Annotated in this window: 43 protein-coding genes and 1 pseudogene (1 of these 44 running past the window's edge); 23 read left to right on the forward strand and 21 right to left on the reverse strand. The window is 41.9% G+C overall.

Features of this window, described 5'->3' with window-relative positions:
* The 9 genes from thrS to Q1W14_RS05800 form a co-directional block, all read right to left on the reverse strand.
* Positions 1 to 1,361, reverse strand: a 1,361-nt coding sequence (gene thrS, locus Q1W14_RS05760) for a threonine--tRNA ligase (RefSeq protein WP_300699840.1), incomplete at its 3' end; no start/stop codon positions are given.
* Positions 1,362 to 1,439: 78 nt separating this feature from the next.
* Positions 1,440 to 3,488, reverse strand: a complete 2,049-nt coding sequence (locus Q1W14_RS05765) for a tetratricopeptide repeat protein (RefSeq protein ID WP_300699842.1) — start codon at positions 3,486 to 3,488, stop codon at positions 1,440 to 1,442.
* A 115-nt stretch (positions 3,489 to 3,603) separates the two neighbouring features.
* Positions 3,604 to 4,161, reverse strand: coding sequence for a peptide deformylase (gene def / locus Q1W14_RS05770; RefSeq protein ID WP_300699844.1), 558 nt, complete (start codon positions 4,159 to 4,161; stop codon positions 3,604 to 3,606).
* Between the two features lie 16 nt (positions 4,162 to 4,177).
* Entirely contained in the window at positions 4,178 to 4,603 is a 426-nt protein-coding gene (gene ruvX, locus Q1W14_RS05775; RefSeq protein WP_300699845.1) for a Holliday junction resolvase RuvX, read from the reverse strand.
* A 114-nt stretch (positions 4,604 to 4,717) separates the two neighbouring features.
* A complete protein-coding gene (locus tag Q1W14_RS05780; RefSeq protein WP_300699847.1) occupies positions 4,718 to 5,467 on the reverse strand; it encodes a YjbH domain-containing protein in 750 nt (249 codons plus the stop codon).
* Positions 5,468 to 5,590: 123 nt separating this feature from the next.
* Positions 5,591 to 6,724 (reverse strand): OmpA family protein, encoded by a 1,134-nt coding sequence (locus Q1W14_RS05785; protein ID WP_300699849.1) that lies wholly within the window; start codon positions 6,722 to 6,724, stop codon positions 5,591 to 5,593.
* Between the two features lie 55 nt (positions 6,725 to 6,779).
* The gene (locus tag Q1W14_RS05790; protein ID WP_300699850.1) at positions 6,780 to 7,655 is read right to left on the reverse strand and encodes a DUF3869 domain-containing protein; all 876 of its coding nucleotides are present in this window, start codon (positions 7,653 to 7,655) and stop codon (positions 6,780 to 6,782) included.
* 10 nt (positions 7,656 to 7,665) lie between these two features.
* The gene (locus tag Q1W14_RS05795) at positions 7,666 to 8,910 is read right to left on the reverse strand and encodes a hypothetical protein (protein ID WP_300699851.1); all 1,245 of its coding nucleotides are present in this window, start codon (positions 8,908 to 8,910) and stop codon (positions 7,666 to 7,668) included.
* 813 nt (positions 8,911 to 9,723) lie between these two features.
* Positions 9,724 to 10,863: a site-specific integrase gene (locus Q1W14_RS05800; RefSeq protein WP_300699852.1), complete on the reverse strand. Its 1,140-nt coding sequence runs from the start codon at positions 10,861 to 10,863 to the stop codon at positions 9,724 to 9,726.
* A gap of 313 nt (positions 10,864 to 11,176) precedes the next feature.
* On the opposite strand from Q1W14_RS05800, the pseudogene Q1W14_RS05805 reads away from it, so the two are divergent.
* The 7 genes and pseudogenes from Q1W14_RS05805 to Q1W14_RS05835 all read left to right on the forward strand — a co-directional run.
* Positions 11,177 to 12,172: pseudogene (locus Q1W14_RS05805) on the forward strand (hypothetical protein); the annotation flags it as partial.
* 16 nt (positions 12,173 to 12,188) lie between these two features.
* Positions 12,189 to 13,214 carry a DUF3869 domain-containing protein gene (locus tag Q1W14_RS05810; protein WP_300699853.1) on the forward strand — a complete coding sequence of 342 codons (1,026 nt, stop codon included), beginning with the start codon at positions 12,189 to 12,191 and terminating at the stop codon, positions 13,212 to 13,214.
* Positions 13,215 to 13,284: 70 nt separating this feature from the next.
* The gene (locus Q1W14_RS05815) at positions 13,285 to 14,031 is read left to right on the forward strand and encodes a YjbH domain-containing protein (protein ID WP_300699854.1); all 747 of its coding nucleotides are present in this window, start codon (positions 13,285 to 13,287) and stop codon (positions 14,029 to 14,031) included.
* 59 nt (positions 14,032 to 14,090) lie between these two features.
* Positions 14,091 to 15,242: an OmpA family protein gene (locus Q1W14_RS05820; protein ID WP_300699855.1), complete on the forward strand. Its 1,152-nt coding sequence runs from the start codon at positions 14,091 to 14,093 to the stop codon at positions 15,240 to 15,242.
* 284 nt (positions 15,243 to 15,526) lie between these two features.
* A complete protein-coding gene (locus Q1W14_RS05825; RefSeq protein WP_300699856.1) occupies positions 15,527 to 15,658 on the forward strand; it encodes a hypothetical protein in 132 nt (43 codons plus the stop codon).
* Complete coding sequence (locus Q1W14_RS05830) at positions 15,658 to 16,689, forward strand: pesticidal protein Cry7Aa (RefSeq protein WP_300699858.1); 1,032 nt, start codon at positions 15,658 to 15,660, stop codon at positions 16,687 to 16,689. Before Q1W14_RS05825 ends, Q1W14_RS05830 begins: the two co-directional genes overlap by 1 nt.
* Positions 16,686 to 18,884 carry a glycosyltransferase gene (locus tag Q1W14_RS05835; RefSeq protein ID WP_300699859.1) on the forward strand — a complete coding sequence of 733 codons (2,199 nt, stop codon included), beginning with the start codon at positions 16,686 to 16,688 and terminating at the stop codon, positions 18,882 to 18,884. Before Q1W14_RS05830 ends, Q1W14_RS05835 begins: the two co-directional genes overlap by 4 nt.
* Positions 18,885 to 18,974: 90 nt before the next feature.
* On the opposite strand, the gene Q1W14_RS05840 is transcribed toward Q1W14_RS05835, so the two are convergent.
* The 8 genes from Q1W14_RS05840 to Q1W14_RS05875 all read right to left on the reverse strand — a co-directional run bounded on the left by Q1W14_RS05840 (position 18,975) and on the right by Q1W14_RS05875 (position 27,246).
* On the reverse strand, positions 18,975 to 19,940 hold the full coding sequence (locus Q1W14_RS05840; protein ID WP_300699860.1) for a PCMD domain-containing protein: 966 nt from the start codon (positions 19,938 to 19,940) through the stop codon (positions 18,975 to 18,977).
* A 24-nt stretch (positions 19,941 to 19,964) separates the two neighbouring features.
* Positions 19,965 to 21,071, reverse strand: coding sequence for a sulfotransferase (locus Q1W14_RS05845; protein WP_300699862.1), 1,107 nt, complete (start codon positions 21,069 to 21,071; stop codon positions 19,965 to 19,967).
* A 33-nt stretch (positions 21,072 to 21,104) separates the two neighbouring features.
* Positions 21,105 to 22,565, reverse strand: coding sequence for a sulfate adenylyltransferase subunit CysN (gene cysN / locus Q1W14_RS05850; protein ID WP_300699863.1), 1,461 nt, complete (start codon positions 22,563 to 22,565; stop codon positions 21,105 to 21,107).
* Between the two features lie 30 nt (positions 22,566 to 22,595).
* On the reverse strand, positions 22,596 to 23,507 hold the full coding sequence (cysD, locus tag Q1W14_RS05855) for a sulfate adenylyltransferase subunit CysD (RefSeq protein WP_013548375.1): 912 nt from the start codon (positions 23,505 to 23,507) through the stop codon (positions 22,596 to 22,598).
* A 6-nt stretch (positions 23,508 to 23,513) separates the two neighbouring features.
* Positions 23,514 to 24,113 carry an adenylyl-sulfate kinase gene (cysC, locus tag Q1W14_RS05860; RefSeq protein ID WP_300699865.1) on the reverse strand — a complete coding sequence of 200 codons (600 nt, stop codon included), beginning with the start codon at positions 24,111 to 24,113 and terminating at the stop codon, positions 23,514 to 23,516.
* Positions 24,114 to 24,120: 7 nt separating this feature from the next.
* Entirely contained in the window at positions 24,121 to 25,674 is a 1,554-nt protein-coding gene (locus Q1W14_RS05865) for an SLC13 family permease (RefSeq protein WP_300699867.1), read from the reverse strand.
* 17 nt (positions 25,675 to 25,691) lie between these two features.
* On the reverse strand, positions 25,692 to 26,507 hold the full coding sequence (gene cysQ / locus Q1W14_RS05870) for a 3'(2'),5'-bisphosphate nucleotidase CysQ (RefSeq protein ID WP_300699869.1): 816 nt from the start codon (positions 26,505 to 26,507) through the stop codon (positions 25,692 to 25,694).
* Between the two features lie 238 nt (positions 26,508 to 26,745).
* Positions 26,746 to 27,246 (reverse strand): SPOR domain-containing protein, encoded by a 501-nt coding sequence (locus tag Q1W14_RS05875; protein WP_300699871.1) that lies wholly within the window; start codon positions 27,244 to 27,246, stop codon positions 26,746 to 26,748.
* 230 nt (positions 27,247 to 27,476) lie between these two features.
* On the opposite strand from Q1W14_RS05875, the gene Q1W14_RS05880 reads away from it, so the two are divergent.
* From Q1W14_RS05880 to Q1W14_RS05890, 3 genes are read left to right on the forward strand one after another with little or no spacing between them, the layout of a single operon-like run.
* Complete coding sequence (locus tag Q1W14_RS05880; RefSeq protein ID WP_300699872.1) at positions 27,477 to 27,686, forward strand: YtxH domain-containing protein; 210 nt, start codon at positions 27,477 to 27,479, stop codon at positions 27,684 to 27,686.
* Positions 27,687 to 27,708: 22 nt separating this feature from the next.
* Positions 27,709 to 28,074: a phage holin family protein gene (locus Q1W14_RS05885; RefSeq protein WP_300699874.1), complete on the forward strand. Its 366-nt coding sequence runs from the start codon at positions 27,709 to 27,711 to the stop codon at positions 28,072 to 28,074.
* Positions 28,075 to 28,081: 7 nt separating this feature from the next.
* A complete protein-coding gene (locus Q1W14_RS05890) occupies positions 28,082 to 28,345 on the forward strand; it encodes a hypothetical protein (RefSeq protein ID WP_300699876.1) in 264 nt (87 codons plus the stop codon).
* A 97-nt stretch (positions 28,346 to 28,442) separates the two neighbouring features.
* Here Q1W14_RS05890 and Q1W14_RS05895 read toward each other — a convergent pair whose 3' ends face one another.
* Complete coding sequence (locus Q1W14_RS05895; protein ID WP_300699878.1) at positions 28,443 to 29,414, reverse strand: type I phosphomannose isomerase catalytic subunit; 972 nt, start codon at positions 29,412 to 29,414, stop codon at positions 28,443 to 28,445.
* Positions 29,415 to 29,613: 199 nt separating this feature from the next.
* Here Q1W14_RS05895 and Q1W14_RS05900 point away from each other — a divergent pair, with 199 nt between their 5' ends.
* The 3 genes from Q1W14_RS05900 to galK are packed head-to-tail and all read left to right on the forward strand — an operon-like array spanning position 29,614 to position 33,271.
* A complete protein-coding gene (locus Q1W14_RS05900; RefSeq protein WP_300699879.1) occupies positions 29,614 to 30,711 on the forward strand; it encodes an aldose epimerase family protein in 1,098 nt (365 codons plus the stop codon).
* 41 nt (positions 30,712 to 30,752) lie between these two features.
* Positions 30,753 to 32,063: an MFS transporter gene (locus Q1W14_RS05905; RefSeq protein WP_300699880.1), complete on the forward strand. Its 1,311-nt coding sequence runs from the start codon at positions 30,753 to 30,755 to the stop codon at positions 32,061 to 32,063.
* A 53-nt stretch (positions 32,064 to 32,116) separates the two neighbouring features.
* On the forward strand, positions 32,117 to 33,271 hold the full coding sequence (gene galK / locus Q1W14_RS05910) for a galactokinase (protein ID WP_300699881.1): 1,155 nt from the start codon (positions 32,117 to 32,119) through the stop codon (positions 33,269 to 33,271).
* Positions 33,272 to 33,400: 129 nt separating this feature from the next.
* Here the strand turns inward: galK and Q1W14_RS05915 are convergent, their stop codons facing one another.
* The 3 genes from Q1W14_RS05915 to Q1W14_RS05925 form a co-directional block, all read right to left on the reverse strand.
* A complete protein-coding gene (locus Q1W14_RS05915; RefSeq protein WP_300699971.1) occupies positions 33,401 to 34,375 on the reverse strand; it encodes a glycoside hydrolase family 43 protein in 975 nt (324 codons plus the stop codon).
* Positions 34,376 to 34,386: 11 nt separating this feature from the next.
* Complete coding sequence (locus tag Q1W14_RS05920) at positions 34,387 to 36,372, reverse strand: alpha-L-arabinofuranosidase C-terminal domain-containing protein (RefSeq protein ID WP_300699883.1); 1,986 nt, start codon at positions 36,370 to 36,372, stop codon at positions 34,387 to 34,389.
* 219 nt (positions 36,373 to 36,591) lie between these two features.
* Positions 36,592 to 38,079 carry an arabinan endo-1,5-alpha-L-arabinosidase gene (locus tag Q1W14_RS05925; protein WP_300699973.1) on the reverse strand — a complete coding sequence of 496 codons (1,488 nt, stop codon included), beginning with the start codon at positions 38,077 to 38,079 and terminating at the stop codon, positions 36,592 to 36,594.
* Positions 38,080 to 38,328: 249 nt separating this feature from the next.
* Between Q1W14_RS05925 and Q1W14_RS05930 the strand changes: the two genes are divergently transcribed.
* From Q1W14_RS05930 to araA, 10 genes are all read left to right on the forward strand, one after another.
* Complete coding sequence (locus Q1W14_RS05930; RefSeq protein ID WP_300699884.1) at positions 38,329 to 42,609, forward strand: two-component regulator propeller domain-containing protein; 4,281 nt, start codon at positions 38,329 to 38,331, stop codon at positions 42,607 to 42,609.
* 392 nt (positions 42,610 to 43,001) lie between these two features.
* Positions 43,002 to 46,211: a TonB-dependent receptor gene (locus tag Q1W14_RS05935; RefSeq protein WP_300699886.1), complete on the forward strand. Its 3,210-nt coding sequence runs from the start codon at positions 43,002 to 43,004 to the stop codon at positions 46,209 to 46,211.
* Between the two features lie 39 nt (positions 46,212 to 46,250).
* Positions 46,251 to 48,002: a RagB/SusD family nutrient uptake outer membrane protein gene (locus Q1W14_RS05940; protein ID WP_300699887.1), complete on the forward strand. Its 1,752-nt coding sequence runs from the start codon at positions 46,251 to 46,253 to the stop codon at positions 48,000 to 48,002.
* A gap of 42 nt (positions 48,003 to 48,044) precedes the next feature.
* A complete protein-coding gene (locus Q1W14_RS05945) occupies positions 48,045 to 49,826 on the forward strand; it encodes a bacterial Ig-like domain-containing protein (RefSeq protein WP_300699889.1) in 1,782 nt (593 codons plus the stop codon).
* A gap of 300 nt (positions 49,827 to 50,126) precedes the next feature.
* Positions 50,127 to 52,034, forward strand: a complete 1,908-nt coding sequence (locus Q1W14_RS05950) for an arabinan endo-1,5-alpha-L-arabinosidase (RefSeq protein WP_300699891.1) — start codon at positions 50,127 to 50,129, stop codon at positions 52,032 to 52,034.
* 239 nt (positions 52,035 to 52,273) lie between these two features.
* Positions 52,274 to 53,413, forward strand: a complete 1,140-nt coding sequence (locus Q1W14_RS05955) for an aldose epimerase family protein (protein WP_300699893.1) — start codon at positions 52,274 to 52,276, stop codon at positions 53,411 to 53,413.
* Positions 53,414 to 53,452: 39 nt separating this feature from the next.
* Positions 53,453 to 55,198, forward strand: coding sequence for a sodium:solute symporter (locus tag Q1W14_RS05960; protein WP_300699894.1), 1,746 nt, complete (start codon positions 53,453 to 53,455; stop codon positions 55,196 to 55,198).
* Between the two features lie 37 nt (positions 55,199 to 55,235).
* Positions 55,236 to 55,913 (forward strand): NUDIX domain-containing protein, encoded by a 678-nt coding sequence (locus tag Q1W14_RS05965; RefSeq protein ID WP_300699896.1) that lies wholly within the window; start codon positions 55,236 to 55,238, stop codon positions 55,911 to 55,913.
* A 25-nt stretch (positions 55,914 to 55,938) separates the two neighbouring features.
* On the forward strand, positions 55,939 to 56,625 hold the full coding sequence (locus Q1W14_RS05970; RefSeq protein WP_300699898.1) for an L-ribulose-5-phosphate 4-epimerase: 687 nt from the start codon (positions 55,939 to 55,941) through the stop codon (positions 56,623 to 56,625).
* Between the two features lie 31 nt (positions 56,626 to 56,656).
* Positions 56,657 to 57,671: the 5' portion of an L-arabinose isomerase gene (gene araA / locus Q1W14_RS05975; protein ID WP_300699899.1), read on the forward strand. The gene runs 512 nt beyond the window's last position; the window shows 1,015 of its 1,527 coding nt (coding positions 1-1,015); it begins with the start codon at positions 56,657 to 56,659; the stop codon falls past the right edge of the window.

Raw genomic sequence — 57,671 nt, forward strand, 5'->3', positions numbered from 1 at the left:
TCTTCGCAAGCTTCAATGATAGACTGCTCTGCTCTCTCCCAATTCTCATCACTACCAATGTACTTCTCACGATTTACTTTGTCGCGCAAAGAGATTTGTGCTTCAAAGTTCGTGAACTCCATAGATTGGAAAACGATAGAGATGATATCCATTACGCGAAGGAATTCATCCTTTACCTGATCGGGGCGGCAGAAGATATGGGCATCATCCTGCGTAAAACTACGCACACGAGTCAATCCATGCAATTCACCACTCTGTTCATAACGACATACCGTACCAAACTCTGCCAAACGCAAAGGAAGTTCCTTGTATGAGCGTGGTGAGTTCTTGTATATCATGCAATGATGCGGGCAGTTCATTGGTTTCAAGAAATACTCCTCTCCTTCTTCCGGAGTCTGAATAGGCTGGAATGCATCTTTGCCATATTTGGCATAATGTCCGGAGGTAATGTATAGCAATTTATTGCCGATCGGTGGAGTAATAACTTCCTGATAGTCGTAGCGCGCCTGGATACGACGCAAGAAATCTTGCAAACGAAGACGCAATGCAGCACCTTTGGGCAACCACATCGGCAATCCTTTACCTACTGTATCGGAGAACATGAACAAGTCCATCTCTTTACCAATCTTGCGGTGGTCACGTTTTTTGGCTTCTTCCAAAAGAACCAGATATTCGTCCAGCATCTTCTTTTTCGGGAAGGTGATACCGTAGATACGAGTCATCATCTTACGATCTTCATGTCCACGCCAGTAGGCACCGGCTACAGATGTCAATTTGATGGCTTTGATAGGTGCAGTAGTCATTAAGTGAGGACCACGGCACAAATCGGTAAACGCACCTTGTGTATATGTAGTAATACGACCATCTTCTAATTCGGAGATCAACTCGCATTTATACGTTTCGCCACGCTCACCAAACATCTTTAAAGCATCTGCTTTTGCAATATCCTGTCTAACAATAGCTTCTTTTTTAGCAACCAATTCAGCCATCTTCTTCTCGATGATTGGCAGATCAGCTTCTTTGATAGGTGTTTCTCCCGGATCTACATCATAATAGAAACCGTTTTCAATGGCCGGACCAATACCAAACTGAATGCCCGGATAAAGTTCTTGCAAAGCTTCGGCAAGTAAGTGTGCACTAGAATGCCAAAAAGCATGTTTGCCTTGCTCATCTTCCCATTTATAGAGAACAACTTCAGCGTCTTGCTTGATAGGACGCCCCAAATCATAAATTTCTCCGTTCACGCCACAAGCCAGTACATCCTGTGCCAGTCGAGAACTGATGCTTTCTGCAATTTGCAGCCCGGTTACTCCTTCGTTATATTCACGAACAGAGCCGTCTGGAAATGTTATCTTTATCATAATGTTATTTATAGTTCAAATTTCAGAACGCAAAAATAACTAATTCTTTTTGATAATCTAATTTTTAGCAAAAAAATGTTATTCTCGCACATCTGTAAACCTCTTTATTATATTGTAGGCTGAAACGATACCAAGTTCACCCGCCTTACTCAAATCAGAGATACCCTGTTTATTATTCCCTAAGAAGATATGTGTTAACCCACGGTTATAATAAGCTTCGGCAAGATCAGGATTCAGTTCTATTGCCTTATCGTAATCAATCAAAGCAGCACGATAATCTTTCAACATGGATAACACATTTCCACGATTATAGTAACCATAAACAAAATCGGGTGCTATTTGGATTACATGATCCAAATCACTTTTCACAATTTCGTAGTCTACTGCCGTAACTTCCGGTTTCTTGTTTTCTGTTACCGTGGTAGAGGCGGTTCCATCATTGATAGAAGCTTCTGCTTTCTTATATTCCAATTGCTTACATCTCACTAAGGCACGCATAAAGTATGCCGGGAAGAAGTTACCATCCAACAAGATGCTTTGTGTAAAGTCGTCTATAGAACTTGCGAAATCTTGAACTAGATAGAAATCCAATCCACGCATAAAACGTTTCTTGGCATCTTTGTCGTCAGCCACAATGTCCGAAGTATGAGCATCGACTAAAGCGAAATGGAAACGAACTTGCTCTTCAGTCAGCGGAGCCTCCATATTGGTGATACGCAATGGCTTCGGGAAAAGCTTTTCGTGGTTTAAGCTTTCGATAAACTTATGATAATGAACCATACGTTTTACATCGCTCAGTTTCTCATAATATGTCAGGGCATACATCGGTTCGAGTTTAATGGTTACGTTCCGATCTTGTACGCGTCCACGATAGTCGCTCTTATAGCGTTGTTCTGCATCCGAATCATCTGCAATCACAATCTTCCGGTAGTTCTCCATGTTCTTGTCAGATTTCTTACGGGTCTTTCCGGTATCTTCTTCGCCAGAATTTTCAGAAGAATTGTCTGCTACATCCTTATTATTAGCAGATGAAACGCCATTACGTTTATCAATCTGCATTTTCATGATTTTGAATTCATCCTGCTCAGCTCCCTTACGATCACCTATCTTTTTACGAGCTTCCGCACGATGATAATAACCTGCCATAAAGTTTGGATATGCATCAATCACTTTGGAGTAGTCGCTGATTGCACCTCGGTAATCACCTGTTTGTGCACGCAAAGTACCACGATTGAAAGTTGCCATCATATTATCCGGCTCTATCTTCAATACAAAGTCGAAATCTTCTATCGCACGATTGTCATCACCTACCTGTGCCCGCAAAAGACCACGGTTATAATGACCGAGGAAATTGTTCGGATCAATATCCAGTGCCAAATCATAGTCGTTCATGGCACCTCTTAAATTATTCTGATGAAAGCGAACTAACGCACGGTTGATATAGTTACCTGCATTCTTCGCGCTCAAGTGAATCGACTGATCCAAATCAGCTTCCGCTTCTTTGTAATTTCCTTGCTGAATGCGTACAATAGCTCTGGCTCCCCAACCATCCGGATCATAACGATCCATATCAATAGCTTTATCAAAATCATTTAAAGCCTGTATTGTATCATTTTGTTTCAAAGATACTTCACCACGCATCAGATAAGCACGGGTATATCTTGGAGCAATCGTCAAGAGTTTGCCTAAATCTGTTTTCGCAGCTTCATAGTCTTCTTTCTGAATATGACAAAGAGTCAGGTTATGCCATAGCACAACATTCTCCGGATCATACTTAATGGCTGCCTTATAGTCTTCAATAGCTCCGTCAAACTTATTCTGCCTGATACGTGCCAATCCACGGATTTGGTAAGCTCCTACTACAAATGGATTTCTTTGGATGGCAGCATCGCAATCTGCTTCTGCTCCCTGAAAATCATCCAAATTAATTTTGGCCAATCCACGGAAGAAATAAGGCTCAAATAAATAGGGCTTAGCGTTAATTACTTGATTGAAATATTGAATAGAAAGCACGTAATCCTCAAAATACAATGCGTTCCGAGCGATAGTCATCACCCGTTCCGTATTGATTTGCGCATATAACAATGTAGGCAACAGCATTAAAGCTATTAATATCTTTTTAATCATCTTGTTTTATAAATGCTTGTAAACGAAACAAAAGTAACGTTTTTCGTTTACTTGTCAGGATTAACGGAATACTTTTTATATTTTTTGAGCCTTTTATACCTTATTATATGGTTTACTATTTCTTTATAGTTTTTACTTTATAAGTACAATGTGCTTTACCACTCAACAAAGCATTCAATTTGCCTTTAATCATTTGTTTACGTAAAGGAGATAAATGGTCTATAAACATCTTCCCATCCAAATGATCGAATTCATGTTGCATCACACGAGCCAAATAACCTTCTACGATTTCATCATGTTCTTCCAAGTTCTCGTCCAAGTATTTCACACGAATCTTATCGCCACGCTTTACTGATTCATGAATACCGGGAAGACTCAGGCATCCTTCCTCCATGGAAACCTGTTCACCTGCTACATCGAGGATATGGGCATTAATATACGCTTTGCGGAAATCTTTATATTCAGGCAGGTCATCCGATAAAACATCTAAATTAATGGTAACTACACGAATAGGCAAACCTATTTGCGGAGCGGCAAGTCCTACACCTTCGGCATTCTCCATGGTTTCGAACATATTTTCAATCAGTTCTTTTAAATTCGGATAATCCGGAGTAATATCCTCCGCCACTTTTCTTAATACGGGCTGGCCGTACACATAAATGGGTAAAATCATTTCTTTAAATTACAAGTTACAAATTACTAAAACGTTTATTCTCTAAATAAGTTTGCAAAATAATAGTCGCACTGATCTCATCTACCAATGCTTTGTTTTGGCGGTCTTTCTTTTTCAGTCCGGCTTCCAGCATTGTCCGATGCGCTAAAACAGACGTAAAGCGTTCATCTACATATTCTATCGGCATATCAGGTAATTTCTTCTTCAAAGAACGAACAAAAGGTTCTATATTCTTCATATTATCTGAAACCTCATTATTCATTTGTTTAGGAAGGCCAACCAAAATACGTTCCACCGGTTCCTTATCTACATAATCAAGGATAAAAGTCAATAGCTGATGTGTAGGCACAGTTGTCAGACCATTAGCAATCATCTGTAATGTATCACTAACAGCTATACCTGTACGTTTACGACCGTAGTCAATGGCTACTATTCTACTCATATTAGGCTACAAAATTACGATTAATATTTGAATTCCTTCGTCTATTTCAAACTTATAATACAGAAAAAGGGTGTCTGATCAAGTCAAACACCCTTTTCAATACTTCTCATTTTGTTACTTCAAATGTATCTTGTATGTCAATCCTCCACTAAAATACTGCATCTTCTGCATTTCGACCTGAATATGCAAATTCTTAAAAAGCAGATATGTGGCACCTAATGCAAAATCTTTCGAATCATATTCTGCAATTAGCCGTAATTGCGGATGAAAAGACGGATTATAAGTGATACCTGCTGCAATGCCGTTCAACTTGTACTCTTTGCGGTTATTATAAAGATAAGAGAGGTGAACACCTATTTCTTCCTTACTCGTTATTGCAATATGCTTGGTAGCGGCAATATAAAAACGACTGTAATATCCATTACCCTCAGTAGAGGCTATTTCATCTCCGGAGGAGGTAAAGGGGTCGGAAGTTCCAACAACAACAGCCGGCATATATTTCCAAAATTGCCCTTCTTTCAGAGCTCTTAAACGCAATGAAAAATAACGGTCCTGATTTGTAAATCCGGTGTAACCATAAGGACCAAGTCCCAAAGCTTCCGCCTTGAAAAGCGTACAGGTGTAAGCAACTTCCATCCAAGGAAATATGGTAACATTAAGAAAATAATTGTAGGTATGATAATACCATGTAGGTGGAGTCAACTCCTTATTCATGAAATTACCGCCAATCATAACAGTCTTGTCACGTTGCATTTCAGCAGAAGGTGCATGCAACAAGCCGGTCGTACCATAAGTCAATTGAGCGGAAATAGAAATGGACAGGCAGGAAATCAAAACAAAAAAGAACAACTTAAGTTTCATCATCACTTATAGTTTCAGTCACTATTGAAGAACAAGATTATATTATGTAGATAGAAGATTCATTAAAAAAGGCGTCTGAAACTCAGACGCCTTCTTTTTAGAGTCTTTTCTCCACTGGAGTGGATATTATTCGAGGATAACTACACGGTTCAAGAAGTTCTTGCCAAACATGTTAGCAGTACCACCGAATCCGATAAGTTCAAGCTGATCTTTGTCAACACCTTGCTTAATCAAAGCATCGTAAACGTTCTGAGCACGTTTTTCAGACAACTTCTGGTTCCAAGAAGCGCTACCTGTAGCCTTATCAGCGTAACCGGCAACTTTGTACTTCTTATCCGGATTAGCCTTCAGGATCTTAGCTGCCAATTCGATGTTAACCATACCGTAATCATCGATATTAGCTCTACCAATCTTGAAGAAGATGGCACGAGGACCTGCAACTTCAATTTCCTTAACAACTTCTTTTACTTCAGGTTTCATGTTAGCCAATGCGTTCTTAGCGTTAGCCAAGTCAGCCTGAGCCTGTGCAAGTTCACTTCTGTACTTGTTGATTTCAGCGTTGATTGCATCTTGGTCAATGTTAGATGCAGCAACAAACTTCTTACCACCGAATGTATAAGCAACACCTACATTTACACGTGCAGTAGCTTCAGCCTTACGACAGTCGCTAGCATCGCCAAAAATAGAAGGAGTAACGCCTAAACGGCCTTCCAAGTTAACTGCCCATTTTGCATTGATGTCATAAGACAAACCTAAACCTACTGTTGCACCGAAACGAGCTTTCATGCCATCTTCAGTATAAGTAGAATTTTGCTTGCCATCAGCCATGATAGTCAAATTAGTATCAACTGCTTTAGACAAATTCATAGTAGGACCACCAAATACATACAAGTTAAATGCACGGTTGGGGTTATAACCACCAAACAGGTTGATCAGGTTCAACATTGCATCCAAGTTGATTTCTCCAAATTCCTTGCAATAACGGTGATAGCCATTATCTTGGTCGTCCAAGCTCTGTGATACACCACTGAACTGGCCACGTACACCCCAAACCGGAGTAATGTACTTACCAACAGAAATATTGAAATTCATTGTCGGAGTATTCAAACCATCATTGATAACAGCCATACCTCCAACGCCTACTCCTACAAAAATATTATCCGATGCTTTCTCGGTATAATATTTGGTTTTTTCTTGCGCATTCACCGTTGCACAGGCACCAGCCAGCAATAATGAAGCTATAATTAATTTACTTTTCATTGTAGTTTCTTACTTTTTTTAGATTATACTATTCAGTAATTCTTAGACCTGACGATTAGTCAGCTAATGAGATACCACCACCAGCGTTGGGGTTACCACCATGACCATGACCATGACCAAAAGCATGTTCGTGACCAGGGATCGCCATTTGTTCAGCAGCAACTGTAACAGTGTAAATCGGGTTATAATAAACAACTTCAGCTATAACATCAGATGAAACTTTTGAAGTTACTTTATACTTAAGATTAGCTGGCTGAATTGTGTATACAGCATTGTACATACACCAAGAACCTACTTTTAATGGTTTTTCACCGATATTATCTACATTGAATACGCCAGGAATATTAGTAACAGCTTTGGTATCAGCACCAGCCTTAATAGCAGCATCTATAAGATTCCATGAAGCAGTGAACTCAACTGCATAATCTGACTTGTTTGTATTCCAAACTTTACCAGCATGGTCAAGAGTAGGATTATCAGGAGTAGCACTACCATTACCATATCTAACTTTAGGTGAACCTACAGGTACTGCAGATCCTTCATTAGCAGTAAACACAAGTTCAGAACTCAAGAAGATAACTGGAGATATAGATACAATCTGACCAGCAGCTACAGCTGGGTAACTAACTTCAATTTCCCCTGTGATGTTGTTAGCTGTTGCTGTAATTTTCACCTTACCAGCGGGCAAAGCTTTATCAGTTTGAGTTGACACAATTTCCAATGCGTCCTTACCATCGACTTTCACAACAGCAGTTACGCTACTTCCAGTTGCTGCATCAATTACATTTGGAGTGAAAACGACCTTCGCAGGATTCGGTTCGAAATTCACATTAAAATCTTCTTTTTCGCAAGAAGTAAAGGTTGTAGCCAAAGCTACTGCGGCAAGTGCAAAAGTAGCACTTATACCATTAAAGAATTTAATCTTTTTCATCTCAATAAAATTAAAAATTTAACAATTCTGACTTAATAAAATATGGGTTAAAACTATTTTCTTCCATTATATTATCACTTGCTTCTGCCTTGTATTCCTTATAATAGTAACGTTCATTACCTGCATTATAAATAATACCCATATTGGCAGATGTATTTATACGCGGCACATATTTATGCCTTTTGTATTTATAAGGCGGTAGTAACACCTGGAAACGAAATCCCCCGTTAGCCTTTGCACCTTCTGCTTTCATTGCATAAAAGCCGATAGAACAATAACGGAAATGGCGTATCATTTCGGCCTTAATACCCTTTTCCTCATATAAGAACTTTTGTGCCTGCACAATAAATTGAGTATTGTACCTTGGCCAAAAGAAACTTCCTCCGACCGTCCATGTAAAGGTCATTGTTGGATCATAGTGCAACTTAAAGCTATCCCAATATCCAATACCTGTATATCCCAATCTCAGAAAAGCTGAAAATCTTTCATCTTTAAATGGACGACTAAATTTTGCATCAATTCCATATTGGTCTGCATTGAAATAACCAACAGTTACCTTTCCAAATACATTGTATGGTAATCTAAACCTTTGTGAAATAGTCAAATTACCTGGGTGAACCTTATCTTCAAATTGTCCATATCCATCATTGTAAACAGGTATCTTCAATTGCCCAGTAAGTTTCATTCCTTTCCACAAAGAGACCTCTATCGCAGGGCTCAAATCAAATAAAACTTGATAAATCTGCGTAATAACCAAATTTTTGAACGCCAACTGCGGATAAACCAATACATCAACCTTAAACAAAGAACTATTTTTCACCTTTATCTTCCGTGCATCTTTCCACGTCCCTCCAAGATCATAGCTTACATTCCAATCACTGCGTTCCGCTTGAGGTACGGTATCACCTTTTATAGGGTGATAATAAAGAGAAATCTGAGGTACATTATTGTCCAAAACAATTATTCGACATGCTTTTTTCTCCGGTAAACCCATTTCTTGAATAACATCTACCGCTTTACTAATTCCTACGCCTTGCGAGCGATACGCTGAATTTTGTAAAACATAAACACGTTCACCATCATCTTCTGTCCATCCAACATTCTCAAATCCCATATCTACTAATGTATTCACCGTACTTTCTCCCGTTTGGCAAAGCCCTTTTAAAGGAAGCAAACAGAATAAAAAGAACGCCGTATACCGTGCTATTGTTTTAGTAACTAGGCACTTTCCAATGTTAGAGTTTTTATACCTCATCGTTTTCAATCATTTTCTGTATCCATACGACACAAAATATGGTGCAAAAATAGACACATTTTTATTAATACCAAAGAATTTTATCTGAAAAAATGAAATAATGTAGTTTTTTCTGCAAAAACGTTCTTAGAACATGCAGATAGTTTAATGGAAGTGGATTAACAGCCTTTGCACTGAAAGCTGAAAAGCTTATTTCTACTCTTCTAATGTTGTATTTTGTTTCAAATTGCGTCAGACAGTTAATGATTGCACTTTACAAATATTCAAAATGATAGAATAAAACAGTAAAATCAAACCATTTAGATGCAATATCTGCAATATTTGCATCACACGTTATTTTATAAATTAGTAATCTAGATTTTTTCTTGAATATATATAGTTATAGCTATACATTGCATCTGCATAAATAGCCCAAAAATACATATTTATACACAAAAGGGTTACTACTTATTACTATAAAGCCTACAGGTTTTTACTAAAATGGCTACTACGTTTTACTAAAAAGGTTACTCCATTTTAGTAAAAACATTATTGAGTTTTATAAAAAATGTTTTTCGAAGCCTTTTTCACTCTAATACAAATGTAAAGATTTAGATATACCTCTATCACACTGTTATTTAAAGTTTTTCACTTTCATATTTTCATTATTAAAGGTATTTGATTGGAAACAGCGGATTCTCGATGTACTAAAAATACAAAATGTCAAAATGATCTTTGGAGACTCAGAAAATAATATGAAGTAGAAAACTGTGTTTCTACTCCACAATAACAAATCCAAATAACAATCGATCATTCATTTTTTCACTAATCAGCCTATTCTATTTCAGGGATAAGTTCAACTGCCTTCTTTTTAGTCTCATCCACAAGTTTTGCATAAATCTGTGTGGTTTGTATATTGGTATGACCTAGTAATTTGGAAACAGTATATAAATCAGCTCCTAATGTCAACATCATTGTGGCATGTGTATGGCGTGCCGTATGGAAAGTGATATGCTTCGATATATTTGCTTGCTCAGCCCACCGGTATAAAATTTCGTTACTACGGCCTAAAGAAATCAGATTCACAAATACTTTGTCAGTATCCTGTGCAATTCCTCTATCAGGCAAATATTTCATTGCTTCAGAACTCAAAGGAAGCGATATCGCCTCTCTTGTTTTCTGTTGAATAATGCTAATCATTGTATTTCCTTGTTCGTCAAAATGTATATCATCCCACTTTAATGCAACAATATCGCAATGCCGCAAACCACAAAAACAACTAAACAGAAATGCTTTCTTTAATAAATCATTGTAAAAAGGAGTACGGACCATCCGTGTAAGCTCTTCCATAGTCAGATATTCTCTCTCTACTCTACAGCGTTTTGGTTTTTCTTCATTTTTAATCTTATCCATAGGATTACTTCTTATATAATCTTCAAAAATGGCATACCTCAAGCAATAACGAAGCATTTTAAAATAGTTAAGCTGCGTATTTACATGTAACACCTTTTCATTTTTACAATGCTTTTGTTTGGCAGTTTTCAAATATTCAAGAAATCCTAAAATATAGTTTTTGTCTACTTTCTTGAGTAGTATTCCTTTGGGATCATATCGACCAAGATGCTGGATGATAGCGTGTATAGTATCATTTCTGACTTTATTATCAGCACTTATTTCAGCAATTCGCTCCATATACTCAGTCAATTTCACGTTGGATAATTGCTTGTGATTAAATCCGAATGTCTCATTTTGTAGCTCCACAATCTTTTGAGATTTTATAGCATTGGCCAATCTCAAAGTTTCGTGATTTCTTTCTTTGTCAGTTTTATCATTTTCGGGTATTATATAAAGTTTCAAAAACTCATATTGACGTTTTCCCTCCACGTATATATCTAAATATATAGATTGGCATCCATTCGATAACTCTTTTGTCCGAATCTTAATAGGTTCTTTTATTCTCAACTGTTTTTTCATATTCATATTATCAAAATTACATACATATAATTAACATTAGTAACAATGCAGTAACAAAAGTCACTTGCAAAAGATTTTGCATTTGATTTTTATTCTACACTATTTATCATTTTTAGTTTTAAAACACTGAATATCAATACACAAATCTTACAAACTCATGCAAACTCAAAGTCTAATTGAATAACAAATCAGTAACAACAAACTATCTGATATATACAATTCCTAAAAACAGACAACTCTGACAAATAGCTTTCAATGAAACACATCATATTGATATTTAATTTATTACAAAAATATTAGCATTAAAAAGTTTAAGATGGGTTTACCGGAGAAAAAGCCATGCCGAATAATTGTTTTGGATAATAATGTACCTCAGCTCTCTCTTTATTATCACCCTATAAAAGGTGATGTCGTACCTCAAGCGGAACGCAGAGATTGGAATGTAAGCTATGATCTGGCCGGGACGTGGAAAGAGGCACGGAAGATAAAGGTGAAAAATAGTTCTTTGTTTAAGGTTGATGTTGTTGTCTATCCGGATTTCTATTTCCGTAATCTTCGCTTATCGAGAATCTATGATGTCCTATTTCAATTATCTCCTGCTATAGAGATCAGTTTATGGCAAGGAATGAAGTTTAGTGGACAGATTACATTTCCGATTGTAAATTATGGATATGGTACTATGTATGAACGGATAGAACCAGGCTATATTACGCTTTCGCAAACGGTGCGATTGCCCCAAAGATTTTTCATCACTGCTACTACTGGTTTTTTTAGTAATTGGAGGTGGGGATTCGATGTACGAGTTAAGCACTACTTTAGAGATGAACGTTTTTCTGCGGAAGCGAGAGTTGGTTATACTGGCCGGGGATTTTGGGATGGTTTTTCTTTCTACCATGGTACAAAGTGGACAGTAACAGGCAGTATTGGTGGAACGTTTTATTGGCCCAAATATAATACCCAGTTTAGTTTGAAGGCTGAACGGTATTTGCTTGGAGAATGTGGAGTACGTTTCGATATCATACGTCATTTTAGGTATGCATCTATAGGTTTTTATGGTATGAAAGTAGAACATGCCGGTAATAATGGATTGAATGGAGGCTTTCGTTTTCAGATAGCATTGCCACCATATAAATATAAGAAAAAAGGGTATATCCCAAGGGTGCTACCCTCCAATAACTTTGGAATTGGCTATAATGCGGGAAATGAACAAATTTATGGTCAAGGTTACAAAGCTCAAGCGAGTGATAATTATATGTATGATAATAGTTTTAACCCATATTTTATTAAGTCAGAATTGTTAAATTTTTAATTTTATTGAGATGAAAATGAAAAGTAATTTTTTAGGGCTTAGCGCTAAGTTAGCGTTAGCTGTTTTGGCAGTTGGTACGATGTTTACAAGCTGCTATGAAGAAAAAGGTATTGATGTAACCCCTGTAGATCCGGTTCCTGCACCTGAGTATTTTATTGTAGGTTCTGTTTACAGTGCAACTACCAATGAAGCTATTGCTGTGACGACAAGTGAAGTTACCACAACAGCTGGCTCTATTACACAACCTAATGCCTCTTCTTTTAAGATTTCAGGATTGAAGGAAAATGATGTAGTTACAATCACTGTAAAAAAAGCAGGTTTCTTTACTGCTACGAGAACAGTCTCTGTATCTAAGGTAGCCGATGGTACTACTTGTGTTGTGAACGCTAATATTGCATTAACCGGTGTTAATGATGCAGCAGTTACTCCTCCTACTGAAGGAGAAGGAAGTGAAGGTACTCCTGTTACCGGAAACGATGAATTGAATGATAAGGTCGCAGGTCAATTGTCCGGATTTGGTTTACTTTTGGATGACAGAATGCCAGCTCCAAAATTTGATAAAGATGGAAATGCTGTTGCTTATGCACTGGAAGACAAGACTATGGATGCTGATCCGATTGCTAAGTTTGTAGATGTTACTTACAATCGTGTTATTGACAGCTTCGTCATTCAGGATGTTACAGTAAGCGCAGTTACTAGAGCTATCAGTGATATCGACGCTACGACATTAGCTTATTTGGCAAGATGTGTTTCTGCTCAGACTAATCTGCCTTATGCAGGTGATAAGTTCAAGACAGAAAAGACCACCATTAAGTTGTGGAAGAAGGCTAATTTAGCCGTTAAAGCACTGAGCATAAAGACTATTTTAAACCTAAGGTCTTTAACTTTTATCTTCGATGGTAAGACTTATGTTGTGAACTTCATGACTGCTAAGCAATCAAGTATTGGTTTCGTATACGACGGTCACGATAGCCATGATTACCATGATATTCATGGCGATAACTCAAATGCCGGTGGTGGTATAGGTGGTTCTGACATCTAAATATTAAAGTTTAATTGCTAAAAGCGATGTTGTGTAACTAATTGAGCTGAAAGTGAAAAGAAAGCAAATAATGAAGAAATTTATCTTGATAGTTTTTTTTATGATTAGCCCCTTATTGCTCTCGGCTCAATTAACATACGGTACTACCGGTTTATTGTATGCTCCGTCTGCTGAAATGCAACGGGATAAAACGGTAATGATTGGTGGTAACTTTATGAACAAGGAGATAACTCCTCCTGGCTGGTACTATCATACATATAACTACTTTTTAAATGTGACAATCTTTCCATGTTTGGAAATTGCATACACTTGTACGCTATTTCAATCACAACACATCGGAATAGATTGGAAAGTTGGAAAAGGTAAATTCACGAATCAGGACAGATACTTTTCTGCCCGATTGCGAGTTTTGAAAGAAGGACAATTTTGGAAATATATGCCGGCAGTGGTAATAGGAACGTCAGATCCTTATACCGAGTCAGGTGAAGGACAGATTTCCACTACTGATGGAAACGGATATTTTTGCCGTTTCTACATAGCGGCTACTAAGCACATTCCGATTGGTAAAGAAGAAATTGGCGTACACCTTTCTTATTTATATAACAATCGGGTGGACTATCCTCTGAACGGACCTGCCGCAGGTGTTACATGGAATCCTTCCTTTCATCCGCAATTAAGGATGATTGCAGAGTATGATGCGAAAGATTTTGCGTTTGGTGCCACCTATTTGCTTTTCAACCATTTGCACGTGCAGGTAGAATTGCAAAAAATGAAATACTTTACCGGCGGGCTTACTTATAAAATTTATTTAAAGTAGACAAGTGGTCGAAAGCAAATAAGAACAAAAGAGTTGACAATTTTAAAAATAAAAAAACAATGAAAAGTAAATTAGTAATATTATCTTTGATGTTGACGGGTATTGCAGTTAATGCTTCAGCTCAAAACAAAGAGAAATTCTACAGCGAAAAAGTTGGAGATAATATCTTTGTGAGTGTAGGAGTAGGAGCCCAAGCTTGCATAAATCCTGACAATACAGATTATGGTTTTGGTAAAGCCATAACTCCTCAGATTACAGTATCTCTTGGTAAATGGTTCTCTCCTGTATGGGCCGTTCGTGGTCAAGTATCAGGCGTATGGAGCAAATTGAACACTTATCACTATGATGGTAATGCTATATATTTGGATAAGGGTAAGAGCCAGAAGAATTGGAAAAAAGTAGATCCTACTACTTTTGCACTACACGCTGACGGTATTTTTAATCTATCTAATGCCATTGGTGGTTATAATCCTGACCGTTTATTCAACTTGTCTGCTTATGCAGGTCCCGGTTTGAGTTTTGCTAAGAATATTTATGGTAATGATGATAAGGTTGATTGTGTAATCAATGCTTCAGTTGGTTTGATGGGACAATTCAATATTAATCAATTTTTGGATATCAACGTTGAAGCTCGGGGGCTGATCTCTCCTTCTATCTACGGAAAGTACAGTAGCGCAGATTGTGACGGTAGTTTTGCTTTGACAGCTGGCGTAAGCTATACTTTCGGTGGCAAGAAGTTCGTTGCTTGTGGAGCAAAAGTCGACCAAGATGCAATCAATAACGAAATCAACAAGTACAGAAGCGAACTTGCACAGGCTCAAGCTGACTTGGCTAACGCTAAGAACGCATTAGCTAACGTGAAACCTGAAACGACGGAAGTTGTTAAGGAAATTCAAGTTGCCGGTCCTCGTGCTATCTTCTTCAAGATTGGTAGAGCTAATATCGATGATTACGGTATGGTTAATATCGAATTGGCAGCTAAGATCCTGAAGGCTAATCCAGACAAGAAGTACAAAGTTGCCGGTTACGCTGATAAGGCTACAGGTAGCGCTTCTTGGAACCAGAAGTTGTCTGAAAAACGTGCTCAGAACGTTTACGATGCTTTGATTAAGCAAGGCGTTGACAAAGACCAACTCGAACTTGTAGGATTCGGTGGTACTGCTAACATGTTCGGCAAGAACTTCTTGAACCGTGTAGTTATTCTGGAATAACAAGCATAAGTTTTTTACTTTATACCTTAAAGAAGAGCCTCAAATCAAATTGATTTAAGGCTCTTCTTCTTTTATGATTTACCATTAGCATTCAATGGACTGTTCTGAACTAACCTTTTCCAGTGAACAAAGCCCTAGTTCAGCCTATTATTGTATCAATAGGTTATAAAAGAACAATATTCATCACACCCCTATCTTTTTGAGTATTAATGTCGTAACTTGCAAAGAAGAAAATCTCGCCTAATTTTATCCCCGAATATAAACAATCCTAAAAAAAATGAACCATGAAAGGTAAAGAAAGAAAAAAAGAACCCAAGAAAGAAAAGTTGGAGAACAAGGCAAAAGTATTGACCGAGTACCAGAAAGAGAAACAAAGCAAGAGTGATAAAGGAATGAATTTAACACCTAAAACCTAATGATACATATTAAAAGAGAAGGTGTTATACTGGAAAGTACTTCACTCGAGTTTGAAAATGAAGGAGTGATGAATCCGGCGGTAATAGTCGAAGAAAACACTGTACACATGTTTTATCGCGCTGTGCAGCAAGGCAATCATTCATCCATCGGTTACTGCCGCCTTGAGGGACCTCTCACAGTAGTTGAGCGAAACACCACTCCCTTACTGGTGCCCCAGTTCGATTATGAAAGTCAAGGAGTGGAAGATCCACGAATAGTTAAGATTGAAGACCTTTACTACCTTACCTATACTGCTTACGATGGATATAGTGCTGTGGGAGCCTTAGCTGTATCAACCGATTTGAAACATTTTGAGAAAAAAGGTATCATTACTTCTCAAATTACTTATCCACAGTTCGAGAATTTACTTCGCATTCAACAGGCCATTATCAGTAAATATTTTCGTTCCGGTAATAAACGTGAAGCAACGAATGAGAAAGGACACCCTCTTTATATGATGGACAAGAATGTAGTCTTCTTCCCTCGCAAAATCAATGGAAAATTCTATTTCATGCACCGTATCCGTCCTGATATTCAATATGTGGCAGTAGAGCGCCTTGATATGCTTACAAAAGATTACTGGAAAAGATATTTTCAGAAGTTTGCCAAACGTATCATGTTGGCCCCCTACTACGATCATGAATCAAGTTATATCGGTGCAGGTTGTCCGCCGATAGAGACATCAAAAGGTTGGCTACTAATTTACCACAGTGTTTATGATACTCCTTCCGGTTATGTATATTCGGCTTGTGCTGCTTTGCTGGATATCAATAATCCGGCAATAGAAATAGCCCGGTTGCCTTATCCACTTTTCACTCCCGAAACAGATTACGAAATATCCGGTGTAGTCAACAAAGTTTGCTTTCCAACAGGTACTGCACTGTTTGATGACACACTCTATATTTATTATGGCGCAGCTGACAAGCGTATCGCTTGTGTGTCAGTGAGCCTGACAGAGTTAATAAATGAATTAATAAAACAAATTGAATGAGAAAAGTAATATGTATAACGACTTATCCTCCACGTGAATGTGGTATAGCCACCTTTGCCCATGATTTGATAAACGCTATTCTGACAAAGTTTGGTGAATCCTATTCAATAAAGATATGTGCAGTAACGTCTGACATGGAAAAACATATCTACAATCAACAGGAAGTAGAGTATATTCTCAACACTTCAGATATTTCCGCATTTGCAAAATTGACTGAACAGTTGAATAGCGATCCTGAGATTGAAATTGTACTTATCCAACATGAGTTCGGATTATATGCTGACCAGGAAGAATCATTTCTGCAAATGCTAGATCAACTTCGTAAACCGATAATTCTTACTTTTCATACCGTACTTTCACAGCCTGAGGCTGAAATGTATCAAAGTGTAAACCGAATGATAAAAGCTTGTACGCATTTGGTAGTAATGACACAGACATCACGACGTATCCTCACGCAAGAGTACCATGCGGATGAAAGCAAAATCAAGGTAATCCCGCATGGAACACATCTGGTATCTTTCAGAGATAAGAATAAATTAAAAGAGTTCTATCAGCTTTCAGGACGACGTATCCTTTCAACTTTCGGTCTTCTTAGTTCCGGAAAAAGTATTGAAACAACACTGAATGCACTTCCGACCATTATAAAAGCAAATCCTTCTGTTATGTTTCTTATTATAGGAAAAACACATCCGGGAGTGCTGAAAGCAGAAGGAGAAAAGTATCGTAGCATGTTGGAAACAAAAATAAAAGAATTGAACCTCTCTAAGCATGTACTCTTTATTAACCAATATCTTGAGCTTCCTGTTTTATTGGAATATTTACAGCTTACGGATGTATATCTTTTCACATCGAGTGATCCAAGACAAGCCGTGAGTGGAACATTTGTATATGCCATCAGCTGCGGATGCCCAATCATCGCTACCCCTATCCCACATGCATTGGAACTGTTAAGCGATGACTCCGGTATCATCTTCGACTTCAAGAACTCAGATCAATTGGCTGTAGCAGTCAATCTTTTACTTGACAATGAAAATTTACGAACTGAAATGAAACTGATTGGTTTGCAGAAAACTGCAGCTACTGCATGGGAAAATGTGGCGATTGCCTACACATTGCTTTTTCAAGAGACAGGTAAATCAAAAGGAGATTTGATCTATTCTCTACCTCCCATAAACACGAAGCATATACAACGTATGAGCCGGCAATGGGGAATGATACAGTTTTCAAAAGGAAATCGTCCGGATAATTCTACAGGATATACATTGGATGACACTGCACGTGCTTTGATGGCAATGTGTCAAGCGGTCGCCATCGGGCAGAAAAAAGTGAGAGAGAGAGAAATAAAGGTCTATCTGAATTTCATTCGCTATTGTCAGCAACCGGATGGTTCTTTCCTGAATTATGTAGACTGCGACAAGGCATTCACCCCACAGAACAATGAAGTTGGACTGGAAGATAGCAGTGGACGAACCGTCTGTGCCTTGGGATATTTGATCTCTTGCGCCAAGCATTTCCCTGCTTCATGGCGTGAAGAGGCGGAAATTATTTTCAAACAGACCTTCCAGCTTTTCGACCGGACAAATTCACCTCGCAGCATCGCTTTTATGATCAAGGGGCTTTACTATTACAACTGTGAGTACCCTTCAGCGAAGATAAACGAGAGCATTACACTGCTAGCGGATAAACTAACCCTATATTACCACCAAACAGCCGAAAAAGAATGGCAATGGTTTGAGGCCTATCTTACTTATGATAATGCCATCTTACCTGAAGCAATGCTACTGGCCTACCTGACTACCGGTAAAGAAGAATATAAAGAAATAGCCTGCCTGACTTTAGACTTCCTGCTGGATAAAGTTTTTGTAGGAGACTATCTTCAAGTAATTTCTAATCAAGAATGGCTGCATAAAGGAAGCAGTACTCATGGTTTTGGCGAACAACCTGTAGATGTGGCAGGGATAGTTATTGCCTTAAAAACATTTTATCAGATATTTAAAGAGGAAAAATATTTACGTATGCAGACTGATGCATTCAACTGGTTTTTAGGAAATAACCATCTACATCAAATTGTTTATAATCCGGCTACAGGAGGTTGCTATGACGGATTAGAAGAGGAGAACATTAATTTAAACCAAGGAGCCGAATCAACCGTTTGCTATTTAATGGCAAGACTGTCCCTCTCTGAAAGTTTATAAGAGTTTCATAAAAGAAGCTATCACATTTATAGTAGAATTCACAATCAATAAAAGCCTGCAAATTTAGTAATTTGCAGGCTTTTATTGCAATTAATATACCAACTTCACATTATCAATCCAAAGCGAGTTACCCGGAGAACCGACATAAGCACCACCATGACTAGAAGTAAATTGCAATATCAAATGAGTAGGAAGATCTTCTTCCGTACCCCAAGCTACTTCTTTTACAGGGACACTCTGCCCTTTGCTATTAACAGCATATCGTTCTTCTACTTGCAAACGCATCATGTGAGGCTTATATGCAGGATCGCCTGTAATATCACCATACATTATAGAATACGTAGCATTATTGTGCCAATCTGTAGTAGTATAATAACGGACAACCATTGTTCCTACACGTTTAGCATAGATATTTCCATTCTTATCTTCCCAACGCTTCTGCAAGAATAAATTAGCCTCAGGAAAATCTTTTCCATCTACATCTGTAATACGACTGAACCCAGTTGCACGAATACGTTTCTCGCGATCTGACATCTTCACTTTATAATCGAACTGAACAGCGATAGGTTTCTTTGTGAAAGAAATACCGGAATTCAACATCTTCTGAGGATTCTTTGTACTCTTTATCGGTTCATGCACTTCACCCAAAAACATGGAGCCGGCAGCCAAAACAGTAATATCTACTAACCCAAGCACCTTTACACTCTCCATACGGGTATCCAGCCGGGCACAATAACCATCCCCTCTTTTCTCGGGAAATACTGAAGTATTCGTTTTAGTCACTCCGGCTACCTTTGCCATCACATTAGAAGTAGCCCAAGGAGAACCACCCATATTCTTATATGCCTTGTTCTCGTGAATCTCTGTAGTGGGGCCAACAGCATATACATTTTTTGTAGCACCGCCAATAATACCGGATTCCTTAATCTGACGATCTATCCATTGATCCATATTTCCGAAAGGAATCAACTCAACTTGATGTTGCTGCGCCGATACTGCTCCGGTACAAAGCATAGCAGACAACATACCCAACAAACAAACTTTCTTTTGAATCATCTTATTAAATTGAAAACTAAAAAATTACAAATCATACTTCCACTGCTCCAATGCATATTTCCAGTTTTCCTGAACCAACTGCACTGTGCGGTCATCATATTTATATTTATTCTTTTTATATCCCCTCTTTCCACCTACATACTTTTCTATATCAGCACGAGCTTCAGCAAAACCCGGAATTGATAACGCCTTATAAATCTGCTCGGTCATCCCCATTGCATCAGCCTCGAAATCTTCAAATTTCACTTCAATTAAGTTTCCAGCAGGGATACTCTCTTTGTCTGACTCATATTTATGATATAATTTCGAATAAATAGACAAAATATTTTGTTCTATTACCTCATTACTGATATCTTCGAGTTTCAATGGCTGAATTGTATTAGTAAAGAAGCTACGTGTGCTCTCGAACACTGTATAAGGATTCCGCATCAAATAAATGAATTTAGCATTCGGGAACATCTTCACAAGCTCTTTTACACGACCTGTATGAGGTGGATTCTTGCTCAGGAATTGAGTCCCATGCGTATTCCAAAGAGAGATTTTTATCAACTTGGTAAATGTCTCCTCGAATATTTTAAGTTCCTTTTCCGTAATATCATCAAATAGCAAATATTTGTCTGCATATTCTTGTTGATACTTTGGCAGAAACCAAAAATTATAATACGTATAAGGCATCATATTAGCCAAAGCAAATTCTTCTTCTTGGGGAAGATCCACTGCCAATTCCATGTTATCTGTAGGCCGCTTGTCAGGCATCAGCCAACTCATGTTTTTCTTAAAAAAGGGTTGCCCCCACATCATCAAATGCGGAAACACCGTTTGATAAGTCGTATTATAGCCAAAATGCTTATCACAAGAGAAAACATTATGAACAAACGTCGTTCCACTGCGCCAATGTCCCAAAATAAATACAGGATCATGCTCCAGTGGTTTATCAGCCAACAGTTCCCGATAACGTTTATTCTGAATTGGCGCCAAAGTAGATAGTAAACGACAAACAGCTTTTGTCAATCTATACTTACTTTTATAAGCGGCATCAATTTCCCGCCCTTCTGTTATTTCTTTAAAAGTTTTCCAATCAGCACCAACCAACGTATTTATCGGAAGTTTATTGAATTCAAGTAACCCCATTGCTTTATTATTATAATTTATAAATTATGAAGCCTATTCTTTGATGATTCTTACTTCAAATCCTTGACGTCCCAACTCTCTCACTGCTTTTTCTACAGCTTCATAATGTTCAGGAGTAATACCCAATTTCGGCAAATCCAATGCCGGAATGTCTTCGGATAAATGCTTATCTTTATCTTCTACCCTATTGATAATCATTCCCACCGCACTGGTATTGTTGGTTATCGGGTCTATCAGAATAAATGAACCGCATGATTTATTCTTCTGATAAGGATCAAAAAACATTTCTTTGGCTGTAGTCAAAACAACACGAGCTATTTGGTTAAGCTGCATCGGTAATGTTTCTTTATTCAACTTCCCATTTTCGAGGGAGAGATGTTCCATCGTGTTGACATCTACTTTATACTTAATATTGTCAACCCGCGTACGGCTCAAATTAGTTGTCTGCTTAATAAAGAAAGATTTATTAATATCCATAACTTCCTCATCCATCCATACTAGCATAGCTTCAAAATTACGGTCCATAATTGGAAGGTTATCGGGATGCACTAACATTTCACCTCGTGAAACGTCAATCTCATCTTCTAAAGTCAACGTAACGGATTGAGGAGAGAAAGCATAATCCAGTTCTCCATCATAGGTGACAATACTTTTGACGCGTGACTTCTTACCCGACGGCAATGCCATAACTTCATCTCCTTTACGCACAATTCCTGAAGCCACTTTACCACAGAAGCCGCGAAAGTCAAGATTCGGACGCAACACATATTGCACAGGAAAACGAAAATCAGAAAAATTATGATCGTTGCCTATTTGTACTGTTTCCAGGAAATCAAGAAGAGATATACCATTATACCAAGGTGTACGGTCAGACTTCTCTACAACATTATCGCCATCTAATGCCGATAAAGGAATGCAATTGACATCCGGAAGTCCCAAAGGAGCTATAAATTTCTTATATTCGTCTACAATCTCATTAAAACGTTCTTCTGAGAAATCTACCAAGTCCATTTTGTTAACGGCAAGCACTACATGTTTGATTCCCAATAATGAAACCAAGAAAGTATGCCGGCGAGTCTGTGTGATAACACCCATGCGAGCATCAACTAAAATGATTGCCAGATTAGCAGTAGAACCTCCGGTAATCATATTTCGGGTGTACTGTTCATGTCCCGGAGTATCTGCTATAATAAATTTACGATTGTTCGTTGAAAAATAACGGTAAGCCACGTCAATAGTGATACCTTGTTCACGTTCGGCTTTCAATCCATCCAGCAACAATGCATAGTCAATATGGTCGCCTGCATTTCCCATACGTTTACTATCACGTTCTAATGCATCCAACTGGTCTTCGTACAGTTTTTTACTATCGAACAATAAACGTCCTATCAAAGTTGACTTTCCATCATCTACCGAGCCAGCTGTCAACAATCTCAATAAGTCCTTCTGTTCGTCCTTATCAAGAAATGCCTTTATATCTAACTTATTATCCATCCTCAAATTTAATTCTTAATTTTTAATTACTTAGAAGTAGCCTTCACGTTTCTTCTGCTCCATGCTTGCATCTTGGTCGAAGTCAATCACACGAGTAGTACGTTCGCTCTTAGTTGTAGTCATCATCTCCTCCACAATTTTTTCAATAGTATCGGCATTACTCTCTACAGCGCCGGTCAGCGGCCAACAACCTAATGTACGAAAACGCACCATGCGCATTTCTATTTTATCCCTATATTGTTCCGGCAGACGATCATCATCGGCCATAATCAAGTTACCATCAATCTCGACACAAGGACGCTCTTTGGCATAATACAACGGTACAATAGGAATATTTTCTAAACGGATATATTGCCAAATGTCAAGTTCTGTCCAGTTGCTTATAGGAAATACCCGAATGCTCTCTCCCTTGTGAACACGAGCATTATAATTATCCCACAACTCAGGACGTTGGTTTTTAGGATCCCATTGATGAAATTTATCACGGAATGAGAAGATACGCTCCTTCGCACGCGATTTCTCTTCATCACGACGCGCACCACCAAAAGCAGCATCAAATTTATATTTATCCAGTCCGCGAAGCAAAGCCTGCGTTTTCATCAAATCCGTATGCACCTTGCTACCATGCGTAAAGGGACCTACACCTGCATGGAAAGCTTCCATATTGCTCTCTACTATCAAGTTCCAACCATATTTCTTAGCATATTCATCACGGAATTGTATCATCTCTTTGAACTTCCACTTAGAATCGATATGCATCAATGGAAATGGCACCTTACCCGGATAAAAGGCTTTCTCAGCCAAACGCACCATCACCGAAGAATCCTTACCTATGCTATATAACATCACCGGATTCTCAAACTCCGCCGCCACTTCACGGATTATATGAATAGACTCAGCTTCGAGTTCTTTCAAATGGCTTAACTTATATTCTTCTTTCATTATAAATTATTTCTTCTGAATTCTTGGTAAAATGAGTTCTAAAAGCTTATTTACGGATTCTTCCAAACTAAGCATGGATGTATCTAGTGTCAGTGCCGGATGAGTTGGTGCTTCAAATGGAGCTGAAATCCCCGTAAAGTTTTTGATTTCACCTCTGCGTGCTTTGGCATAAAGTCCTTTTACATCACGACGTTCGCACTCCTCAATGGGTGTACTAACATAGACTTCCAGGAAATCATCCTGTCCGATAATATTAGCAGCCATCTCACGAATATCATTATTGGGACTTATAAAAGCTGCAATAGTTATAATGCCTGCATCTATAAAAAGTTTAGAGACTTCCGCAATTCGACGTATATTCTCAACACGGTCAGCTTCTGTAAAGCCCAAGTTATTATTGATACCACTACGGATATTATCACCGTCCAATATTCGGCAAAGTAATCCGCGCTTATGCAGCTCACGTTCTAAGGCTATAGCAATTGTACTCTTACCCGAGCCACTTAAACCGGTGAACCAAATCATCGCACTATGTTGACCAAGAAGTTTCTCTTTATCTTGCCGCGCCAACATTTTATCAAAGATAGGATATATATTATCTGTCATAATTCAATTAAAATGGCCATATTAATGGGATTAAAATAATGGATATCAAAAATGTAATTATATTCAACGGCAAACCAATACGAACAAAGTCAGTAAATTTGTAATTACCGATACCTTGAACAATCAAGTTTGTTTGATAACCGATTGGTGTGGAGAAGCTAGCAGATGCTGCCATACAAATCACAACAAAGAATGGCATCGGACTGACTCCCATCTGTGAAGATATAGAAAGTGCTAACGGAAAAGCAAGAGCTGCAGCAGCATTATTCGTGATAAGTTCTGTGAATAAATTAGTTATAATAAACACAGCAGCTAACAAGACATGAGGCCCGTAATGATCGCTCATTGTAATAATATAACGTGCCACAACATCCGCCACACCCGAATTAACCATTGCTTTGCTAATTGCAAAAGCACATGCAATCGTTATCAAGATATCCCAAGATATGTATTTTGTATATTTACGTGCCGGAAAAATCTTTGTCCATGCCATAATTATTGTAGTTACAGAAACAAAAAAGAACATATCTAATTTAATAGCGGGAAAAGCCTCCTTCACTGCAGGAAGTTCACCAACCGTTGCACCGGTAATCATCAAGATCAACAAGAGAAGTGCAAACCACCGTTTTCCCTTACCAGGCGTGGGCTCTGTATCTTTACCATTCGCCAACATTACAAATACAGAAGATTCTCCCCAAGTTTTCACAAAAGAATCATCTGCCATTATTACCAATGTATCACCTTCGCGAAAATATTCATTCTCTAAATTTTGAGTAAAACTCTGACCACCGCGTTTAATCTCTATTACATCCGCTCCATAGTGCCTCTTAAAGTCAAAGTCTCCAAGTTTCTTATTGATACCAGGGAAACGAGGACCAAGCACAGCTTCCACTCGGTGCATATCACCATGTTCTTCAGGTTCTTCATCTTGCTTGATCGCATCTGTACGAACATCCGGCAAAAGCTTGGAAGAAAAAGCAAACAAATAAATAATACCGGCAATGGCTATGAATATTCCGACTTTTCCTAATTCAAACATGGTGAACCCTTCGAAGCCAGCCTCCAATATCATACCGTGCACTACCAAGTTAGTAGAAGTACCGATCAGCGTACATATACCACCTAAAATAGTTACATAAGAAAGAGGTATTAAGAATTTAGTAGCCGGAAGTTTCACCGATTCTGCCCATCGCTTTATAATTGGAGCGAAAATAACAACTACCGGTGTATTATTCAGAAATGCAGAAATAAAAGCAATAGTCGGTAACATCCGGAATTGCGCTTTGAATACCGTGGTTTTACTTTGAGGAAGCAGTCTTTTAATAACTTGTCCCAATGCTCCGGACTGACGAATGCCTTCACTTACCAAGAATAACATGGCAACAGTAATCATTCCTTTATTACTAAATCCTTCCAGCATTTCTTTAGGTGTTAAAATGCCTGCACAAAGGAATAATACTACCACTGAAAACAAGACCATACCCGGACGCATTTTATCCAGTACCAAAGCGATCACCATGCCCAACAGAGCCAATAGCACAAACAATATTTCAAACGTCATATAAGTCGTTATTTCATTTATGAATGTTTGTTTTCTACAACAAACCAAGGGTTTAATAAATCTTCTTTATTATATACCAAAGGCTCATTCTTCCCTGCTTGATATATCTCTTTTCCTGCCGCTCTTGCAATTGCATGTCCGGCTGCCGTATCCCATTCCATTGTTGGTGCAAAGCGCGGATATACATCAGCTTTACCTTCAGCAACCAGGCATATTTTAATTGAGCTACCACTTGATATCAACTCAACATCAGCATAGAGATCCTTCTTTTCCTTAATATATGATTCTGTTTCAGAACTCAGATGTGAGCGGGAAGCTACAATTACATACTTATCACTTATTCTAGTCTCTGGTAAACGAATAGAAGATGCAATTAATTCATCTAAAGATAATTCACCACGTTCGATAATATCAGATAATTTATATGCTCCCAAACTTTCTTCTGCAAAATAGAGTTCTCTCAATACAGGCAAATAGATTATGCCCATTACAGGCACAGAATTATGAACCAAGGCTATATTTACAGTAAACTCCCCATTCCGTTTAATAAATTCTTTTGTACCATCCAGTGGATCAACAATCCATAGAGTCTCCCAATTATGCCGTTCCGAATAAGGCAAATGTCTTCCTTCCTCACTCAATATTGGATGAGGTGTATCATTCAAATACTCACAAATAATATTATGAGCTTCACGGTCAGCGATAGTTAAGGGAGAATTATCCGCTTTTTTTTCTATCTGAAAATCAGATGCCGGATCATTGTAAATGGAAAGAATTTTCTCACCAGCCTGAAGGGCAGCGTCAATAGCATTCAGTATATATCGTCGTTCCATACTATATTCTTAACAAATATGAGGTGCAAAATTAAAACTTTTCTATCTCAAAAAGTTTCCAATGCTTTTTTTATAACTTCTTTTAAACGATAAAGAGAAATTTATAAGTACTTTTCACACTGTAAAGCTAGGCTTTTAAACTCATTTCCAACTAAAAAGGCAGTAACTTCACAGTTACTGCCTTAACTATGAAAGGAGGAAAATACCCCTTTCTTATGTATTACCAAAAAGAATTCTATTAATTGATGCGATACAACAGCCAAGCTCCTTGGAAATCCTTACGATTAGGATATTTAGCTTTGAATGCATCACGAGCATTAGCAGCCGATGCTCTATCAGCAAAAGTATTAACGATTACACGATACATAGCAGCATCTGCATTAAATACAACTATTGCATCATAACCTTGTTTATCTAAATAATCTTTCAGGTTTTCAGCATTAGCCTTTACTCCAAAACTACCGCATACCACACTATAATCTTTTAAACCACTAGTGCCAGAAACTACCGTTACTTTCTCTTGACGTACGCCGGCATTTGAACTTTCTACAACTCTTGCTTCAGTAGGAGCACTCACTACAGGAGCCACATCATCAGCAGAGGTAGTAGCCTGTGGTTCTGCCAGTTCTTGTTGTTTAGCTTTTTCGTATGCTTTCTTATAAGCACTTTCACTTGATTTACAAGAAGAGAATGCCAATGCTACGCATACTCCCATTCCCAATACAATTAGTTTTTTCATTCTTTCTATTTTTTTGTTAATAAATTCTACGTCTATTCCATCTCAAAACTGCATTGCATAAACGATACAAAATATCACGATTTACACAATCTATACTTTCGGACAGCAAATTAATAGAAATTTCATCATCTTTCAAAGAATTATTCCTAAAAAAACAAAGATGACGAACAAAGTTTCAAAAATTATTGTTATTTTTGTCATATGAACCTCTTAAAAGAAAGGAATACATTATGAAAGGATTAAATGTTTTGGCTGCTTTCTTGGGCGGCGCCGCAGTTGGTGCAGCTCTTGGTATTTTATTCGCTCCTGAAAAAGGAGAAGATACTCGTAATAAAATTGCAGAAATTCTTCGTAAAAAAGGCATCCGTCTGAACCGAAACGAGATGGAAAACCTGGTAGATGAAATTGCTGCAGAAATTAAAGGTGAAGCAACAGAATAAAGTTATTTAAAATAGAACCACTATGTTTTCAGACGACAAAAGCATTGATAGTATCCAACAGTTATTCATCGAATTCAAGAAATATCTGGAACTTCAGAAAGAATACACAAAATTGGAAGTTACCGAAAAACTTTCCATCTTGCTTTCTACATTTATCTTAGTAGTACTAGTCGTTACACTCAGCGTAGTGGTTCTGTTTCATCTTTCATCCGCACTGGTTTATGTATTGGCGCCATTGGTAGGCGGATTAATGACAAGCTATACTTTGATTGCTTGTTTCCACATTCTGCTTATCGTATTACTCATTATATTTCGTAAACAGCTTATCATTAACCCGACTGTAAAATTTATTGCGAAACTTTTTTTAGGTTCATCTGATTTAAAATAGAATATCCATGAACAGTACATCCCATACATTTCCTATCACTTTAAAAAGTATTGCACAACAAAAAGCTGAATTACTAGAGCAAATTCACGAGCAAAAAGATGTCATGAATGAACTTGCACGGGACATTTTTGCTCCGCTCGCTCCAGCTGCGGACAAAGCCAGTTCTATGATGAGAGCTTTCAACACCGGCATGGCAGTCTTTGATGGTGTAATGTTGGGACTAAAATTAATGAGGAAATTCAAAAAAATATTTGGAAGGAAAAATATATAAAGAAAAATATTACAACTAACATAGAAAAAGGGCACAATTTAAAGATTTACTTTATTTGTGCCCTTTCTTAAATTTATCTGATTGTTTTATTCAATTCTCAGACATAAGTTTCAAGTAATTTCACACGACCTTGTGGTATGATCGTTACTTCCTGAATTGCTGCCGGAAGCAATACTGTTTCTCCAGCCTGCAATGAAATTTCATTTTTTTCATTATCCACCAGACTACAAGCACCTTCTACACAGATAAAGATTACAAAAGAATCCAGTTCAGAATAATCGCAAGTGATTTCTTCGGTCATATCATAGACAGAAGTAGTAAAATAAGGACTAGCTACTATCTCAACCGGTTCATTCTGCGACAGCTCATAGTCAGTACGAAAATCATCTTGTACGTCAGTGAAGTTAATGGCATCCATTGCCTGGCTTGTATGCAACTCACGCGACTTTCCATCTTTATCTTTCCGATCGTAATCGAAAATACGATAGGTTATATCGGATGTTTGCTGAATTTCTGCTACAAAAGCGCCTGCTCCAATACCATGAACACGACCAGCCGGTACATAAAACACATCACCAGGTTTGATGTCACATGTCTGCAATACTTCTGCAAAAGTGCCGTTATGAACTCTCTCTTTATACTCTTTCGGAGTAATTTGTTCCGAAAAACCTGAGATTAGTTTGGCACCTTTATCTGCAGCAATAACATACCACATTTCATTTTTACCAAAACTGTTATGACGCTTTTTCGCCAACTCATCACCTGGATGTACTTGTATTGACAAGTCTAATTTTGCATCAATAAACTTTATCAACAAAGGAAATTTTGAACCGAAACGCGCATAGTTAGTCTCGCCTACCAGATCTTCTTTATACTTCCTGACCATCTCCGGTAGTGTTAATCCTTTATCAACTCCATTAGCTACAATAGACTCGCTACCTTCAACAGCTGATACTTCCCAACTCTCACCCACATTAGAAAGGTCTTCATTCAAATGTTTGAATGGAATAATCTTGTCGCCTCCCCAAAGCGTTTGCTTCAAGGTAGACTCAAATTTTAGAGGATACATTCGTTTTTTTTTATATAAAACATTCAGTTAATGATATGATCTTTTCAGATTATGGCAGCAAACATACAAAAAATATCAATTTGTCTTCTATTTGTTAAACGCTAAACTTTCCTAAAATGTTTTCCACATTTCCTTCCAATTGCTTGGGAGAACAAAAGAATTTCTTTTTATTTGCAAGAAATTTAAATAATACCACAGTATGATAAACACCGCTCCAACAGAAAGCAATTTGTCCGGTCTGGACAAAAAAGACTTTCAAAAGGATTTAAATGATAAAAAGACAGATCTATTTATCCTTCGAAATGTTCAGGGAATGGAAGTTGCAGTAACTAATTACGGATGTGCTATCCTTTCCATCATGGTACCCGATAAAAACGGGAAATATGCTAATGTAGTTTTAGGGCACGACAGTATTGATAATGTCATCAATAGTCCTGAACCTTTCCTTAATACGGTAATCGGACGTTACGGCAATCGCATTGCCAAAGGAAAATTCAACTTATATGGCGAAGAGCATCAGTTAGCAATCAATAATGGCCCTAATTCATTACATGGTGGTCCTACCGGTTTCCATACCAGAGTATGGGATGCTACACAGCCAGATTCCTCTACCGTTATTTTCAACTACATATCAGCTGATGGTGAAGAAGGCTTCCCCGGCAATCTGGAAGTAGAACTGACTTATCGCTTGGAAGATGAAATCAATGCATTAGTCATAGAATACCGAGCAACAACCGACAAAGCTACAATAGTCAATTTGACCAGTCATGGTTTTTTCAATCTGGCAGGTATCGCCAATCCTTCTCCTAGCGTTTTAAATAACATCGTCACGATTAATGCTGATTTTTATACTCCCATTGATGAAGTATCTATCCCTACCGGCGAAATACTAAAAGTGGAAGGTACTGCATTGGATTTCCGTACACCACACACGCTTGGTGAACGAATTGATGATAATTCCCAGCAGATGGTAAACGGTGCAGGTTACGACCATTGTTACGCATTAAATAAATCGGAGAATGGTGAATTAAGCCTTGCAGCAACCTGTACGGAACCTATCAGTGGGCGTACTATGGAAGTCTATACTACTGAGCTTGGAGTTCAGCTCTATACTGGGAACTGGTTGAATGGCTTTACCGGTGCCCACGGAGCAATTTTCCCTGCCAGAAGTGCAGTTTGCTTTGAAGCACAATGCTTCCCGGACACACCAAACAAACCTCATTTTCCATCAGCTATATTGCTACCGGGTGATGAGTATCAGCAGATAACCATCTACAAATTTGGTGTACAAGAATAAAATAACTAACCTAATTATAAACTTATAATTTTTTTTAAACCATGACACAACAAAAAACGAATGGTAAGCTCATCGCAATCATTACGATGATTTTCCTTTTTGGTATGATTTCATTTGTTACCAATCTTGCCGCTCCTATGGGAATTGTATTGAAAAACCAATTCTCTGTATCTAACGCATTAGGTATGCTGGGTAACTTCGGTAACTTTATTGCATACGCAGTGATGGGAATCCCCAGCGGAATTCTATTATCACGAGTAGGATATAAGAAAACAGCACTTATTGCAGTAGCTGTTGGTTTTATAGGCGTAGGCATCCAATTCTTATCAGGTCACGCCAGTCCTGAAATGGCATTTGCAGTATATTTGGCTGGTGCATTTATTGCAGGTTTCTCCATGTGTTTGCTTAATACAGTTGTTAACCCGATGTTGAACAAACTCGGCGGTGAAGGAAACAAAGGAAATCAGCTTATCCAAGTCGGTGGTTCTTTCAACTCCGTAATGGCAACTATTACTCCTATGTTCGTAGGTATTCTTATTGCCGGTGCCATCGAGAAAGCTACAATTTCTCAGATCTTCCCTGTAATGTACACAGCAATGGCTGTATTTGCTCTTGCATTCTTTGTACTTTTGTTTGTACCAATCCCCGAACCTAATGCTGCTAAAGCAACAGAGCCTATCGGTAAATTAATGTCCGGAGCTTTAAAATTCCGTCATTTCGTACTAGGAGCTATTGCAATCTTCGTATATGTAGGTATTGAAGTAGGTGTACCGGGTACTTTAAATTTGTTCTTGACTGACCCTATTGATAAGGGTGGTGCAGGTATCCCTTCTACTATCTCCGGATTTGTAGTAGGAACATATTGGTTCCTGATGTTGATCGGACGTTTGGCAGGTGCTTCATTAGGTGCTAAAATATCAAGTAAAGCAATGCTTACTTTTACTTCCGCTTTAGGTTTAATCTTGGTATTCCTTGCTATTTTCTCATCAACAGGTTCTTTGGTTAATTTACCAGTACTTCAACAAAGTGCTACCGGTGGTTTGTCTTTCGGACTTGCAGAAGTGCCTATTAATGCAATGTATTTGGTATTAGTTGGTTTGTGTACTTCTATCATGTGGGGTGGTATCTTTAACTTGGCAGTAGAAGGATTAGGAAAATATCTGGCTGCTGCTTCCGGTTTGTTTATGGTATTAGTTTGTGGTGGTGGTATCCTGCCTGTTATTCAAGGTTTGGTTGCTGACATCGCTGGTTTCATGCCTAGTTACTGGGTTATCATTGCCGCATTGGCTTATCTGCTATTCTACGGTTTAGTAGGTTGCAAGAATGTTAATAAGGATATTTCAGTAGAATAAAAAAAGACATATATAGGTAATTAGATTTATTCACCTTATAAAAATATTATATCATGGAAATAGAATACGTAAGAAGCCGCTTCATTAAGCACTTTGACGGAACAACAGGAGCAGTATATGCTTCCCCGGGACGCATCAACCTTATCGGTGAGCACACTGACTACAATGGTGGTTTTGTATTTCCCGGAGCTATCGACAAAGGGATGGTTGCTGAAGTAAAACCCAATGGCACAAACATTGTAAAAGCTTATTCCATTGACTTAAAAGACTATGTGGAATTTGGTTTGAATGAAGAAGATGCTCCCCGTGCCAGCTGGGCAAGATATATCTTCGGTGTATGCCGGGAAATGATGAAACGCGGTGTAGATGTAAAAGGCTTCAATACGGCTTTTGCAGGTGATGTACCTCTGGGCGCTGGCATGTCTTCTTCCGCTGCACTGGAAAGTACTTATGCTTATGCAATAAACGATCTATTTGGAGATAACAAAATAGACAAATTCGAACTTGCCAAAGTTGGCCAAGCAACAGAACATAATTACTGTGGTGTTAACTGCGGTATCATGGATCAGTTTGCATCCGTATTTGGAAAACAAGGTAGTCTTATTCGTTTGGATTGTCGTTCACTGGAATATCAGTACTTCCCCTTCGATCCGAAAGGTTATCGTTTGGTACTTGTAGATTCAGTAGTTAAACATGAATTGGCATCATCGGCTTATAACAAGCGTCGTCAGAGCTGTGAAGCAGCTGTTGCCGCTATCCAAAAGAAACACCCGCATGTAGAATTCTTGCGTGACTGTACAATGGAAATGCTGGAAGAGTCTAAAGCAGAAATCAGTGCCGAAGACTATATGCGTGCCGAGTATGTAATCGAAGAAATCCAACGTGTACTTGATGTTTGTGATGCTTTGGAAAGAGGTGACTACGAAACTGTAGGTCAAAAAATGTACGAAACTCATCATGGCATGAGCAAATTGTACGAAGTAAGCTGTGAAGAGCTCGACTTCCTCAATGACCTTGCTTTTGATTGTGGCGTAACCGGTTCACGCGTTATGGGTGGCGGTTTCGGTGGTTGTACCATCAACTTGGTGAAAGATGAATTGTACACTACCTTCATTGAAAAAGCCAAAGATCAGTTCAAAGTGAAGTTTGGCAGAAGTCCGAAAGTATATGATGTGGTCATCAGTGACGGTGCTCGCAGAGTAGAATAAGCAACAGACTTTCCGTTAACAACGCTAAAAAGGGCGCTTTCTTCAAAATGAGAAAGGCGCCCTTCTTTTTTTTAAATCCAAACTAAACTTAAAATTGACCTAACCCTGTCAATGCTAAAATCTGTTCTTTCACCAAATTCCTTCAGAAGTCATCTGAATGCGCTTCAGTGTACCATCGTCATTGTAAAACAAGCGATCGATGCATACCGAACGGCGAAAACTGCCTCCGGCGGTATTGATGGCACCATTGTGATAAATGAAATACCAGTCGTCTTTGAACTCGATGATAGCCTGATGATTGGTGTTGCAGTTACCTGCCAATTCGTTCAGAAGTCCTTTGTATTCCCAAGGTCCCGTGATGCTACGGCTCATGGCGTAACAAATCTTTTCGGGAAACTCGGAGGCATAGGAAAGGTAATACCAGCCCCCACGTTTATGAATCCAAGGAGCCTCCGTGAAACGAGGCAAGTCGATAGGAATGATAGAACCGTCCAGTTCCGTCATGTTCTTCTTTAAGCGGGCATAGTAGCATTGGCTGTTGCCCCAGCAGAGGTAAGCCTGACCGTCGTCGTCAATAAAGACAGTGGGATCAATATCATCCCAACAACTTTGGCTGCGCTCCGTAGTCATGTCGTTGGTGATGAGGGCAGAACCACGAGCATCAACGAAAGGACCGATGGGAGAATCGGAAACAGCAACACCTATGGACTTTCCGGGTATAGTACCGTGCTCTACGGTGACGTACCAGTAGAACTTACCGTCACGCTCAATGACTTGGCTTGCCCATGCTTCACCTTTCGCCCAAGAGAAGACCGAAGCACTCAAGGGAGTGGGATGTTCCGTCCAATTCTTGAGGTCAGCGGAGGAAAAGACACACCATTCCTTCAACTGATAATGCTCGGCCGGAGGGGGACATTCATCGTGACCACCATATATATAGATCTTGCCGTCGTAAACCATAGCGGCAGGATCACCTACAAATTTATATTTCACAAGAGGATTGCCATCCGCGACAAAAGAAGTATCCTTTTTTGCTAACAGCCCCTGCGGGACTGCCAGCAAAAAAGAAAAGAATCCTAAAACAATTGTGCCAAACCTATTCATTGTATTCTTTTTCATAGTGTACAATTCAAGATATAAACAGCAAATGTATTCGCTTCAAGCTCTACACTCAACGAGCGACCTTCAGCCTGCAAGGCAGACTCGCGAGGAGTGATGGCGACAGGATTGTCAAGCGTATTATCCTTATCCATCTCCACAGAGCTCAGTTTGATGCAACGTCCACCGGTAAGCGTCTGTTGCTTCTTCAGTCCGTCGAAAGTCAGATTCAGCGTTTGGGACTTGTCGGAGGTATTGGCAACCTTCACAATAATTTCATGCTTGTCCGCGTCGTAGACTGCACTGGCAAAGAGTCCGTTCTGTCCTTCAGCTCCCGTTAGCGGTTTCTTGTCCATAGTCAGAGGAAGTACATTCGTACCCTTGCAGGTGGAGTAGAGTTGCTGCACATAGTAGCTCACGGTGCGTACCGACTGGAGGTTGTCATACCAAATCATATCCGGACGCCACTGCCAGCCTTCGACATGTGCAAAGAGCGGAGCATAAGTAGCCATGTGCACTATATCGGCATTGCGTTCAAGTCCGGTCATGAAAGCTGCCTCGAGGAGAGCGGCATGGTAGTGATTCCATTTCTTACCCTTGCCATGGCAGGCATATTCTCCGGCAAAGACCTTAGGTCCCTTGCGGTCGTAGTTGTCATAACGGGCTCCCTGACTGAGGAACCAAGACTCCGGACGATAGAAATGCTCGTCCACCAAGTCGGCTTTCAGGCGTTTCATCTCAGGCCAGAGGTAATCGAATTGCTTTCCTTCGGAGTCAGGACCTGAACTACCTATAATTTTTATATCAGGATAAACCTTACGGATGGCCTCAACAAAAGGTACAAGATGTTCAGGATATTCAGTTCCCCATTGCTCGTTGCCGATGCCGATAAACTTGAGGTTGAAAGATGCAGGATGCCCCATGTCGGCACGTACTTTACCCCATTTGGTATTAACATCACCGTTGGCAAACTCAATCAAATCGAGTGCATCCTGAATATAAGACTGCAAATCACAAACATCTGCATGAGCATCTGCATTCGGATTTTGGAACTGGCATGCCAATCCGCAACTCAATACGGGGAGTGGCTCAGCACCAATCTCTTCGGAGAGTTGGAAGAATTCATAGAACCCCAGTCCATAGCTCTGATAGTAGTCGGGATAGAAGCGGTGCGGGAAGGTGTACTGCCAACGATTTTCGTTGAGCGGTCGGTTTTCGACCGGCCCCACAGAATTCTTCCAGTCATAGCGCGTCTCCAAGTCGGTACCTTCCACGATGCATCCACCGGGGAAACGGAAGATACCAGGCTTGATGTCAGCCAGTGCTTGGGCAAGGTCCTTGCGCAGACCGTTCTCATGTCCCTGCCAGGTATCGACGGGAAAGAGCGAGACATGCTCCAAGTCCACCGTCTGCGGTGAGGCTAGGAAGATACGGAGCACGGCTTTAGAATCTGTAACGACAGGCTTCAGCATCACCTGATACTTCTTCCATTCACGCGAATCAATAACCAGTTCACTGGTGGTCAAAGCATGTTGTTCGCCCATGGATTTAGTATCGACCAGCTCAATACGAATCTTTCCGGCCTCCCCACCATCGGGGATGCGTGCCCACACAGAGAAGCGATACTCCTCGCCCTGCTTCACACCGATACCAAAGAAACCTTCGTTATCCAGCCCCGTCTGCTTGTGCGGATGTCCAGCATAGGCCAAACGCACATAATGGGGATTCTTCTCAAACGGTCCATCGTCCTTCAGCGACACACGCCCGAAGGTCTTCCAGCCCATTAGTTTCTGCGGGAACTCGAAGGAACGGTTCTTCACCAACTCGGCATAGAGCCCACCATCAGCGGCATAGTTAATGTCTTCAAAAAAGAGCCCATACATGGTGGGCTGTATTTCCGCACCCAGTTTCTTGGTTTGCACGACGAGTTCATTGGTCTGAGCCTGAAGCATCATGCCTGCGGTCAAGGCCATAACGGCTAATAATCCTTTGCTTTTAATCATGTTTCTATTAGATAAGTTTATATTCATAATTACCTTCATGGCAGCACATCACTACTTTTTCATACTTTACATTCAATAAAGTGTCACTGTACTAGTAGTAAAGTACTACTTTATCTATTGTAAAGCGTCACTGTACTACTAGTAAAGTACCACTTTATCGGTAGTAAAGTATCACTGTACAATATACAAAGTAATCGTACAGTAATAAGTCTCTGATAATCATTTGGTTCTTTTCCCCCACACCGACCGTCCCCGGCTATCGAGTCCGGTAAAGAGTATGGTTTCCGTCTCGTTCTCCCAGTCGTGACCGGCAAAGACAATCAGGTTTTGCAATGCTTCGCCGTTCAGCACCAGCGTCAGCATCTGACGGCTTTCCGTAAAGGTCCAGTTGCCCCTGCCCTCACCCAGTTTGCCGGACTTCTCCAGACTCAACGGTTGCGACATGTTCCACTCTTCCTTCTTCAATTCGCCTTCGCCCCAAAGTATCTGCCCGGCTTCCAGTTGCCGTTCATACAAAGGCTCCTGCACACGAATGATTTCCCACTCGCCTGCCAAATCCTCCGGAGAGAACCGGCGTGACTCACTGCCTGCATAACGCTCGGGCGACACCACCGGCCAGCCATCTTCCGTGAAGAACACTTGTCTCAGGTGGAGGTTCATCAACTGATTGTGTGGCGAAAGACGTCCCTGATGTACCATGAAGTACTGCCCGTCGTCCGTCGTGAACACCCCGCAATGTGCCGTACCTGCCCATCCGGGATGATTGGCAAAGCGGTAGGGCGCTGTCAGAATAGGGAAATTGTTCGTAGTGTCGGCTACAGCCTTTCCGAAATAATCCGTAAACGAACCTTCCGCCTTGTCCGAACGGGAGACACGTACATTGTAGGTCGTCATCAGTGGGTCGTAGGAAGTAAAGAGGAAATATTGCTTCAAGTCGCGATTGTAGAAAATTTCGGGTGCTTCGAGGTTATCTTTCCGGTAGTTGGCGCGGCGAGCCGTCAAGTGTCCCTTGTCATCGACTTCAGCCGTGAGCCCCGTCTCCGGATTCAGTTCCACGCAATACAGTCCACCGAAGTAGGAACCGTAGTGCATCCACCACTTACCATCAGCAGCGTCTACCACAACGCTAGGGTCGATGGCGTTCATCGCCGTCCCGGGACCGGTCTTCACTACACAACCCATCTGCTTCCAAGGACCTTCGGGAGAATCTGATTCCGCCAAGCCGATATAGGACGTATTGAGACCGAAAGCCGAGACACAATAGTAAAGTCGATAGCGGTTCTCGTAAGGAATAATGTAGGGCGCCCAGATGTTCGTGGCTCCCTTACCCCCGGTACAAGCATGCACCCATTCCACCGCCTCCTGCGGAATCTCGGGAAATGCCCACCCGCAGAACTCCCAATGCACCAGGTCTTTGGAACGGCGCACCTGGATGTAACCCAACGGCACACCTTTTTCTTCAGCCTCCCGACGATTCTCCTTGAAAATGGCGTCGGTGGAGTACATATAATAATAGTCGCCCAACTTCCGGCACGAAGGATCGTGCACGTTATAAGTTCCCCACGAGCGGTAATTGTCCATCGAAGATACGGCAGAATAGTCGTCCTGCCAAGGATTGGGCGAGGACACTGGTGTAAACACCGAAGGTGTGCATCCTGACAACAGAATGCACATCCAGCCAAAGGCCATGCAAAGCAAGTTTTTCATCATATTAGCATTAACATTGTTCATGCTGCGAAAATACGCCGGATTCCAGCTACGCAAGGTGGACAAACGGACTTTTAAGGTGGACAAACAGTCATTTTCACCAAAAGAGCCGGCAATTTTTCGGAGATTACGAGTAATCTACATATCTTTGCCTCAAAGGCGAGGAAAAGCTACACTCCAACGTATTCGAGCAAACTTGCTCCTGCCTTGGTTCTGTGTTTTCTTTGTTCCAGACTAATACAAATCAGTATGAAAAAATACATCGCTTTACACCTTATTATATTAAGCACCCTCCTGCTATCCTTCTGCCCTTTCTCCATTCTGTATGCGCAGGAATCGTTCACCGATCGCTATAATATCAGCTACATCACCATGAACGAAGGTTTGCCCCATAACTTCGTCGACGATATCTATCGCGACAGCCACGGCTTCCTCTGGATATGCATGGGTGGCGGCGGACTGTCACGCTACGACGGCTACGAATTCATCAACTTCACCCCCGACACTCCCCACTGCCGACTAAAGAGCAACTTTATCCGCAATGTCTACGAAGACAATCTCCAACGCCTATGGGTCGTTTCTGAAGGAGGAACCGACATCATTGACCTCTCCACCCTACAGTCCGTTCCCCTGATAGACGAGGGGAAGTTATCCACCGACCTTTCACGCCAGCCCGCCTCCCTCGTCATAAGCGATGCCACGGGCTGCATCTGGCTACATTGTGGCAACCGACTCCACCGTATCTCCTTCGATGAAGAAGGAGGTATCAAAGAAATCCGCTCCCTTGATGCTCCCGGTATCTATCGCAGCGAAATCACCTTCAGCGATATAGATCAAGACGGCAAGGTATGGATAGGCCTGAACGGCAAACTCTGCAAGGTAAACGCCGACGCGAAAGGTGGGCTCACGGCCGTTCCCGTAGCCGAATGCCTGACTTTTGCCCCCGACACTTACTTCACCGACTTCATTGCCAAGGAAAATGAAGTCTGGATTTCAACCAACCTAGGTCTGTACCGCTATAACAGAAACCAAAACATCGTGAAGCACTATGAGCACATCCCCGACAACCCATATTCCCTCTCGCAAAACTTCCTGACCAGCCTGGCCGTGACTAGCGATCAACAACTGATTATAGCCACCTTACGGGGTATCAGCGTCTATAATCCCCTCAAAGACAACTTCGAACGCATCAGCGACAGTTTCTCCGAAACCGGCAGCAGTCTGCTGAACAGCAACTTCGTCAACTGCATCACCGTCGAAGGAAAACATATCTGGATAGGAACAGAAAGCGGTGGCATCAACAAATTCACCTCCAAACGCCTCTCCATACAGAACTTCCTGCACGACCGTGAGAATCCCCAAACCCTTTCACACAATCCCGTCAATGCCATCTACGAGGATAACCAAGGAACCCTGTGGGTGGGTACCGTAGAAGGCGGACTGAACCGAAAAGAAGCAGGCAGCAACCGTTTCACTCACTACACCCACGAAAATGGAGCACTGAGCCACAACTCCGTCAGCGCCATCACTGCCGACTCGCAAGGCAGACTCTGGGTAGGCACCTGGGGAGGCGGCATCAATCTGCTCGACCGGAAGAATCCCAAGCAAGCACTCGAAGTCATCTCTACAGAGAACGGCAGCGGCTACCCGGTAGACTTCATCGGCGCCCTAGCGTACGACTCCATCAACAACGGAATGTGGATTGGAGCCAACCAAGGTATCTTCTTCTATGACTTCAAGAGTCGGAAAGTCCTTTCCCCAATGGCCGACCACGCTGCCGAAGACATCCGCGGATGCATCGGCTCCATCATCGACAAGGACGGCCAATTGTGGATGGGTTGTCTGGATGGCGTCTATGTCATCGACCTGCATTCCCGCCCGAGAACATCGCCGGACGGTTCATTTTCCTACCGCTATCTGAAGTACAAGCTGGATGACCCGTCCTCCGGCCTGATTGAGAAAATAACCTGCTTCTATGAAACAGGCAACGGAACCTTATGGCTGGGTAGCAACGGCTACGGGCTCTACAAACGGACAGTTGACGCCAAAGGTAAAGAATGCTTCACAGCCTACACCACTACCCAAGGCTTGTCCAACAACAGCATACACAGCATCCTCGAAGATAGCAAGGGATGCTTGTGGATAGCCACCAACAACGGTCTCTCCCGCTTGCTGAAATCGGAAGAGCGCTTCATCAACTACACGCTACAGGACGGACTGAGCAATACCCAATTCTATTGGAATGCCGCCTGTCGCTCCACTCGCAACGAGCTATACTTCGGTAACGTAGCCGGTCTGGTGATGATAGAATACGACCTACCCGACATTTCTCAGCAACCTTCGCAAGTGCGCTTCACCCGGCTGATAGTGGGCAACGAAGAGATACGGCCAGGCAGTAAACAGTTGCCGCTAGATATATCCGTAACCCAGGAGATACGTATACACGAACGCCAGAAATCCTTCTCGCTAGAGTTCTCCGCCCTCAATTTCGAACCCGACGATGCAGCCACCTACAGCTACCGCCTCATCGGCTTTGACAAGGAATGGATACAGGTGCCCAGCAACCGCCGCTTTGCCAGCTATACCAACCTATCGCCCGGAAACTATACACTGCAAGTGAAGTATTCCTCCAACAACGGTAACCGGGAAGAGGTGGTAGCAGAGCTCAGAATCATTATCCTCCCCTATTTCTATAAAACCGCCTGGTTCATTCTACTGGTTCTATTCCTGCTTTCGCTCATCGTCTGGCAATTCTACCAGTGGCGCATACGCAGCCTAAAACACCAAAAAGAGCTTCTGCACCACAAGGTGGAGCAACGCACCCACGAGCTGAACGAGCAGAAGCAGTTACTAGAGAAGCAGACAGAAGAACTTTCCAGACAAAATGAGGTGCTGAAGCAACAGAACGAAAAGATTACCAGCCAGAAAGCCCAATTGGTGCAAATGGCACGCAAAGTGCAGGAACTCACTCTGGACAAAATTTCTTTCTTCACCAACATCACCCACGAATTCCGCACACCGATAACCCTGATTATCGGTCCCATCGAACGCGCCCTGAAGTTGAGTTACAACCCGCAGGTAATAGAGCAACTGCATTTCGTGGAACGCAACTCCAAGTACCTGTTGTCGCTTGTCAACCAATTGATGGATTTCCGGAAAGTAGATTCAGGAAAGTTCGAGATTGTCAAAAGTAAGAACAATTTCCTGAAATTCGCCGACGAGCTCATCATCCCATTCCAAGCCATCGCCCGGGAGCGCAACATACAGTTAAAACGGTACTACCACATGCATACACCGGAAATCGCCTACGACGAAGAAGCTATGCACAAGGTATTCACCAACCTACTGAGCAACGCCATCAAGTTCACGCCCAACGGCGGCACCGTATCTCTATTCGTTGCCCTACTTCCCCCTGCCGGAACCCGCAAGGGCACCCTCTACATCTGCGTCAGCGATACCGGCAGCGGCATTCCTACCGAAGACCTACCCAAAATATTCGGCCGCTTCTATCAGTCGCAAGGACAAACCAAATACCCCATGTACGGGCAGGCTGGAAGTGGCATAGGCTTGTATCTATGTAAACGCATCGTACAGATTCATGGCGGTGACATCTATGCCCGCAACAACCAGCATATAGGTTGCTCGCTGCGCATCCTACTACCTCTTTCCGAAGAGACAAGCAGTACCGTGACAGAGATTGTAGAAAGACACGCACAGCCAGACACTCCTGCCTTCTACCAGACGGACACACTGGAGAAGAAAGGCCTCCGTATCCTCGTCGTAGAGGACAATGCCGACATGCGCGGCTACATCCGCTCCATCCTGCGCGACAAATACGAAGTGACAGAAGCTGCCGACGGCGCCGAGGCCCTGGACATACTGAAATCACAGTACATAGATTTCATCATCAGCGACCTAATGATGCCCGTCATGGATGGACTGGAACTTTCACGCAAAGTGAAAGAAAACATCTCTATCTCCCACATCCCCTTCCTGATGCTGACAGCCAAGACTTCGCAAGAATCGCGCATCGAAAGCTATCGCATCGGCGTCGACGAATATCTGTTGAAACCCTTCGACGAAATCCTGTTGCTAACCCGCATCGAAAACATCCTCGAAAACCGCAAACGCTACCAAAAGAAGTTTGCCATAGCAATGGATGTAGATGTTCTGAATATGGAAGAAGAATCAAGCGACAAGAAGTTCATCAACCATGTGATGGAAGTAATGAAGGAGCACTACAATAACTCCTATTTCGAGGTCAGTGATTTCTGCGAAGCGGTAGGTGTAAGCAAGAGTCTGCTGAATAAAAAGCTACAAAGTCTCGTCGGACAGCCAGCAGGACAGTTCATACGCAACTACCGCCTGAACATTGCCCGCGAACTATTGCTGAAAAACCGGGAGAATAAAAGCATGAACATTGCGGAAATTGCATACGAAGTAGGGTTCAACGACCCTAAATACTTCACTAGATGCTTTACCAAATACTTTAATGCAACACCCAGTTCACTGCTTAATGAAGAAGAATAGCTGAAATATTACCCTCTATACGGAATAAGCGCATTTTTTACACTTATTATTCATTTGTCCACCTTATAAAGTCGTTTGTCCACCTTCACTTATAGCGCAAGCCCTACTTTTGCCATGCAATCGGAGCTCAATCCTTTCGGAGAGAACCATGCACTTAAGTTTAATTTTAATATTAATATTATGAAGAATGACAAAAGAATGGCTGCCGCATCGTGCACGGCATTGGCTAAATTCAACCTTCCCCAATTGATTTTCATTACGCTTGCGAAGCCTGTGACCTGACTATCTTCGGTAGTCAACGTCGGATCATGCCATGCATCAATCCGACATCGTAATTATAGTTAGCAACAATCTAATTGATTATTTTAATAATAACCTTAATACTTTTAAAAATGAGGAAACATTTATTTTTTTCCGTAATGCTTAGTCTGTGTGCCTTTGGCGGTATGGCAGTGTATTCTACACCTGCCATGGCTACCGTGACACAATCTCCGACTATCAAAGTTCGTGGTCAAGTTATCGACGAACAAGGTGAACCTATGCCAGGGGCTACCGTCAAGATTAAAGGTGGACAAGGCGGAACCATTACCGACTTGGATGGAAACTTCCAACTGGAAGTTCCTGGAAACGCTATCCTTTCAATAAGCTATGTGGGTTTCAAAGAACGTGAAGTGGCTGTTCGCAATCGTGCCATCATCGAAACCATTCAGTTACAATCCGATGATCAGATGCTTGAGCAAGTGGTTGTCGTAGGTTATGGTACACAGAAGAAATCCGACTTAACCGGTTCAGTTTCTGTAGTAGATGCGGAAGCCTTGAAACAGACATCAAACTCCAACATCTCCACCATGCTCGAAGGCAAGGTTTCTGGCGTACAAATCACCTCTGACGGACAGCCCGGTGCCGACCCTAGCGTACGTATCCGTGGTATCGGATCTTTCGGAGACACCTCTCCTCTTTATGTTATCGACGGTGTTCCCATGGGAACTTCCATCCGTGATTTCTCTTCAAATGATATTGAAACCATCCAGGTGCTGAAGGATGCTTCTGCTGCTGCCATCTACGGTTCGCGCGCCGCCAATGGTGTGATTATAATCACCACCAAACGCGGACAAAAAGACCAACCGCTGAAAGTGGATTACAATGGATACTTCGGTATGGATTATATTCCTAAGGGTATCTATGATGTAATGGATGCTGACCAATACAGCCAGTATATCGGTCAGGCGTGCGTAAACTCCAACACTCCGTTGCCATCGGGATACAAGCTTAACAGTGAAACTGGAAAATATCATTTCCAAGATAACACCAACACTGACTGGTTTGACGAAGTATTCAAGATGGGTATCCGTCAAAACCACAATGTGAACCTCGCCGGAGGTGGTGCTCATAACACCTATAATATATCATTAGACTATTTCAACCAAAAAGGAACTCTCGAAGGTGCCGGTCCTAACTACGAACGTTACACTGCACGTGTCAACAACACAATGGACACCAAGTTCGTGAAGTTCCAGACCAGCCTTGTCTACTCTCACTCCAACCAAGACAACATGGGTTTGTCAAATGCTTCCGAATACGTTCAAGGTTTGTATGGAGACGTAACCAACGTGCTGCGCGGTAGTATGCTGATGCAGCCCACCATCAAAGCATACGATTCTTCTACATGGGTACTTGATAACTTGGTGGGAATCGCTAACAACTTCAATTATGACGCTTATGGCTACGGTGTTTACTACGATACCGTGCATGGTGACATCTCCGCTTCCAACCCGTTGCTGGTAAATAACCTGCTGCAACGCAACACCCGTGTGGATCGCTTCGTAGGAACCGGATCGGCCGATGTGGATATCCTCAAGATGATTGGCGTTGACAACAAGAATCATAGGCTCAACTATAAAGTCAACCTCTCTTACAGTAAAACCCATTGCAAGGACTTTACTTGGATCCCCGCATGGGTACAGAGTAACCGTGTGTACTTGGCAAAGAGCAACGAACGACTCACCAAGGGATCACGCGACTATTCGGATGCTTTGATAGAGAATGTACTTACTTACGATGGTACGATAGGCAAGCACCACATCAACGTACTGGCAGGTCAGACTTACGAAGAAGAAAACACCGACCTGCTGACCGGATGGGGAATCAACTTCACCGAACCTTATTTCCTACAGCTCCAGAATGCTGCCAACACGTATTCTGAAAGCTACGAATACAAGCATTCCATCCTTTCCTACATCGGTCGTATCAACTACAATTACGATGACAGATACTTATTTTCGGCAACAGTGCGCCGGGATGGTAGCTCCCGCCTGACCAGAAGTATCCGTTGGGGAACTTTCCCCTCCGTCTCTGTGGGCTGGCGCTTTGACAAAGAGAACTTCTTCCCCTTTGACCAAAATGTTGTAAACCTGTTCAAGGTCCGTGCCAGCTATGGTGAACTCGGTAACGAGAATATTGGTGAGTATATGTATCAGGCTGTAATGTCACGCAATAACATGACTTACAATTTCAACGGTAATGTAGTGACTGGTTCTGCCATTTCCACTTTTGTGGACAATAACTTGTCATGGGAGAAAAAGAAGACCTACAATGTGGGTATCGACATCGCCTTGTTCCGCAACCGCTTGGAGTTCACGGCCGAATGGTACAAGAACATCAGCGAAGACCTGCTATATTCTGTCCCTGTTCCCGAGCAAGCCGGTGTGTCCAATACCACCGTTACAATGAATGCCGCCTCGATGAACAACTCAGGTTTTGAGTTCTCGGCTACTTACCGCAACCGCGACCATGCCTTCAAGTATGAACTTTCTGCCAACCTCAGCACGGTACGCAACCGCGTAACTTCTTTGGGTTTTGGCACCAACTCTTACATCTCCGGAGCCTTCATTACCAATGTAGGCCAAGAAATAGGTCAGTTCTACGGCTGGGTTTATGACGGTATTGCCCGTACACAGGAAGACTTGGACAACCACGCCACTCAAGAGGGTGCCCAGATTGGAGACTGCCTCTATAAGGATGTAAGCGGACCGGACGGTGTCCCCGACGGTAAAGTAGACGCCAACGACCAAGTGATTCTGGGAAGCGGTATGCCTAAAATAAATTTCGGTATCAATGCTCGTTTTGAGTACAAGCGCTTCGACCTGAGCATCGCTACCTTCGGTACGCTGAATCATCATGTCAGCGATGACATCTACAACTCGCTCAATTCTTGTTACGGCTGGGGCAATAAGGATGTAGCCGTCCTCAATGCCAACCGCTTCAGTGAAGACGGTAGCACTTACCTTTCCAACGTGCCACGCACCTATATCACCAATAGTGCCAGCTTGGCTTGGAATGACCTCTTCAGTTCCCGCAAGATTCAGAATGCGGCCTACTGGAAGATAGCTAATGTAGAATTGGGCTACAACTTCCCTAACGAGTGGTTCGGCAAATATGTATCCGATGTACGTTTCTACGTATCAGCACAGAATCTCCACACATTCACCGGCTATCACGGTTATAATGTAGACTATGCGGGAGGAACTTTCACCCCGGGATACAACTTCTGTTCTTATCCTACTGCACGTACTTTCATGTGTGGCGTTCATTTTACATTCTAATCGTTACTATCTAGTACCTAAATACTAAAAACATATCTTATGAAACTAAATAAATATTCACTTGCTCTCATTTTGGGATTTAGCACGCTGGTTTCTTGCAGTGACAAAATGGATCTGTTGAATCCCAACCAGCAAACCTCAAGTACTTTTGGCTTTAATGCCGATGATTTGGAGGAATGCGTGATTGCCGCCTACAACCACATCCGTATGGAGGGTTCCTATGCCCGTGTAGGTTACACCATCGACGTCTGCCGTGGCGATGAAGCGTGGAACTCTTCGCAAGTATGGTACATGCCTTTCGATGACCTTAATGCAGAAGTTACTTCGGACATCACATGGTGGCCTTGGCGCGAGTGGTACTACACCATTAACGTGTGCAACTTCGCTATTTCCCGTTGCGATGAAGATAACAGCCAACTTTCTGAAAAAATGAAACGCATCAAAGGACAAGTGCTTTTCCTGCGCGGCCTATCGTACTACAACTTGGTTGGTTACTATCAGAATCCGCCCCTCATCACGGATTACGCCACTTACTCTTCATTGGAGGGACTTTATGGCGGCAACAGCACCTATGATGCCGTACTCGACCAGGTGGAAAAAGATTTCCACGAGGCGATGGAATTGCTACCTTCCCGTAACGAAGGCGGCGAATGGGCAGGCGGACGGGTTACTTGCGGTGCTGCGGCAGGCTATTATGCCCGCGCCCTTATGATGCGCCAAAAATACAGCGAAGCACTCACGGTATTGAAAGACATCATCGGCAAGAAATATGGCACTTATAAACTGATGGACAACTATGGAGATAATTTCCACGAAGGTTCGGCCTACGAGAACAATGCAGAGAGCCTCTTCGAGGTACAGTTCCTCGACTATAATTCACAGGGAACTGATGACGAATGGACGCCGGTGAACACGAGCCCCAATGCCACACAAGGCTCTGCCATCGAGAGCAACTTTGCTCCCGGCAACTATGGCGGATGGGCAGATATCTCGGCTTCACCTTGGCTCTATCAACTTTTCAAAAGTGAACGTACCACCAATGGCAAACTCGACCCCAGACTCTATTGGACCATCGGTACTTACGAGACCGATTGGGAGAATTTTGAGTATGGTAACGTGGCTTACACCCACAAACTTTCGGCCGCCGACAATATCGTGACGAACAACACCTATGGTGGCCTGCCGATTGCTAAATTCACGAATCTCCGTACAGGTCTGTATAGTACTGTGGTTACAGGTTTGCACGATGGAATCAACCTGCGCTTGATGCGCTATTCTGATGTGCTGCTCCGTGCTGCCGAGTGTGAGAACGAAGTCAATGGTCCCACACTGCAGGCTATCAACTGGATTAACGAAGTGCGCAATCGCGCTGATTTGCCCGACTTGAAACTTTCCGACTTCGACACTGCCGACAGGCTCTTTGAGCAGATAGCCAACGTAGAGCGTCCCAAAGAGTTCGGATGCGAATTTGGCCGAGGCTTCGACCTCATCCGCTGGGGATTCTTCTATGATAGCAGTCGTTTGCAACAACTCAAGGAACACGGCACTTTCAGTCGTTCCACCGAAGCAGTGAAAGACCCCGTCAGCTACAGCGATATAGCAACGAATTCCACACTGAAGAGTTCCTTCGATACTTACATACCGGGACATGAGTTCCTGCCTATTGTGCAGCAGCTGACCAACAATAACCCGAACTTGAAAGGTAACTCCGCCAACTATAGTACAGATAATTCCACTTACTTCCAGGAAAGCGGAAGAAAAGTACGTCCGGCTGTAGATTTAAGCAAGTAAATAAAATTAGAAACAATCCATTACCTATTAAAATTTAAGACAATGAGACATCTCAATAAATTAGCATCCTTCTGCTTTGCGATAACCTTGGTATTGCTGGCATTAATAGGCTGTGAGGGTGGCGAACTCTATAATGTAAACGCTCCCGACTGGATTTCCCAGAAAATAGACTCTATAGAAAATTCAAAGGACAATACGGATGAAGTGCTTGAAGGTATGCAGGAAGATGTGTACGCAATAGGAAGTACGGATTTCACCTCTGGTTTTTGGAGTGCTTTCTCCAAGTATTACGTAGTACCCGATGGTCAGAAGTGGAATGCGGTGTTCAACCTTAACATCAATCCTGCCAGCAATATGTATTATAAAAACTTTGCCCTAATTGTCACTAATGATGTAGATCGTGGAGCTACAGGATATACTGAATATGGAGCCATCCGTTTTGATGCCACAGGCGACTCTGTTGCCTACAACTCGCAATGGGGCACTTATTTCTATTTTAAGTATGCCACAAGCACGCAGCTTCTGGCTCCCGATGCCAGCAATGAAGACGCAGGCGTACAGAAGTTAGGTGGCAAGGTGACGCTTACCGTAGACCGCACCAGCGAAAGTGCTTTGACCATCAAGATGACCAACGGCGTGGTGACTAAGATCTATGCACAGCCGTACAAGGAGGCTAATCTGAACGAAGACCAGACCAACGCCAATATCCGCTGTTTCTTAGTACCCGAAGGTTCTTACATTAACTTCTTGCAAACCAACATCGTTCCTATTGGTGGTCTTACTTCTGCCCAAGACAAAAATCCGATATCGATGATACTGCAGAATGTACCCAATCAGGTCAACGTAGGTACTCCGCTAGAAGAAGCCATGGCCAATGTTTCGGCTATCATTACCTTTGAAGAAGGAGTGACCAAAACTGTACCGGCTTCCGAACTCTATATCTCTGCCATCCCTGATATGGAGCAACTGGGCGTGAAAAATCTTGTGGCCATCTACAATAAGACATTTAAGGGTGAGAATTGCGAACAACCGATTGTGGCTAATGCTGCTTTTGAAGTCGTGGAAAAGATTGTATCCATCGAGGTGACTACCCAACCCTCGCATACACAATACTATTATTACACCTCGGCAGCTACCGAGACTTTGGCAGACCGGACGATGACCTTCGACCCAACAGGCATGGTGGTTACGGCAACTTATGCCAACGGAAATTCAAGAGTCATTGACAATGCAAAACTCAGTTTCTCTACCATTCCTGCGAAGACCGGTTCCAAGACTGTTACCATTACCGCCGATAAAGGAGTCACCGCAACGGTAGGAGTTACCGTATCCGAGTCCGCAGCTTCTGTAGTGAGCAACACAGCCATGGTAGGAGCCGAAGACAACTCAACGGCCTTCTGGGGAGCCTTCTCAGACGACTTCAACGTTCCTGTGGGCAAGACAAAATCCATCACCTTCACCAACTACAGTAGTCTGGCTAACAACTATAACAATTTCATTGTAGTTCTCCGTAAAGCCGATATTACCAACGAATATGCAGTGGTTCGTGCTGACAACTTTGGATGGGGCAACGGATATGCAGCCTGCGTTCACAACGGAACACAAGGCGACTGGGCTACTTGGCTTGCCGGTATGAATGGGGCCCAAGTCACTGTCTACGTAACCAACTGCGGCAATAGCACTGCCGACATTCAGGCAGTAATGAAGAGTGGTACGGGTACAACCTCCACCCAGTACTATCTTGGCATCAACACAGTGGATTCCGGCGACTTGAACTTTGCATTGACCGTTGACGGTTGTCATCTCGTCTTCAATGCTAATTAACCGAGGAGAAGACGTATTGTGCTAAGTTTTGCCATCGCATTGGCAACGTTTTGCCATCGGCTTGGCAAAGTATTGCCAATGCGGTGGCAAAAGTTTGCCAAGCTAATGGCAATACTTAGCATAATAATATTCATTATTTGCCAATGGCACTTTATACTTTCCCCGGTATTATTTTATGCATTTCTCCTTGCCTATAAAGTAGTTTCAACTACTGATTCGCATTATACATTAATTTCTATACCAACCATGCTGTTTCCTCTGATTATTAAAAGGAACGGCATGGTTTTTAACACCAAACAAATGAAAAAGCAATTATTCCTCAGGATATTCTTGCCGGTTCTATTCGCCTTCACAGCTTGCTCCGACAGCAACGATGAGATCGGGAACGGTGATGTAACCATAAGTACTCCTGCAATAACCGCAACCACAGGCACCTCACTGACTGTCACTTCGTCGATCACCGGCAGTATCAATCAGGTTGTCAAGAAGGGCTTCTGCTACAGTGTCAATGCCCAGAACCCAACTATCAAAGATAACATAGCGGATGCCGATGAGAATTTCAGCGCCACGATTTCCGGCTTGATGGGTAATACCTCTTACTATATCCGTGCTTATGTCTACAGCGACAGCCATTATACCTACTCAGATGCACTCAAGGCAACCACAGAGAACCTAAGCATTGACGAACAGCTCAAAAACTACGTGGCACCCACCTATGCAGACAACTACGTGAACATAGCCGCCTGGGACCAACGCAGTGAATGGAACTTAGCAAACGTGCACGACCCCACCGTAGTGCTGGCCGAAGACGGATATTACTATATGTATCAGACAGACGCCTCCTATGGCAATGCACATACAGCCGGCGGACACTTCCACGGCAGACGCTCCAAAGACCTCGTAAACTGGGAATACCTAGGTGGAACGATGTTGGAAATTCCTGCATGGGTAAAAGAAAAGCTCAATGAATACAGAGCAACAATGGGTTTGGAAGCTATCGCCGAGCCGTCTTACGGATATTGGGCTCCCGTTGTACGTAAAGTGAAAGACGGTCTGTACCGCATGTACTACTCTATCGTGATAGATAACTATATCAAAACAGGCGCAACCAATACGAATGCCAATTTTGATAATTCATGGACCGAACGTGCTTTCATCGGATTAATGGAAACATCTGACCCCGCAAGTAATAAATGGACTGACAAAGGAATGGTAGTATGCTCCTCTTCCGATAAAGGCATAAACTGGGCTCGTCCTGCTTTGACAGATTGGAATGCTTACTTCAAGTGGAATGCTATTGACCCTTCCTATATCATTACTCCCGAAAGTACGCATTGGCTGATTTACGGTTCATGGCACAGCGGCCTCGTTGCCATGGAACTGAATCCGGAAACCGGAATGCCGAAACAAAGTTTAGGTGCGCCCTGGGCCGAAGGAAGTGCTCCTGCCGAATACGGACAACTGATAACTACCCGCAATGCAGCCAGCCGCTGGCAAGCCAGTGAAGGTCCCGAGATAATCTACAATGCCGCAACCGGATATTATTATCTGTTCGTGGCATACGATGCACTAGCAGTACCTTATAATACACGCGTATGCCGCTCCAAGAGCATTACAGGCCCCTACCTCGGCATCGACGGCGCCAACGTCACCGAAGGAGCGGATATGTATCCGGTTGTTACCCACCCCTACAAATTCAGCAACAGTAATGGCTGGGTAGGTATCTCGCATTGCGCCGTGTTTGACGACGGCAACGGCAACTGGTATTATGCTTCGCAAGGACGATTCCCCGAAAACGTGGGAGGAAATGCTTATAGCAATGCCCTCATGATGGGGCATGTACGCTCCATACGATGGAACTCCCAAGGCTGGCCGGTCGTAATGCCCGAACGCTACGGAGCTGTTCCTCAAGTAGCCATCACGGAAGATGAACTGGTAGGCAACTGGGAGCATATCGACCTGTCTTATTCCTATGGAAAACAGAAGGAATCGAGCAACATGACCCTTGCGGCTGACCATACCATTACAGCCGGAACCTGGAAAGGAGGAGTTTGGAGTTATGATGCAGAAAAGCAAATCCTGACTGCCAACGGAGTGGAGTTGTGCCTCCAACGCGAAACCGACTGGGAAGCCAATCCACGCACCCACACCATTGTCTATGCCGGATATACCAACAACAAGACATATTGGGGTAAGAAAACCAAATAAATGTTCTTGCCTCTGCTATCTGCAACAAGAGTGTATCTTTGCCGAAAGCAAAAGATACACTCTTTCGCATATAAATAGAAGAATACATAGCGTAAACCTCTACTCTACGAGAAGAAAACCAACACTTTTTTCCTCTTTATGTTGCACAACATACAGAAGTGTACATCTTACACCAAACAAAAGTGTTACTTTTACACCCATAAAAGAATAAACGTCTCATTTACATTAAAAATAGAACCATGAAAAACAGTTTTCTACTTGCAGGAGTAGCCGCTTTGATGCTTTCTGCGTGCAACAGCAAACCAACTCAAGAGTTAACATTATCCGGTCTTGACCCGGTTAAGTTCGAAGCAACAGTAAACAATGCCGCCACACATCTTTATACCTTAAAGAATAAGGCAGGCATGGAAGTATGTATCACGAACTTTGGAGGACGTATTGTATCTGTTATGGTACCCGACAAAAACGGAGTTATGCAAGATGTTGTTCTAGGATTCGACAGCATTGCCGATTACATTAACGTCCCCAGTGATTTCGGTGCTTCTATCGGACGATATGCAAACCGTATTAATCAAGGAAAGATTGTATTGGACGGAGATACCATACAGTTACCTCAAAATAACTTCGGCCATTGCTTGCATGGTGGTCCTAAAGGTTGGCAATATCAAGTATATGATGCAAAACCTATTGATGAAACAACTTTGGAACTTACCCGCATCTCACCGGATGGGGATGAACAATTCCCCGGCAATGTTACTGCAAAGGTTACATACAAACTTACCGATGATAATGCTATAGATATAAAGTATAGTGCAACAACCGATAAAAAGACGGTTATCAACATGACAAACCATTCTTATTTCAATCTATCGGGAAATCCCGCCAAACCTGCAACTGATCATATCTTATATGTCAATGCCGATAACTATACCCCGGTGGATAGCACTTTCATGACTACCGGAGAAATTGTAACTGTTAAGGAAACTCCAATGGATTTCACTACACCTAAGACTGTAGGACAAGACATTACTAAGTTTGACTTCATCCAACTTAAAAATGGAAATGGATATGATCATAACTGGGTGTTGAACACCAATGGTGACCTCAGCCAAGTAGCTGCCAAACTGACTTCTCCTGAAAGTGGTATCACCTTGGAAGTTTACACCAATGAACCGGGTATTCAAGTTTACACAGGTAACTTCCTGGACGGAACCGTAACAGGTAAGAAAGGTATCACTTATAATCAACGCGCTTCCGTTTGTTTGGAAACACAACACTACCCCGATAGCCCTAATAAACCTCAGTGGCCTTCAGTCGTATTGGAACCGGGACAAACCTACGATAGCGAATGTATCTTCAAATTCTCAGTAGAGAAATAATAGCAAACACTTCAATAACTTGAAAAATTAATCAATATCATGAATTGGAATTCACATGAATTTATTTGGATCGACTGGGTTATTATCGTAGTCGGTATCTTAGCAGTAACATGGGCCGTATGGCGTTCTGTGCAAAAAGACAAACGCCTGCAACAAGGTGCTAATAGCGAAGATTATTTATTTGGAAAAGGTGAACCTTGGTATATCATTGGTGCAGCTATCTTTGCAGCCAATATTGGTTCCGAGCACTTGGTAGGACTTGCCGGTACAGGAGCTAAGTCAGGAGTTGGTATGGCTCACTGGGAAATGCAAGGCTGGATGATTCTTCTTTTAGGATGGCTCTTTGTACCATTCTATCAGCTTATGAATGTTAAGTTAGGAAAAATCATCACGATGCCCGACTTCTTGAAATACAGATATACACCAGCTACAGGTTCTTGGTTGTCTATCATCACACTGATAGCATACATTCTGACTAAAGTAAGTGTAACAGCATTTACCGGTGGTATATTTATGGAAAGTCTTCTTGGATTACCATTCTGGTATGGCGCCATCGGCCTCATTGTATTAACAGGTATCTTTACTGTTCTAGGTGGAATGAAGGGTGTAATGACTCTATCGGCTATTCAAACCCCCATACTTATTATTGGTTCATTCCTTGTACTGTTCTTAGGTTTGTCAGCTCTTGGAGGAGGTAGTATCCCCGATGGTTGGACACACATGATAGATTACGCCAAGACCTTGAATATAGGAACGGATGGAGTAGCACACGGAACAAACCACATGTTCCATTTTGAGACTGGTGACCCTATGTATGACGATTATCCCGGCTTATGGGTATTTATCGGAGCATCAATCATCGGATTCTGGTATTGGTGTACCGACCAGCATATCGTTCAACGTGTACTTGGCCAACGTAAAGGTGAATCTAGTGAAGAGGTTATGAAACGTGCACGTAGAGGTACTATCGCTGCCGGTTACTTCAAAATATTACCGGTATTTATGTTCTTGATCCCCGGTATGGTAGCTGCTGCATTGGCATCACGTCCCGATAGCGGTTTCGTACTGGATAATCCCGATACAGCTTTCGGCTCTATGGTTAAGTTTGTATTGCCTGCCGGTGTAAAAGGTATTGTAACCATCGGTTTTATATCAGCACTGGTTGCTTCATTGGCTGCTTTCTTTAACTCTTGTGCCACTTTGTTTACAGAAGACTTCTACAAACCAATGTTCAAGAACAAGAGCGAAGCAACATACGTAATGGTAGGTCGCGTTGCAACAATCGTAGTAGTTATATTGGGTATTGTATGGATCCCTATTATGCAGAGTCTTGGTAGCCTTTACGATTATTTGCAAGGTATCCAGTCGCTGCTAGCTCCAACAATGGTAGCAGTATTCGCATTGGGTATATTCTCTAAGAAGATTACACCGAAAGCTGGTGAAACTGCTATGATAGTAGGTTTTATCATCGGTATGGTGCGTTTGTTGACCAATATCTTCACTAATACAGGCAAGGATATAATGTCTGGTTGGGGCTGGGAATGCACTGCTTGGTTCTGGCAAACCAACTGGTTGATTTTTGAAATCTGGTTATTGATATTCTTGATTGTGTTGATGATTGTAGTATCATTCTTCACTCCGAAACCTACTGCCCAGCAGATAGAAAGTATCACTTTCACCGAAGATTACAAAACGCTTATCAAGAAAAGTTGGAATAAGTGGGACGTAGTAGCTTCCTTAGGAGTTGTGTTGCTTTGTGCACTGTTCTATGTTTACTTCTGGTAATCTCTTTGGATATTATTAATAATAGATAAAATTTGAAATGACAACTTATTACAGTATAAATCCTAAGTTCTACGTATCTGTAGACTGTATAATCTTCGGATTCAGTGAAGGAGAATTAAACCTGTTGCTGTTGAAGAGAAACTTTGAACCATCAAAAGGCGAATGGTCTCTGATGGGTGGATTTGTGCAACAAGATGAAAGTGTAGATGATGCAGCCAAACGTGTATTGGCTGAGCTCACTGGTCTTGAGAATGTTTATATGGAGCAGGTTAATTCATTCGGCGAAGTTAGTCGTGACCCGGGAGAACGGGTCATCTCCATCGCCTATTACGCTCTCATAAACATCAATGAGTACGACCGTGAAGCTGTACAACAGCATAATGCTTTCTGGGTCAATATCAATGAAATGCCCGACTTGATCTTCGACCATCCTCAGATGGTACAAGCAGCGCGTGATTTGATGAAGCAAAAAGCCTCTACGAAGCCTATCGGTTTCAACTTGTTGCCCGAGCTGTTTACACTCTCGCAGTTACAAAGTCTCTACGAAGCCATTTATGGTGAAGACATCGACAAGCGGAACTTCCGCAAGCGTATAGCCGAAATGGATTATATAGAGAAGACTGATAAAATTGACAAGAAAGGTTCTAAACGAGGTGCCGCTTTGTATAAATTCAACGACAAGGTGTACCAGAAAGACCCTAAATTCAAATTATAAGTCCAAGTAAATTGTAAATAAAATCATGTTAAAAGAATTAAAAGAAAAGGTGTTTCGGGCTAATATTGAATTAGTGAAACATGGTCTGGTTATCTTCACTTGGGGCAATGTATCGGCTATCGACCGTAAAACAGGTTTGGTAGTCATCAAGCCCAGTGGAGTGAGCTACGATGATATGAAAGCAGAAGACATGGTAGTGGTCGATCTCGAAGGTAAAGTTGTAGAAGGACATCTTAAACCTTCTTCCGATACTCCGACTCATGTGGTGCTTTACAAGGCTTTTCCCGAAATTGGCGGCGTAGTACATACACATTCTACTTACGCTACCGCATGGGCTCAAGCCGGATTGGACATTCCGAATATTGGAACAACTCATGCCGATTACTTCCACGATGCCATTCCCTGCACAGCAGATATGACCGAAGCCGAAGTAAAAGGTGAATATGAAAAAGAAACGGGTAATGTTATTGTGAAACGCTTTGAAGGGCTGAACCCAGTACATACACCCGGAGTATTAGTTAAAAACCATGGTCCATTTTCATGGGGTAAGGATGCTTTCGACGCTGTACACAATGCAGTTGTCATGGAACAGGTAGCCAAAATGGCAAGTATTGCCTTCAGTGCCAATCCAACTCTTACCATGAATCCGTTGCTGATTGAAAAGCATTTCAGCCGCAAGCATGGACCTAATGCTTATTATGGACAGAAATAAACAACAGTTATAAACTAAAAAATAAAGTAATATGAACGCATTTGATCAATATGAAGTATGGTTCGTAACCGGAGCACAGCTCCTGTACGGAGGTGACGCAGTAATCGCAGTAGACGCACATTCTAATGAAATGGTAGCAGGACTGAACGAATCGGGAAAACTCCCCGTGAAAGTAGTCTACAAAGGCACTGCCAACTCTTCGAAAGAAGTAGAAACTCTGTTTAAAGCAGCCAACAATGATGAAAAATGTATTGGCGTTATCACTTGGATGCATACCTTCTCACCCGCCAAAATGTGGATTCACGGCTTGCAACAACTCAAGAAACCGTTGATGCACCTGCATACTCAGTTCAATAAAGAAATCCCTTGGGATACAATGGACATGGACTTCATGAACCTCAACCAATCAGCTCATGGCGACCGCGAATTCGGACATATCTGTACCCGCATGCGCATCCGTCGCAAAGTGGTAGTAGGCTATTGGAAGGAAGAAGATACATTGCATAAGATTGCCGTTTGGATGCGTGTTTGTGCAGGTTGGGCCGATTCTCAGGATATGCTGATTGTCCGCTTCGGCGACCAAATGAACAACGTAGCCGTTACCGATGGCGACAAGGTAGAAGCCGAACAACGCATGGGTTACCACGTAGACTATTGCCCCGTAAGCGAACTGATGGACTATCAAAAGAAAATCAAGAGCACGGACGTAGATGCTTTGGTAGCCACTTATTTCAATGATTACGATCATGATGCAGCTTTGGAAGACAAATCTACCGAAGCTTATCAAAAGGTATGGAATGCTGCCAAGGCTGAACTTGCCTTGCGTGCCATCTTGAAAGACAAAGGTGCCAAAGGCTTCACCACCAACTTCGATGACTTGGGCGACCTGGAACATGAAGGTTTCGACCAAATCCCCGGTTTGGCATCACAACGTCTGATGGCAGAAGGTTACGGATTCGGTGCCGAAGGCGACTGGAAATCGGCAGCACTTTACCGTACGGTATGGGTGATGAATCAAGGACTTCCTCGCGGCTGCTCATTCCTCG

It is taken from the genome of Bacteroides sp. (assembly GCF_030151085.1).
GTDB lineage: Bacteria > Bacteroidota > Bacteroidia > Bacteroidales > Bacteroidaceae > Bacteroides.

Bases quoted from the DNA above. Each gene is read 5' to 3' on its own strand.
- Q1W14_RS05930 (WP_300699884.1), top strand. From the start codon at position 38,329: ATGAAAAAATACATCGCTTTACACCTTATTATATTAAGCACCCTCCTG.
- Q1W14_RS05935 (WP_300699886.1), top strand. From the start codon at position 43,002: ATGAGGAAACATTTATTTTTTTCCGTAATGCTTAGTCTGTGTGCCTTT.
- Q1W14_RS05945 (WP_300699889.1), top strand. From the start codon at position 48,045: ATGAGACATCTCAATAAATTAGCATCCTTCTGCTTTGCGATAACCTTG.
- Q1W14_RS05865 (WP_300699867.1), bottom strand. From the start codon at position 25,674: ATGACGTTTGAAATATTGTTTGTGCTATTGGCTCTGTTGGGCATGGTG.
- cysQ (WP_300699869.1), bottom strand. From the start codon at position 26,507: ATGGAACGACGATATATACTGAATGCTATTGACGCTGCCCTTCAGGCT.
- Q1W14_RS05955 (WP_300699893.1), top strand. From the start codon at position 52,274: ATGAAAAACAGTTTTCTACTTGCAGGAGTAGCCGCTTTGATGCTTTCT.
- ruvX (WP_300699845.1), bottom strand. From the start codon at position 4,603: ATGAGTAGAATAGTAGCCATTGACTACGGTCGTAAACGTACAGGTATA.
- Q1W14_RS05905 (WP_300699880.1), top strand. From the start codon at position 30,753: ATGACACAACAAAAAACGAATGGTAAGCTCATCGCAATCATTACGATG.
- Q1W14_RS05825 (WP_300699856.1), top strand. From the start codon at position 15,527: ATGAAAGGTAAAGAAAGAAAAAAAGAACCCAAGAAAGAAAAGTTGGAG.
- Q1W14_RS05940 (WP_300699887.1), top strand. From the start codon at position 46,251: ATGAAACTAAATAAATATTCACTTGCTCTCATTTTGGGATTTAGCACG.
- Q1W14_RS05875 (WP_300699871.1), bottom strand. From the start codon at position 27,246: ATGAAAAAACTAATTGTATTGGGAATGGGAGTATGCGTAGCATTGGCA.
- Q1W14_RS05900 (WP_300699879.1), top strand. From the start codon at position 29,614: ATGATAAACACCGCTCCAACAGAAAGCAATTTGTCCGGTCTGGACAAA.
- Q1W14_RS05840 (WP_300699860.1), bottom strand. From the start codon at position 19,940: ATGATTCAAAAGAAAGTTTGTTTGTTGGGTATGTTGTCTGCTATGCTT.
- Q1W14_RS05885 (WP_300699874.1), top strand. From the start codon at position 27,709: ATGTTTTCAGACGACAAAAGCATTGATAGTATCCAACAGTTATTCATC.
- cysN (WP_300699863.1), bottom strand. From the start codon at position 22,565: ATGGATAATAAGTTAGATATAAAGGCATTTCTTGATAAGGACGAACAG.
- Q1W14_RS05765 (WP_300699842.1), bottom strand. From the start codon at position 3,488: ATGATTAAAAAGATATTAATAGCTTTAATGCTGTTGCCTACATTGTTA.
- Q1W14_RS05800 (WP_300699852.1), bottom strand. From the start codon at position 10,863: ATGAAAAAACAGTTGAGAATAAAAGAACCTATTAAGATTCGGACAAAA.
- Q1W14_RS05820 (WP_300699855.1), top strand. From the start codon at position 14,091: ATGAAAAGTAAATTAGTAATATTATCTTTGATGTTGACGGGTATTGCA.
- galK (WP_300699881.1), top strand. From the start codon at position 32,117: ATGGAAATAGAATACGTAAGAAGCCGCTTCATTAAGCACTTTGACGGA.
- Q1W14_RS05950 (WP_300699891.1), top strand. From the start codon at position 50,127: ATGAAAAAGCAATTATTCCTCAGGATATTCTTGCCGGTTCTATTCGCC.
- def (WP_300699844.1), bottom strand. From the start codon at position 4,161: ATGATTTTACCCATTTATGTGTACGGCCAGCCCGTATTAAGAAAAGTG.
- Q1W14_RS05960 (WP_300699894.1), top strand. From the start codon at position 53,453: ATGAATTGGAATTCACATGAATTTATTTGGATCGACTGGGTTATTATC.
- Q1W14_RS05925 (WP_300699973.1), bottom strand. From the start codon at position 38,079: ATGAAAAACTTGCTTTGCATGGCCTTTGGCTGGATGTGCATTCTGTTG.
- Q1W14_RS05780 (WP_300699847.1), bottom strand. From the start codon at position 5,467: ATGATGAAACTTAAGTTGTTCTTTTTTGTTTTGATTTCCTGCCTGTCC.
- cysC (WP_300699865.1), bottom strand. From the start codon at position 24,113: ATGACAGATAATATATATCCTATCTTTGATAAAATGTTGGCGCGGCAA.
- Q1W14_RS05815 (WP_300699854.1), top strand. From the start codon at position 13,285: ATGAAGAAATTTATCTTGATAGTTTTTTTTATGATTAGCCCCTTATTG.
- Q1W14_RS05890 (WP_300699876.1), top strand. From the start codon at position 28,082: ATGAACAGTACATCCCATACATTTCCTATCACTTTAAAAAGTATTGCA.
- Q1W14_RS05810 (WP_300699853.1), top strand. From the start codon at position 12,189: ATGAAAAGTAATTTTTTAGGGCTTAGCGCTAAGTTAGCGTTAGCTGTT.
- Q1W14_RS05835 (WP_300699859.1), top strand. From the start codon at position 16,686: ATGAGAAAAGTAATATGTATAACGACTTATCCTCCACGTGAATGTGGT.
- Q1W14_RS05915 (WP_300699971.1), bottom strand. From the start codon at position 34,375: ATGAATAGGTTTGGCACAATTGTTTTAGGATTCTTTTCTTTTTTGCTG.
- Q1W14_RS05970 (WP_300699898.1), top strand. From the start codon at position 55,939: ATGTTAAAAGAATTAAAAGAAAAGGTGTTTCGGGCTAATATTGAATTA.
- Q1W14_RS05830 (WP_300699858.1), top strand. From the start codon at position 15,658: ATGATACATATTAAAAGAGAAGGTGTTATACTGGAAAGTACTTCACTC.
- Q1W14_RS05965 (WP_300699896.1), top strand. From the start codon at position 55,236: ATGACAACTTATTACAGTATAAATCCTAAGTTCTACGTATCTGTAGAC.
- Q1W14_RS05845 (WP_300699862.1), bottom strand. From the start codon at position 21,071: ATGGGGTTACTTGAATTCAATAAACTTCCGATAAATACGTTGGTTGGT.
- Q1W14_RS05795 (WP_300699851.1), bottom strand. From the start codon at position 8,910: ATGAGGTATAAAAACTCTAACATTGGAAAGTGCCTAGTTACTAAAACA.
- Q1W14_RS05880 (WP_300699872.1), top strand. From the start codon at position 27,477: ATGAAAGGATTAAATGTTTTGGCTGCTTTCTTGGGCGGCGCCGCAGTT.
- Q1W14_RS05785 (WP_300699849.1), bottom strand. From the start codon at position 6,724: ATGAAAAGTAAATTAATTATAGCTTCATTATTGCTGGCTGGTGCCTGT.
- cysD (WP_013548375.1), bottom strand. From the start codon at position 23,507: ATGAAAGAAGAATATAAGTTAAGCCATTTGAAAGAACTCGAAGCTGAG.
- Q1W14_RS05920 (WP_300699883.1), bottom strand. From the start codon at position 36,372: ATGATTAAAAGCAAAGGATTATTAGCCGTTATGGCCTTGACCGCAGGC.
- Q1W14_RS05790 (WP_300699850.1), bottom strand. From the start codon at position 7,655: ATGAAAAAGATTAAATTCTTTAATGGTATAAGTGCTACTTTTGCACTT.
- Q1W14_RS05895 (WP_300699878.1), bottom strand. From the start codon at position 29,414: ATGTATCCTCTAAAATTTGAGTCTACCTTGAAGCAAACGCTTTGGGGA.